At 71.4% G+C, this 41,145-nt stretch carries 44 protein-coding genes; 22 read left to right on the top strand and 22 right to left on the bottom strand.

Annotation, left to right across the window (positions count from 1 at the left end):
- The first annotated feature begins 94 nt into the window (after nucleotides 1-94).
- Together VK923_11900 and VK923_11895 are read left to right on the top strand one after the other, a co-directional pair.
- On the top strand, nucleotides 95-1,270 hold the full coding sequence (locus VK923_11900) for a TauD/TfdA family dioxygenase (GenBank protein HSJ45376.1): 1,176 nt from the start codon (nucleotides 95-97) through the stop codon (nucleotides 1,268-1,270).
- The gene (locus VK923_11895) at nucleotides 1,267-1,833 is read left to right on the top strand and encodes an HD domain-containing protein (GenBank protein ID HSJ45375.1); all 567 of its coding nucleotides are present in this window, start codon (nucleotides 1,267-1,269) and stop codon (nucleotides 1,831-1,833) included. Before VK923_11900 ends, VK923_11895 begins: the two co-directional genes overlap by 4 nt.
- 19 nt (nucleotides 1,834-1,852) lie before the next feature.
- Here VK923_11895 and VK923_11890 read toward each other — a convergent pair whose 3' ends face one another.
- The 4 genes from VK923_11890 to VK923_11875 all read right to left on the bottom strand — a co-directional run bounded on the left by VK923_11890 (nucleotide 1,853) and on the right by VK923_11875 (nucleotide 6,030).
- On the bottom strand, nucleotides 1,853-2,092 hold the full coding sequence (locus VK923_11890) for a hypothetical protein (protein ID HSJ45374.1): 240 nt from the start codon (nucleotides 2,090-2,092) through the stop codon (nucleotides 1,853-1,855).
- Nucleotides 2,089-3,606 (bottom strand): FAD-binding oxidoreductase, encoded by a 1,518-nt coding sequence (locus VK923_11885; protein HSJ45373.1) that lies wholly within the window; start codon nucleotides 3,604-3,606, stop codon nucleotides 2,089-2,091. Before VK923_11885 ends, VK923_11890 begins: the two co-directional genes overlap by 4 nt.
- Nucleotides 3,603-4,871 carry a (Fe-S)-binding protein gene (locus VK923_11880; GenBank protein ID HSJ45372.1) on the bottom strand — a complete coding sequence of 423 codons (1,269 nt, stop codon included), beginning with the start codon at nucleotides 4,869-4,871 and terminating at the stop codon, nucleotides 3,603-3,605. The genes VK923_11885 and VK923_11880 overlap by 4 nt, the downstream gene beginning before the upstream one ends.
- A gap of 106 nt (nucleotides 4,872-4,977) precedes the next feature.
- On the bottom strand, nucleotides 4,978-6,030 hold the full coding sequence (locus tag VK923_11875) for an LLM class flavin-dependent oxidoreductase (protein ID HSJ45371.1): 1,053 nt from the start codon (nucleotides 6,028-6,030) through the stop codon (nucleotides 4,978-4,980).
- 529 nt (nucleotides 6,031-6,559) lie between these two features.
- On the opposite strand from VK923_11875, the gene VK923_11870 reads away from it, so the two are divergent.
- Nucleotides 6,560-8,158: a hypothetical protein gene (locus VK923_11870; GenBank protein ID HSJ45370.1), complete on the top strand. Its 1,599-nt coding sequence runs from the start codon at nucleotides 6,560-6,562 to the stop codon at nucleotides 8,156-8,158.
- A gap of 35 nt (nucleotides 8,159-8,193) precedes the next feature.
- On the opposite strand, the gene VK923_11865 is transcribed toward VK923_11870, so the two are convergent.
- Nucleotides 8,194-8,808 (bottom strand): hypothetical protein, encoded by a 615-nt coding sequence (locus tag VK923_11865; protein HSJ45369.1) that lies wholly within the window; start codon nucleotides 8,806-8,808, stop codon nucleotides 8,194-8,196.
- 117 nt (nucleotides 8,809-8,925) lie between these two features.
- On the opposite strand from VK923_11865, the gene VK923_11860 reads away from it, so the two are divergent.
- From VK923_11860 to idi, 4 genes are all read left to right on the top strand, one after another.
- Entirely contained in the window at nucleotides 8,926-9,294 is a 369-nt protein-coding gene (locus VK923_11860) for a hypothetical protein (GenBank protein HSJ45368.1), read from the top strand.
- Nucleotides 9,294-9,440, top strand: coding sequence for a hypothetical protein (locus VK923_11855; GenBank protein ID HSJ45367.1), 147 nt, complete (start codon nucleotides 9,294-9,296; stop codon nucleotides 9,438-9,440). Before VK923_11860 ends, VK923_11855 begins: the two co-directional genes overlap by 1 nt.
- A 135-nt stretch (nucleotides 9,441-9,575) precedes the next feature.
- A complete protein-coding gene (locus VK923_11850) occupies nucleotides 9,576-10,202 on the top strand; it encodes a GTP-binding protein (protein ID HSJ45366.1) in 627 nt (208 codons plus the stop codon).
- Nucleotides 10,180-10,863: an isopentenyl-diphosphate Delta-isomerase gene (gene idi, locus VK923_11845; protein ID HSJ45365.1), complete on the top strand. Its 684-nt coding sequence runs from the start codon at nucleotides 10,180-10,182 to the stop codon at nucleotides 10,861-10,863. Before VK923_11850 ends, idi begins: the two co-directional genes overlap by 23 nt.
- 165 nt (nucleotides 10,864-11,028) lie before the next feature.
- On the opposite strand, the gene VK923_11840 is transcribed toward idi, so the two are convergent.
- Complete coding sequence (locus VK923_11840) at nucleotides 11,029-11,931, bottom strand: 1,4-dihydroxy-2-naphthoyl-CoA synthase (GenBank protein HSJ45364.1); 903 nt, start codon at nucleotides 11,929-11,931, stop codon at nucleotides 11,029-11,031.
- A 137-nt stretch (nucleotides 11,932-12,068) separates the two neighbouring features.
- Nucleotides 12,069-12,668: a DsbA family protein gene (locus VK923_11835; GenBank protein HSJ45363.1), complete on the bottom strand. Its 600-nt coding sequence runs from the start codon at nucleotides 12,666-12,668 to the stop codon at nucleotides 12,069-12,071.
- Between the two features lie 123 nt (nucleotides 12,669-12,791).
- Between VK923_11835 and VK923_11830 the strand changes: the two genes are divergently transcribed.
- Entirely contained in the window at nucleotides 12,792-13,199 is a 408-nt protein-coding gene (locus tag VK923_11830; GenBank protein HSJ45362.1) for a hypothetical protein, read from the top strand.
- A gap of 15 nt (nucleotides 13,200-13,214) precedes the next feature.
- Nucleotides 13,215-14,321 carry a PHB depolymerase family esterase gene (locus VK923_11825; protein HSJ45361.1) on the top strand — a complete coding sequence of 369 codons (1,107 nt, stop codon included), beginning with the start codon at nucleotides 13,215-13,217 and terminating at the stop codon, nucleotides 14,319-14,321.
- 363 nt (nucleotides 14,322-14,684) lie between these two features.
- On the opposite strand, the gene VK923_11820 is transcribed toward VK923_11825, so the two are convergent.
- Both VK923_11820 and VK923_11815 read right to left on the bottom strand, forming a co-directional pair.
- The gene (locus VK923_11820; GenBank protein ID HSJ45360.1) at nucleotides 14,685-15,620 is read right to left on the bottom strand and encodes an MBL fold metallo-hydrolase; all 936 of its coding nucleotides are present in this window, start codon (nucleotides 15,618-15,620) and stop codon (nucleotides 14,685-14,687) included.
- Nucleotides 15,621-15,718: 98 nt separating this feature from the next.
- Nucleotides 15,719-16,837: a 5-methyltetrahydropteroyltriglutamate--homocysteine S-methyltransferase gene (locus tag VK923_11815; protein ID HSJ45359.1), complete on the bottom strand. Its 1,119-nt coding sequence runs from the start codon at nucleotides 16,835-16,837 to the stop codon at nucleotides 15,719-15,721.
- A gap of 135 nt (nucleotides 16,838-16,972) precedes the next feature.
- Here VK923_11815 and rpiA point away from each other — a divergent pair, with 135 nt between their 5' ends.
- Both rpiA and VK923_11805 read left to right on the top strand, forming a co-directional pair.
- Nucleotides 16,973-17,752 (top strand): ribose 5-phosphate isomerase A, encoded by a 780-nt coding sequence (gene rpiA, locus VK923_11810; GenBank protein HSJ45358.1) that lies wholly within the window; start codon nucleotides 16,973-16,975, stop codon nucleotides 17,750-17,752.
- Nucleotides 17,727-18,410, top strand: coding sequence for an enoyl-CoA hydratase-related protein (locus VK923_11805; GenBank protein ID HSJ45357.1), 684 nt, complete (start codon nucleotides 17,727-17,729; stop codon nucleotides 18,408-18,410). Before rpiA ends, VK923_11805 begins: the two co-directional genes overlap by 26 nt.
- 39 nt (nucleotides 18,411-18,449) lie before the next feature.
- On the opposite strand, the gene VK923_11800 is transcribed toward VK923_11805, so the two are convergent.
- Nucleotides 18,450-19,061, bottom strand: a complete 612-nt coding sequence (locus VK923_11800; GenBank protein HSJ45356.1) for an XRE family transcriptional regulator — start codon at nucleotides 19,059-19,061, stop codon at nucleotides 18,450-18,452.
- 136 nt (nucleotides 19,062-19,197) lie between these two features.
- Here VK923_11800 and VK923_11795 point away from each other — a divergent pair, with 136 nt between their 5' ends.
- Entirely contained in the window at nucleotides 19,198-20,028 is an 831-nt protein-coding gene (locus VK923_11795; protein ID HSJ45355.1) for an EamA family transporter, read from the top strand.
- 43 nt (nucleotides 20,029-20,071) lie between these two features.
- Complete coding sequence (locus VK923_11790; protein HSJ45354.1) at nucleotides 20,072-20,653, top strand: class I SAM-dependent methyltransferase; 582 nt, start codon at nucleotides 20,072-20,074, stop codon at nucleotides 20,651-20,653.
- Nucleotides 20,654-20,669: 16 nt separating this feature from the next.
- Here VK923_11790 and dinB read toward each other — a convergent pair whose 3' ends face one another.
- The 7 genes from dinB to VK923_11755 all read right to left on the bottom strand — a co-directional run bounded on the left by dinB (nucleotide 20,670) and on the right by VK923_11755 (nucleotide 27,921).
- On the bottom strand, nucleotides 20,670-21,860 hold the full coding sequence (gene dinB, locus VK923_11785) for a DNA polymerase IV (protein ID HSJ45353.1): 1,191 nt from the start codon (nucleotides 21,858-21,860) through the stop codon (nucleotides 20,670-20,672).
- A gap of 908 nt (nucleotides 21,861-22,768) precedes the next feature.
- Nucleotides 22,769-22,915 carry a hypothetical protein gene (locus VK923_11780; GenBank protein ID HSJ45352.1) on the bottom strand — a complete coding sequence of 49 codons (147 nt, stop codon included), beginning with the start codon at nucleotides 22,913-22,915 and terminating at the stop codon, nucleotides 22,769-22,771.
- Nucleotides 22,916-23,066: 151 nt separating this feature from the next.
- A complete protein-coding gene (locus VK923_11775; GenBank protein ID HSJ45351.1) occupies nucleotides 23,067-24,083 on the bottom strand; it encodes a branched-chain amino acid ABC transporter permease in 1,017 nt (338 codons plus the stop codon).
- Entirely contained in the window at nucleotides 24,083-24,937 is an 855-nt protein-coding gene (locus VK923_11770; protein HSJ45350.1) for a branched-chain amino acid ABC transporter permease, read from the bottom strand. Before VK923_11770 ends, VK923_11775 begins: the two co-directional genes overlap by 1 nt.
- Nucleotides 24,938-25,636 (bottom strand): ABC transporter ATP-binding protein, encoded by a 699-nt coding sequence (locus VK923_11765; protein HSJ45349.1) that lies wholly within the window; start codon nucleotides 25,634-25,636, stop codon nucleotides 24,938-24,940. It abuts the gene before it with no gap.
- Nucleotides 25,623-26,417: an ABC transporter ATP-binding protein gene (locus tag VK923_11760; GenBank protein ID HSJ45348.1), complete on the bottom strand. Its 795-nt coding sequence runs from the start codon at nucleotides 26,415-26,417 to the stop codon at nucleotides 25,623-25,625. Before VK923_11760 ends, VK923_11765 begins: the two co-directional genes overlap by 14 nt.
- Before the next feature lie 226 nt (nucleotides 26,418-26,643).
- Nucleotides 26,644-27,921: an ABC transporter substrate-binding protein gene (locus VK923_11755; GenBank protein HSJ45347.1), complete on the bottom strand. Its 1,278-nt coding sequence runs from the start codon at nucleotides 27,919-27,921 to the stop codon at nucleotides 26,644-26,646.
- Between the two features lie 319 nt (nucleotides 27,922-28,240).
- Here VK923_11755 and VK923_11750 point away from each other — a divergent pair, with 319 nt between their 5' ends.
- From VK923_11750 to VK923_11740, 3 genes are all read left to right on the top strand, one after another.
- Nucleotides 28,241-28,618, top strand: coding sequence for a hypothetical protein (locus VK923_11750; GenBank protein ID HSJ45346.1), 378 nt, complete (start codon nucleotides 28,241-28,243; stop codon nucleotides 28,616-28,618).
- 120 nt (nucleotides 28,619-28,738) lie between these two features.
- Nucleotides 28,739-28,993: an AI-2E family transporter gene (locus VK923_11745; protein HSJ45345.1), complete on the top strand. Its 255-nt coding sequence runs from the start codon at nucleotides 28,739-28,741 to the stop codon at nucleotides 28,991-28,993.
- A gap of 93 nt (nucleotides 28,994-29,086) precedes the next feature.
- A complete protein-coding gene (locus VK923_11740; GenBank protein ID HSJ45344.1) occupies nucleotides 29,087-30,565 on the top strand; it encodes an asparagine synthase-related protein in 1,479 nt (492 codons plus the stop codon).
- Between the two features lie 163 nt (nucleotides 30,566-30,728).
- On the opposite strand, the gene VK923_11735 is transcribed toward VK923_11740, so the two are convergent.
- On the bottom strand, nucleotides 30,729-31,688 hold the full coding sequence (locus VK923_11735; protein ID HSJ45343.1) for an LLM class flavin-dependent oxidoreductase: 960 nt from the start codon (nucleotides 31,686-31,688) through the stop codon (nucleotides 30,729-30,731).
- Between the two features lie 101 nt (nucleotides 31,689-31,789).
- Between VK923_11735 and VK923_11730 the strand changes: the two genes are divergently transcribed.
- The 4 genes from VK923_11730 (at nucleotide 31,790) to VK923_11715 (ending at nucleotide 36,751) form a co-directional block, all read left to right on the top strand.
- Nucleotides 31,790-33,085: a hypothetical protein gene (locus VK923_11730; GenBank protein ID HSJ45342.1), complete on the top strand. Its 1,296-nt coding sequence runs from the start codon at nucleotides 31,790-31,792 to the stop codon at nucleotides 33,083-33,085.
- Nucleotides 33,086-33,142: 57 nt separating this feature from the next.
- Nucleotides 33,143-34,753: an ATP-binding protein gene (locus VK923_11725; protein HSJ45341.1), complete on the top strand. Its 1,611-nt coding sequence runs from the start codon at nucleotides 33,143-33,145 to the stop codon at nucleotides 34,751-34,753.
- 42 nt (nucleotides 34,754-34,795) lie between these two features.
- Nucleotides 34,796-35,356 carry a DUF1269 domain-containing protein gene (locus VK923_11720; GenBank protein HSJ45340.1) on the top strand — a complete coding sequence of 187 codons (561 nt, stop codon included), beginning with the start codon at nucleotides 34,796-34,798 and terminating at the stop codon, nucleotides 35,354-35,356.
- Between the two features lie 387 nt (nucleotides 35,357-35,743).
- A complete protein-coding gene (locus VK923_11715) occupies nucleotides 35,744-36,751 on the top strand; it encodes an NADP-dependent oxidoreductase (GenBank protein ID HSJ45339.1) in 1,008 nt (335 codons plus the stop codon).
- Nucleotides 36,752-37,522: 771 nt separating this feature from the next.
- Here the strand turns inward: VK923_11715 and VK923_11710 are convergent.
- On the bottom strand, nucleotides 37,523-37,768 hold the full coding sequence (locus VK923_11710; GenBank protein ID HSJ45338.1) for a hypothetical protein: 246 nt from the start codon (nucleotides 37,766-37,768) through the stop codon (nucleotides 37,523-37,525).
- 310 nt (nucleotides 37,769-38,078) lie between these two features.
- Here VK923_11710 and VK923_11705 point away from each other — a divergent pair, with 310 nt between their 5' ends.
- A complete protein-coding gene (locus VK923_11705) occupies nucleotides 38,079-38,492 on the top strand; it encodes a response regulator (protein ID HSJ45337.1) in 414 nt (137 codons plus the stop codon).
- Nucleotides 38,389-39,045 (top strand): hypothetical protein, encoded by a 657-nt coding sequence (locus VK923_11700; GenBank protein HSJ45336.1) that lies wholly within the window; start codon nucleotides 38,389-38,391, stop codon nucleotides 39,043-39,045. Before VK923_11705 ends, VK923_11700 begins: the two co-directional genes overlap by 104 nt.
- Before the next feature lie 351 nt (nucleotides 39,046-39,396).
- Here the strand turns inward: VK923_11700 and VK923_11695 are convergent, their stop codons facing one another.
- From VK923_11695 to VK923_11685, 3 genes are all read right to left on the bottom strand, one after another.
- Entirely contained in the window at nucleotides 39,397-40,026 is a 630-nt protein-coding gene (locus VK923_11695; GenBank protein HSJ45335.1) for a hypothetical protein, read from the bottom strand.
- Between the two features lie 126 nt (nucleotides 40,027-40,152).
- The gene (locus VK923_11690; protein HSJ45334.1) at nucleotides 40,153-40,803 is read right to left on the bottom strand and encodes a response regulator transcription factor; all 651 of its coding nucleotides are present in this window, start codon (nucleotides 40,801-40,803) and stop codon (nucleotides 40,153-40,155) included.
- Nucleotides 40,800-41,145: ATP-binding protein (locus VK923_11685; GenBank protein ID HSJ45333.1), on the bottom strand; the 346-nt coding region annotated here is incomplete at its 5' end. The genes VK923_11690 and VK923_11685, both read right to left, overlap by 4 nt.

The raw sequence follows: 41,145 nt of genomic DNA, 5'->3' as shown, positions 1-41,145 counted from the left end.
GGTTCCCGCCGATATCGTCGACGACGGGACGCCCGAGTCCGGGTGCGAGGTGATCGTCGCACAATCCCGTCCCGACATCTGAAGGAGGCTCGCAATGGACCAGACGTCCACCACGGCCGTGGCGCAGGCTGCTGCGGCCGGGGTCCGGGTCGGGCCCCGCACCCTGACGGTCGAGTTGCCGGACGGCGTTCGCACCTTTCACTACGTGTGGCTGCGTGACAACTGCTGGTGCGGGAGCTGTCGGGTGCAGCAGACCGCCGAACGGAAGCTGTTCACGGCAGACATCGCCGCCGACGTCTCACCCGCCCGGGCGCGGCTCGATGACCGCGCCACCCTGCACGTCGAGTGGAACGACGGGCACCGGTCGGCCTACACCGCCGCCTGGCTGGTCCGGTACGACTACGGCGACGCGGCCCGCGCGGCGCGGCGCCACGATCCCGTGCTGTGGGCTGCGGACTTCACGCCGCCCGCGTTCGCCCACGCAGACGTGGTGGGCGGCGTCTCCGGCCAGCTGGCGTACCTCGATGCGCTCCGCGACGTCGGCGTCGCGATCGTGCGGGACGTGCCGACCGTGCCGGGGGAGGCCGCCCGATTCGCCTCGACGCTCGGCCACGTGCGCGAGGTCGCCTTCGAGCGCGTCCACAACGTCCGCCACGACCCCGACGGCTACAACGTCGCCCACACGCCGCTCGAGCTCAAGCCGCACACCGACATGCCCAGCTACGCGTGGCCGCCGAGCGTCCAGCTCATCCACTTCCTGGTCAACCGGGCGGACGGCGGCGAGAGCGTCGTCGTTGACGGCTGGCGGGTGCTCGGCGACCTGCGCCGCGACCACCCCGACGCGTTCGCGGTCCTGGCGTCGGTGCCGGTGCCGTACCAGCTGTTCAGCGCGTCGGAGGACACGTACGCGGTCGCGCCGATGGTCCAGCTCGACCCTGAGGGCCGGGTCACGACGTTCAGGTTCTCCAACCAGCTGGCGTGCCCGCTCGACGTGGCGGCCGACGTCGTCGAGCCGTTCTACGCCGCGTACCGCCGGCTCGGCGCGATGATCGACGGCCCCGACTACCGCGTGGTGTTCAAGGCGGTCGACGGCGATCTGCTCACGTTGCACGGGCACCGGGTGTTGCACGGCCGGCTGCCCTTCGACCCCACGAGCGGGGCCCGGCACCTTCAGGACGTCTACATGGAGTGGGACGACCTGATGGCCCGCCGGAGGGTGCTGCGCGGCGAGCACCGCCCGTTGCCGGCGACGATGGCGGACGCCTCGTGAGCGCGCGGCGGCGGACGGTCGCCTTCACGCGGATGCAGGACGGGACGGCCGAGGAGTATGCGCTGCTGGCCCAGATCGAGCAGCGCGACCTGGACGCCTTCGCCGACCGCGTGCTCGACTGGCTGCGCGCCATGGACCTGCCCGCCGGCTACAGGGTGACCCGTCTCGAGCACTCGCTGCAGGCCGCGACCCGGGCCCACCGGGCGGGGGAGGACACCGAGACCGTGGTGTGCGTCCTGCTGCACGATATCGGCGACGTACTCGGCCCGGCCAACCACTCGGAGGTCGCCGCCGCCGTGCTGCGGCCCTACGTGTCGGAGCGCAACCACTGGATCGTCCGGCACCACGGGCTGTTCCAGGGCGTGTACTACTTCCACCACACCGGGGGCGACCCGCACGCCAGGGAGCGGTACCGCGACCACCCCTACTATCAGGCGACGGTCGACTTCTGTGCCGACTACGACCAGTGCTCGTTCGACCCCGACTACGACTGGCTGCCGCTGACGTTCTTCGAGCCGATGGTCCGCGAGGTGCTCGCCCGACCGACACACGCCACCCTGTGATGCACGCCGGCTGCGCCGGCTACTCCTCGAGGTCCTCCGCCGACAGCACCGCGTCGGCGAAGTGGTCGTGCATCCAGTCCAGGTGATCCCAGCGGTGGGCGACGATGCGATGCGTGTCCCACGCCGGCATGTCGTCCTGGGTGATCGTCTGCATCAGCGTCGGGTCGACCTCGTAGACGTCGTCGAAGCGCATCACCACGTCGTGCTTGATCCGTCGCGGCTCGGGTGGCTCCTGGCGCGACAGCAGGAAGCCGATCATGGTGTCTCCTCGTAGGCCTGGTCCAGGAGGTACTTGCCAGGGTTCATGACGTTGTTGGGGTCCAGCGTCCGCTTGATCTGCTTCATGACGTCGAAGGCGCCGCCCAGCTCGGTGGGGACGTACTCCACGTCACCCTCGCGGCTGGCGCCGTGGCACGCGCTGATCGACCCGCCGTACTTCAGTGTGACCTCGGTGATCTCCCGCTTGCAGTTGACCCAGCCCTCCCACGCCTCGTCGTCGAGCCGCTGCTCCCAGATGCCGACGTCGATCTCGACCAGGTAGTCGCCCCACGGCTTGTAGGCGCCGTTGGTGTAGGCGAACATGCCCCAGTCGTCGAAGATGCCGTACCGCTCGCGGTGCCGCGCGACGATGGCGTGCCACTCCTCGCGCACCTGCGGCAGCACGCTGTAGTTGAGTGCGGCGTCCTCGCAGTGCCACGACATCGGCACCACCTGGCCGTCGGGCGCGCGGCCGTGCAGCGGGATCGCGTAGCGGTCGTGGCGTGCCGCCCAGTCGCCCTGGGACACCTCATCACCGAGGTAGTCGCCGCCCGTCTCGCGGCCGATGCGCATCAGCGCCCTCGCCGCAGGCGTCACCTCGTCACGGTTGCCGTACGCGGCCAGCGCCACGACCGCCCTGAGCGACTCTGGCTGCTCGATGTAGGCCTCGTCGTCGCGGCGCAGGTACGCAAGCTTCCACTCGTCGAACAGCACGACCCCGGCCAGCGTGGCGAACCCGGACTTCGCCAGCGCACCGGTCGACGCGTACGCCGTCCGGTAGTCGGGATAGCCGAAGAAGGCGGCGAACTCGACCTCCGGGCGGGGGACCAGTTCGAGGGTGGCCTCGGTCACCACGCCGAGCGTGCCCTCGTGGCCCATGAACAGCTGCTTGAGGCTGAACCCCGTCGATGCCTTCCGCAGCTTGCGCCCGCCGCCCTCGCCGACCTGCACGACGTCGCCGGTCGGCAGGACGACGGTCATCGACATGACGAGGTCGCGGGTGTGGCCGTAGCGGGCGCCGATCAGTGACCAGCCGCCCGTGCCGATGCGTCCACCGACCATCGAGCACGGGTAGCTCGCGGGGTCGTCGGGATAGATCACGCCGTGTGGACGCAGCACCTCGTTGAGCTTGAGCATGCTGATGCCCGGCCCCACCGTGACGGTGCGGTCGACCAGGTCGATGTCGCGGATCTGGTTCATCCGCTTGACGTCGAGCAGGATGCCGTGCCGCAGCGGGGTCGCGCCATCGGTCAGGCCGGTCCCTGCCGCGCGTGGCACGACCGGGATCCGTTCCCTGTTGGCCAGCCGCACGACTTCGGCGGTCTGCTCGGTCGATCGCGGCAGCACGACCACATCGGGGACGTGCTCGGCCCAGCGGTGGACCCGGAAGGGCGCCGGCACACGCGTGCGGTTCACCCGTGCGGGACGGTCCACCCGCACCCCGTCGTCGCCGCAGATCGCGAGGAGCTCGTCGATCACGTGGTCGGCGATGCCGACCGGCAGCACCCCTGTCATGCCGGACCTCCGTCCTGAGCGGACCGGTCACCCGCGGGCCCGGGAGCCGTTCCGGGGCGACGTGGGGGGTCGTCGCTGACGCCCGCCGCCTCGGCGACCATCTCCATGAGGTCGCGGACCTCGATGCCGCGGTCTGCGCCGGCCTTGCTGAGCGGACGCTCGGACCACACGCAGGCGGACACCAGCGTGTCGACCTCCAGGGCGGCCGCGCGATCCAACCGCTGGTTGCTGATGGCCGCGGTGAGGTCCGGGCGCTCGACGGCCAGCCCACCCCCCGCTCCCGAGCAGTAGGACCACTGGGTCACGTGGTCGACGTCACGGAACTCCACGCCCGGGATGGCGCGCAGGATCTCCCGCGGCGACTCGAAGATCCCCCGGCGCTTGTTCAGCCGGCACGCGTCGTGGTAGGTCACCACCGCCTCGATCGGGTTGGTCAGCTGCAGTCGGCCGTCGCGGACGAGCTCGGCGACCAGTTCGGTGATGAAGACGATCTCGATGTCGTAGTCGTCACCGAAGTACTCGGCGTAGTCCTCGGTGAAGCTGACGTAGTCGTGCGGGTCCAGCGCGATCACGCGGCGCACGCCGCTCTCGCGCCAGTCGGTGAGGTTGTGCCGGGCGAACTCCCGCGCGGTGTCCACGTAGCCCATCTCGCGGGACGGTCCGCCGCAGCACCACTGTTCGCGCATCAGCCCGAAGGCGACGCCGCCGGCCTGGAGGATCCTGGCGACCGCCCGCGGCAGCGACGTGCGGTAGAAGGCCGCCTCGCAGTCGACGAACAGGATCGTCTCGCCGCCGATCGGCAGGTCCAGCCCGTCGGCCCAGTCGGCCACCCGTTCCTGCTCGACCGGCACGTCCAGCACCGGCTCGCTGCGGACCCGGACGGTCTCGTCGACCCACCGCTTCCAGCCCGGCTGCTCGATGCCGTTGTCGACGGCCAGCGCCCGCATGGCCTTGACCAGGTCGACCGTGCGGGTGCGGTGCCGGTAGAAGTCCCCGGCCATCAGCGTGTTGGGGCAGCGCGTCTCACATGCCCCGCACTGCGTGCAGTGGACGTAGTCGCGTGCGACGTCGTCGAGTGAGACCAGTCCCTGCTCCATCGCGACGACGTTGGCGTGGAACGCGGTTGGCGAGTGGTTCTCGTCCTGCGTGACACCCATCACCGGGCACACGTTGCGGCAGAACTTGTGCCCCGAGCTGAAGCAGCTGTAGGCATGGTCGCGCCACTGCTCGACGAAGGTCTCGGTGACGGGGTCGACGTCGGTCACATCCTGCTCCTCTCACGCGGTCGTCGCCGGCGGCACGGGCGGTCGGACGGCGCGTCGCCGGAGTTGGGCGCTCCACCCGTGCCTGCCGGGTCCGACGGACGTCCCACTAGCCCAGGGCTGGCATCATCCGGTCGGCGATCAGCTGCAGCTGTCCCTTGGTGTCGGGCACGTCCGTGATCTGCCTGCCCGTGAACAGCTCCACGAGCGCGGGGTCCGTCAGCGCGGCGATCACGTGGTTGACGCCCGTCGGCAGGATGTCGGCCTGCAGCTGCTCGACGCACTCCTCGGGGGTGCCGGCGACCGACAGGGTCGCGGCCAGCTCGGGGCTGGTCATCTCGATCGCCTTGTCGACCTTGCCCTCGCCCAGCGCATCGACGATCGGCTGCAACTCGGACGCCTCCAGACCGTGGCGCTGCAGCTGGCTCTCCGGCATGGAGGAGATGTAGAAGGCCACCATGATGCGCGCGGCGTCCTTCGCGGCCTGCGAGTCCTCGCCGACCGACATGCACAACCACGCCCCGAGATCAAGGTCGTCGGCGTCCCGACCGGCCTGCTGTGCGCCGGCGCGGAAGTGCTCGGCGACGTAGTCGTAGTTCTCGCGCGAGTAGCCCAGCGCGTGGTGCAGCCCGTCGGCGATCTCGCCGGCCAGCTCGAACGACTTCGGTCCGCCCATCCCACCCAGCTTCAGCGGCACCCGCTCCTGGACCGGACGCGCGAACGTGTACAGCCCCGAGTAGCTGAAGAACTCACCGTCGAATGTGATCGTGCCGTCGTCGAGGAAGGTCCGGAGGACGTGCATGCCCTCGCGCAGGCGCGACAACGGCTTCATCTGCCTCCAGTCGATGCCGTACTGGTGCAGCAGCCCGAGGTTGCCGAAGCTGACGACGGCCTCGGCGCGGCCGTTGGTCAGCTCGTCGAGGGTCGCCAGCTGCTGGGCGATGAGCGTCGGTTCCCGCAGGATCACGTGCGTGACGTTCGGGCCCATCCGGATCGTGCTCGTCTTGTCTGCCGCGGCCGCGAACAGCAGCCACATGTCCTTGTGCCAGGTCTCGTCGACGCTGTAGCAGGCGTAGAACCCGAGCTCGTCAGCCGCCCGGATGTTCTCGATGCAGTCGGCCAACGGATAGTCGGGGACCTGGACGTAGCTGAACCTCACCATGGTCGCCTCCTTGCGCACACAGCAGGAAAGGCCCGCCGAGGCGGGCCTGTCTGGTTGTGATCGCGAGCAGGTGACATGTCGCGATCGTCATTGGCGGGGAACCGGGCGGGTACCGCGGTGCATCGGTCACCGCGTCATGCGTCTGATGCGGCGCGGATGTCGTCCCCGCCGTCCGCAACGCCGTGATGCCGGCCATGGGCACCCACCTACCGTCAGGCTCAGCTCTCTACCCACGACCCGCGCATGCCGTTGGACCCCGTCGGGACCGGGGTGCCGAACCCACCTCGCCGATCGGTCGGGCTGCTGAGTCCGGTGGGGATGGTAGGAGCGTCGTGTCGCGCAGGTCAACCCCGAAGATCCGCTGGCGTGCCGCGGGGCAGCGGGTCGCCTCGTGGCGGCTGCACCCGCGACCGTCCTGCGTGGCCCGGTGTGGGCCTCGTCAGCGGCGGGATCGTCCCATAGGGTTGTGGTGGTACGACGTCGGCGGTGACGCGCTGACGCGGTGGCGAGGCCACAGCGGAGGGCCCGCATGGTGCAGGAGTCGCAGGCCGCGCCGCGAACGGACCCTGTGGGCCCGTTCGGCAACCCCGACGGGTCGCGCGCCGATCTCGACGACCTGCTCGACGGCTTCGTCGACTTCCGCGGGAACCCGGCCTTCGGCGCGTTGGCGACGCGCGCGAGCGACGCGACGGCGCGCGTCATCGTCGGACGCATGGGAGCGGGCAAGACCGTCTACCTGCGTCGGCTCCACAACCACCAGCACCGGCAGGACTCGGTGTTCGCCTGCCACATCCAGCAGAGCGTCCCGTCGACCGAGGTCATCGTCAAGGCGTGCCAGTGGTTCCCCGCCGCGTACCTGACCGAGAAGTGGATGCAGCTGTGGCGGTGCGCCATCGTGCGCTCGCTGGCGTCGTACCTGCTCGCCGACCCCGCGCTGCTGCCGTACCTGTCCGAGGACGACGAGCGCCTGCTGAAGCGGCGCTACCTCGACCTGCTCGACGACGTGCGGCGACCGCGGGCGGTCTACAGCGAGCTGCGGGCGATCGTCGGCCGGTGCAACTCGAGGTACGAGCTCACGCGCCTCATGGACGACCAGCGCTGGGACGACCTCGAGGACCTGCTGGCCGAGTTGCTGGCCGAGACCCCACCGATCTTCTTCTACATCGACGCGGTCGACGAGGAGTTCTCGAGCGCGCCGATGTACTGGCTGCGCTGCCAGAAAGGCCTGTTCTTCGAGACGATGCGCATGCTGCGCGACCCACGGCTCGGGGGCCGCCTGCACATCGTGACGTGCATACGCGACATCGTGCTCTCCTCGGTCTACCGCGACGAGCACGCCCCGCGGTACCACGGGGAGCCCCACATCCGCGTCCTGAGCTGGGGACATGGCTCCATCGACGTGCTGCTGCGCCACAAGCTGCGGCGCTTGTCGCCGTCCTACCAGATGGCACCCGGGGCGTCGGAGGACGAACTGCACAACTGGCTGGGTACCACGACGGTGCACAACGAGCGCCGTGGCATCGACGAGCAGGCGATCGACTACCTGCTGCGCCACACCCGGCTGATCCCGCGTGATGTGGTGTCGCTGGGCAACGCGCTGTGCCAGGAGATCCTTCGTCAACGCGCGATGGGGCATGACCGGCTGCCCGATGCCGCCCTGCGCAGGATCGTGTCGCAATCGGCCAAGCGCTTCGGCAACTCGCAGCTCGCCCAGTGCGCCAACCAGATCGCGGCCGACATGATGCCTGGCAACGCCGCGCTGTACGGCTACGCCGAGGGCTACATCAGCAGCCAGGAGTACGCGCAGACGGTGCAGCGGGAGCTGCGCGACATCATCGGGCTGGTCGGCGTCGACCGCTTTGGCTTCAAGGACCTGATGACACTGCGCAACGCCGGCGACGAGGTGTTCGACGGGCACACGGACGTGCCGTCGGTGCTGTGGCAGAACGGGCTGCTGGGCTACCTCGAGCAGCCGGGGGTCCACCGGTTCTACTCGCTGGCGGACATCGACGAGTTCGAGGTCCCCGACGACGTCGACGAGTACGCGTTCCACCCCGTCATGATCGACGCGGTCAGGTCCGTGACGTCCACCGGGCGCCACCCGGTGCACCCGTTCGTCCGCGAGTGACCCGGGTCCGACGTCTCACGGCGCGTGCGCGGCGATCAGGTCCGCGACTGGTCGTGCGACGACGGCTCGGCGCCGAGGCGCTCGAAGCAGTCGAGCGCCGCGCGCAGGTGCTCGCGTGCCTCGGTGCGCCGGCGGTTGCGCCGGAGGACCTCACCGAAGCACATCGCGGTCCGGCACGCTCGAACGGGCCAGGTGAGCTTGTCGTGCACCCGCTCCAGGTGGTGCAGCGCAGCGTCGATGTCGGCGCTCAGCTCCAGCAGGCCGCAGCCCGCGCCGGTGTACAGCGGCATGCACCCGATGCCGTAGGCGTCCGCCAGCTCGTCGGCGCGTGCCAGGTTGCGCTCGGCGTCCCCGCGCGCACCCATGGCCGCGTCCAGGCGCCCCAGGAAGAACACGCAATAGGTGTTGGCCTGACGGGTCTCCTCGGCCAGGCGGATCGACTCGGTCACGCTGGCCAGGCCCTCCTGCCACCGCCCGTTCCGCATGTCGAGGGCCGAGCGCAGCTCAAGGGCGTAGGGCAGCACACCGAGCGCGCTGCTCTGGCGGCACTGCCGGATCAGACGGTCGAGCAGGTCTGTTGCGCCAGCGAAGTCTTCCAGCCACATCGTCGTCATGGCGGCGAAGATGACCCCGGGGGGTCGGGACGTCACGACTGGGGACGTGCCCTGCCGCGCGCACGGGTCCCGGCCGCACGGTGAGCACCACAGTGACGCACCCAGAGGGCGTGATGGCGATGGAGCACGAGGTGCGGCCCTGGTCAGACGTGCATGGTCGGGCGCCCGGGACGCGTGGAGGAGCTGGTCGGGCGGTTCAGGGGACTGGTGGTGGCGATCGCGCGGTCGTTCCGGTTGGCGCCGGACGACGCGGACGTGCTGCAGCAGACGTGGCTGCAGCTGTTCGAGTCGATCGACCGGGTGCGGGAGCCGGAGCGGGTTGGCGGCGTGGATCGCCACGATGGCCCGGCGCGAGTGCCTGCGGATGTTGGGCACCACCCGCCGCGAGCACGCAACCGAGGCGTCGACCGGGGGGACGGTACAGGGACGTTTCCCGCGCTGGAGGAGGAGCTGATCAGTACGCAGGAGCGGACGGCCGTGCGGGTTGCGGTGCGCCGCTGCCGGATCGGCATCGTCGGCTGATGACGGTGCTGATGGCGACGACGCGGCCGCCGTACGCGGCGGTGACCGAGACGCGGGAGATGCCGATCAGGGTCGATCGGCCGACGCGGATGCGGGTGATCGAGCGCCTCCGTCGTGACACGCACGTCATGGCGCTGGCCAGCTGACCGGTGTGAGGAGCGGGCACCGCATGATCCGGGTGGTGGCTCCGCCGGTCCGGGCGTGCACCGCTAGCATGATCCGTCGGCCCGGCCGGTCGCCGGCGCGTTCCAGGTCTCCAAGCCGTCGAGGTGAGCTCCTCCGTGTCCAGTGCCCAGGTGACGGACGCCGATGTGCGTGCTGCCGCCGCGCGTCGGCGCACGTTCGCCATCATCAGCCACCCCGACGCGGGCAAGACCACCCTCACCGAGAAGTTCCTGCTGTTCGCCGGCGCCGTCCAGGAGGCCGGCGCCGTCAGGTCTCGCAGGCAGGCGCGGACGACGACCAGTGACTGGATGGAGCTCGAGCAGCAGCGGGGCATCTCGATCTCGTCGACCGCACTGCACTTCACCAACGGCGGGTGGTGCTTCAACCTGCTCGACACGCCCGGCCACGCCGACTTCAGTGAGGACACCTATCGCACGCTGTGTGCCGCAGACGCCGCTGTCATGGTGCTCGATGCCGCACGAGGGCCGGAGCCACAGACGCTGAAGCTGTTCGGGGTCTGCCGCGATCGCGGCCTGCCGATCGTGACGTTCGTCAACAAGTGCGATCATCCTGGGCTGCCCCCGCTGGAGGTGCTCGACCAGACCTCCGACCAGATCGCACTCGCGCCGGCTCCCTGGACGCTGGCCCGACGGGTCGACGCCGCCGACGCCCCGGCGCTGCGCACGGCTCGCCGCCTGCAGCTGGTCGAGGACCACCGCGGTGCTCGCGCTGTTCGAGTCTGAGCACGTGCTGCGGAGGGTGCGCGACCACCCCGACATCGAGCTTGGGCGAGCTCGGGGCACGTGCCGGCGCGAGCCGCGCGGCCGTGGCCTGACCGTGTCCGACGACGTGGACGACGCCGTCGTGCTGCTCCGCGCCGATGCGGCGGTCATCGGGTCCATGGACAAGCTGGCCGCGCACCAGCGCGCGACACGGCACCTGGCGTTCTCGGTCGTGCTGTTCGCCTCCGACGGACGTGTGCTCCTGCAACGCCGCGCGGCGAGCAAGTACCACTTCGCTGGCCGCTGGTCGAACACATGTTGCAGTCACCCGCGCCCGGGTGAGCCGCTGCGTGCGGCCGGGCGCCGGCGCACCCGCGAGGAGCTCGGGTTCGATCCGGGTCCGCTCGAGGTACGGGGTGCCTTCTGGTACGAGGCGCGTGATCCGGCGTCCGGCCTCGTCGAGCACGAGTACGACGTCGTGCTCGTCGGCGGGGTGGACACCGCGGCGCTCGACCGCGACCGGTTCGACCGCGCCGACATCGAGGCCACCGCGCTGAACGCCCTCGACGCGGTGCGCGCCGCCTGCGCCGAATCGCCCCGCGATTTCACCCCCTGGCTGCCGGACGTGCTCGACATCGCAACCGGTCGGCCCAGGCCGATCGCTGTCGATGTCCCGTACTGACGCTCGCCGGCCTCGCAGAAGGTCGCCCATCGCCAACGTGGGGACGGCTCCCAACGCGGATCCGGTGTGCCGTCCCCGGGTTGGCGATGATCGTGGATGTGGGGATGGCCCCAACGCGGAGCCGTTGTGCCGTCCCCACATCGGTGGCGCGGCGGAGTGCAGCCCTCAGTAGTGGTGGGGGAAGGCCGACCAGTCGGGAGTGCGCTTCTCCAGGAACGCGTCGCGGCCCTCGCGCGCCTCGTCGGTCATGTAGGCCAACCTGGTTGCCTCGCCGGCGAACAGCTGCTGGCCGATGAGGCCGTCGTCGGTCATGTTCATGGCGAGCTTGAGCATGCGCGTGGCGGTCGGGCTCTTGCCGTTGATCTTCGCCGCCCACGCGAGCGCCGTCGACTCGAGCTCGACGTGATCGACGACGGCGTTGACCATGCCCATGCGGTACGCGTCCTCGGCGGAGTACTCGTCACCGAGGAAGAAGATCTCGCGCGCGAACTTCTGCCCGACCTGCTTCGCGAGGTACGCCGAGCCGAACCCCCCGTCGAACGACGCGACGTCGAGGTCGGTCTGCTTGAACCGGGCGTGCTGCCGGCTGGCGATCGTCAGGTCCGCCACGACGTGCAGCGAATGCCCACCACCGGCCGCCCACCCCGGAACGACGCAGATGACCACCTTCGGCATGAACCGGATCAGGCGCTGGACCTCGAGGATGTGCAACCGGCCCATGCGCGCCGGGTCGATCGAGTCGGCCGTGTCGCGCGCGGCGTAGCGGTATCCGTCGCGCCCACGCATCCGCTGGTCGCCGCCGGAGCAGAACGCCCACCCGCCGTCCTTCGGTGACGGCCCGTTGCCGGTGAGCAGCACGCATCCCACGTCGGACGTCTGCCGGGCGTGGTCGAGGACCCGGTGCAACTCGTCGACCGTGCCGGGCCTGAACGCGTTGCGTACCTCCGGACGGTCGATCGCCACGCGCACCGTGCCCTGGTCGACGGCACGGTGGTAGGTCACGTCGTGGAGGTCGTCGAACCCGTCGACGACCCGCCAGCGATCGCGGTCGAACAGATCGGACACCATCGGCCACACTCCTCGTCGTCGACCGGGCCCGCAGCTTAGTCACGCAGCTCGCAGGCTCGCTGCGTCCCTTGGCCTCTCGCTGACGCTCGACTCCCAACGTCCGGGGAGAGCCAGCCGGCGCGAGTCCCCTGTGCTGGTCAGCGCGGGATGGTGGTGTGCTTGAACTCGTTGAGGTCGGCGAAGCCGTCCATCAGGTCGAGCACCCGCTCGATCGTCGCCACCGAGGCGTCGACGTCGCCGTCGGCGCGGTGCATGAGCCGGATGAACACCGCCCGGTCACCGGAGATGAACGTGGGGACGCCCCAGACGGTATGCTCGGTCGCCGCCCGCTCGTGGGCCATGCGGACGGCCTTGATCGCCCGACCGTCGTCGACCTGCGCGAACACGGCCCCCGCGTCGACCCCGTGCCGATCGAGCACCTCCCGCAGCGCGTCCTCGTCGCGCAGGTCACCGCCGTGGTCGTGGCGGACCGCGAACAGGTCGCGGTGGAGGGCGGGGAAGCGCCCAGGGTCCAGGTCGCGCACGGTCGTGCCGACCTGCATCGCCAGCAGCCCGGAGTCGTCGTCGGGACGGTCCCAGATGGGCGGCTCACCCTCCGAGACGTGCACCTGTCCCAGCGAGAACGGCACAAACGTGACGTCCCAGTCCGCGCCGGCGAGCAGGCCCTCGACGACGTGCTCGTTGGCGTTGCGGGCGAACGGGCAGCGGTAGTCCCAGGTGACGGTGAAGGTGCGCATGGTCGGTGCAACAGCGCGGTGCACGCGCACATTCCGGCCCCGCGACGTGGTAGCTTCGCACGCTCGTAACCATCCTGTTACCATCCAGTCAGATGTTTCCCGGATGTCGGGAGTGCCGGTAGCGTGAGCGAAACCGAGAAGATCACGATCAACCTCGGGCTCGTCGACCTCGGGCAGATCGACCTGCTCGTCGCGGAGAGCTTCTACGCGAACCGGACCGACTTCATCCGCACGGCGATCCGCAACCAGCTGGCGAACCACGGGGACGCGGTCCGCCAGACCGTCGCCCGGCGCATGATGATCCTCGGGCTGCAGCACATCACCCGTGCAGACCTCGAACGGGCGCGCGAGGCGGGGACACGGCTGCAGATCCGCGTGCTCGGACTGGCGACCATCGCCAATGACGTCAGCCCCGAGCTGGCCGTCGAGACCATCGAGTCGGTCGAGGTGCTCGGAGCGTTCCGCGCGAGCCCGGCCGTCCGCGACGCGCTCGCTGACCGCATCCACACCGGCGGTGCCGGTGGCCTGTGACACGGAGGGAGACCCTTGACCGACGACGCTCGACCGCACGGCATGCTCGGACGCATGCGTGAGGCCACGAGGCTCACGCGGGCCGGACGGCTCCACGACGCGACCGCGCTCATCCAGCGGACCCTGCGGGGTGTCGGTGGCGCGGACGTTCCCGGCGGTCCCGGGCGGACCACCGGCGCCGCTGCGCCGACACGGGTCACCAGCACAGTGGTGCGGACCGAGCGGACCGGCGGAGCCGTTCCTCTCGCGCCGCCGGTCGGGTCCGCAACGACCTCGCCCGGACGGTTCCTGACGGAATCGATGACGACCCGGGCCGGGACCCGCACCTACAAGGTCTTCGTGCCGGGCGCGGCGTCGGCGACCGCGATGCCGCTGCTCGTCATGCTCCACGGGTGCACGCAGGACGCGGACGACTTCGCGGCAGGGACGCGGATGAACGCGCTGGCCGAGCGGCACGGGTTCGTCGTCGCCTACCCGGAGCAGTCGCGCCAGGCCAACCCGTCCCGGTGCTGGAACTGGTTCGAGCCGGCCGACCAGAGCCGGGACCGTGGCGAGCCGTCGCTCATCGCCGACATCGCTCGCACCGTGACAGCGACGGCACCCATCGATCCCTCGCGGGTCCACGTCGCCGGCATGTCGGCGGGCGGCGCGATGGCGGCGATCCTCGGAGCGGTGCATCCTGATCTGTTCGCTGCGATCGGCGTGCACTCCGGTCTGGCGCACGGCGCCGCGACGGACCTGCCCTCCGCGCTGCAGGCGATGAAGCAGGGTGGCGCCGGGACCGCCCGGACCGGTCCGGGCACGCCGGCGATCGTCTTCCACGGCGATCTGGACCGGACCGTCCACCGCGGCAACGCCGAGCAGGTCCTGCGGCAGGCCACGGCCCACGTCACCCATCCGCTGCTGACCGTCCATGAACGCGCCGGCGCCGGTGGCCGCGAGGCCACGCGGTACATCTACCGGGCGCCGGACGGGATGACGCTCGCCGAGGGCTGGTCGGTCCAGGGCCTGGGCCACGCCTGGTCAGGCGGCGACCCTGAGGGCTCGCACACCGACCCCGCCGGCCCGGACGCCTCGGCGGAGATGGTGCGGTTCTTCGACGAGCATCCGCACCCCGGTTGAGCTGCGTCCGCCGGGGGGTTACGACACCGCGCCGCCCGTGCCGTGGTGCTCGATGAACAGGTGCAACGAGGTCAGCGCGGTCCACAGGTGGGGGCCGCGCGGGAATGTCCGCGCCCAGCTGTCCCTGCCACCGCCGCCGCGCATCCTGGCGGCCAGGTCGTCGAGCGCCGTCGATGCGGAAGCCGCGCCTGCGGATGCCGGTCAGATTGGCGTGGCAGGCGCCGATGGCGCCGCGCACCAGCGCGGGCATGTCCACGTCGGGGCGCTGCCCGCCGGTGACCGCAAGCACCCGGTTGCGCTGCTTCCGGATGCGTGCGCGGGCGGCAGCGAGCGTGTCCTGGTGGCCATGGTCGTGGGGGTCGGTCAGCGCGGGACCTCGTACCGCAGTCCGGTGCTGGCGCCGGTGCGCTCCAGCCGTCCCCGCGCGACGAGGAGGTCCAGGTGCGCCAGCGTCTCGCTGACCGCGAGCATCTGGTTGAACTCGTCGAGCTCGGCGAACGCGGTCCCACGCTGCGTCCAGCGCAGTGCCCTGGCGGTCTCGTACGCGGTCGACGCGCCGGACGCGACCGCGGCGGCCGTGGCGTCCAACCGCTCGCGGTGGTGGTCGAGCAGCTCGTCGACCCGTGCGTGCACGCTGGCGGTCACCGGCCCGTGCGCCGGCAGCAGCCACATGTCCGCACGGCCGCGCAGGGCCGCGAGCGACGTCATGTAGTCGGCCAGCGGCAGGGTGGCGTCGACCGGCTCGAGCGCGATCGACGGCGTGATGTGCGGCAGCACGTGGTCGCCCGCGAACAGCACCCCGTTGGACTCGTCCGCGAACACGACGTGGCCCTGGGTGTGGCCGGGTGTCCGGGTCGCCCGCAGCTCCCGATCGCCGATCCGCAGCGTGGCCCCGTCGGCGATCCAGTTGTCGGGCAGCTGCCAGTCCGTCAGGTCGACCGTTCGCTCCCGCCGCCGGGCCTTCAGTGCCTCGACGAGCGGTGTCGCGCCGGCGGCGTCCATGCGGCGCAACTGGGTGTCGAGCGGGCGACGGTCAGGGCGGTGCAGCAGTTCGAGCGAGTGGCGCTCCCCGGCGCCCAGGCTGACGGTCGTGCCGAACTCCCGTCGCATGGCGACCGCCTGGGTGTAGTGGTCCCGATGGATGTGCGTGACCAGGAAGCGCGTGATGTCACCGAGCTCGCGGTCGAGCTCGACAAGCGACCGCTCGAGCTGTCGCCGAGACGCCTCGAGCGCCCATCCGCCATCGATCAACGTAAGGTCGTCGCCGTCCACGACCGCGTAGACGTTGACCGCGCGCAGGCCGTCGAACGGCAGCGGCAGCGGGATGCGGTGGACGCCCGGGGCGACGGCGAACGCGCCCGGAGCCGTCCAGTCGTCGGGCTGTTCGGGTGGTCGCGCTATCCCCAGACCTCCGCCGCGGTGTCGACGATCAGGCGGAGCTTCGCGACCTGGTCGTCATGCGTCAGGGCGTTGCCCTCAGAGGTCGAGGCGAAGCCGCACTGGGGGGACAGGCACAGCTGGTCGATGTCGACGTACTGCGAGGCGTCCTCGATGCGCCGTTTGAGGTCGTCGGGGTCCTCGAGCGCGCCGGTCTTGGTCGTGACCAGCCCGAGCACGACGGTCTTGGTGGGCGGCACGAAGCGCAGCGGCTCGAACCCGCCGGAGCGCTCGTCGTCCCATTCCATGAAGAAGCCGTCGACGTCGAGCACGTTGAACAGTGCCTCGGCGACATGGTCGTAGCCGCCCTCGGCGACCCACGACGACTGGAAGTTGCCGCGGCACATGTGGGTGGTGATCGCCATGTCGTCGGGCCGCCCCGCGATCGCCTCGTTGATGTGGCCGATGTACTCGATGTGCTGGCGGTCGGGGTCGCCGCCCATCTGGCGGACGTGCTCGCGCTGGGCCGGATCGTTGAGGTAGGCGAGGCTGACGTCGTCGAACTGCAGGTAGCGGCAGCCCCGGTCGTACAGCGCGGCCACCTCGTCGGCGTACGCGGTGGTCAGGTCGCTCCAGAACTCGTCGAGGTCCGGATACACCGACTCGTCGATCGACGCTCGACCACCCCGGTAGTGGATCATGCTCGGTGAGGGGATCGTCAGCTTCGGGATCGCGGTGGTGACGTTGTCCTGCACGAAGCCGAACGCGTCAGCGAAGATCGGCGCCCTGAGTGTGATCGGCTCGTCGACGCGCAGCGCTGCCGGCGTGAACTCCAGGCCACCCTCGCGGTTGCGGAACTTGACCGTGATGTTGCCCTCGACGGTCCTGACCCCACCGAGCTGGTAGATGAAGTCCATGTGCCACGAGGCGCGCCGGAACTCCCCGTCGGTCGCCGACCGCAGGCCGACGTCCTCCTGCATGCGTATGGCCTCGGCGATCGCGGCGTCCTCGACGCTGCGCAGCTCCTCGTCGCTGATCGTGCCCGCCTTGTGATCCTCGCGGGCCTGGAGCAGCGCCTTGGGACGCAGCAGCGATCCGACATGATCGGCTCGGAATGGTGGCGTGGTGCGCGCGGTCACGGTCGTCTCCTCACACGTGCAGGTGTGTGTCCGGTTCGTTCCTACCCCACGCCCGGGCTAAACGGCATGACGGTACCGTAAGCCGGGCGTGACGCTGGTCGCGGAGCACCGGCGTTCGGGAAGAGGCGACAGCAGATGCAGCAGTGGTGGGAGCCGACGGACCGTCAATCCGTCGTCGAGCTGCTCGAAGATCCGGCGCGCGCGGCGGCCGCATCCGCAGCGGCGGCGCGCGTGCGACCCGACATGGCCCTCGGGCTCGGTTCCGGGCGCGCGCTGTGGGCGACGATGGAGCTGCTCGCACGACGCGAGGAGCTGGAGGGCACCGCTGTGGTTTCGGCGTCGTCGATCACGGACCGGCTGGCCAAGGACTACGGCTTCTCGTTGTTCGCCCTCGACGGCGAGGCTCGGCCCGACATCTACATCGACGGCGCCGACGAGGTCGGACCCGACGGAGGGTTGCTCAAGGGACACGGCAACGCGCTGCTGCGTGAGAAGCTGATCACCGTGGCCGCCCGATATGTGGTCGTCGTGGTGGAGACGCGCAAGCTCGTCGAGCGGCTCGGACACCAGTGCACGCTGCCGGTCGAGGTCGTGCGCTTCGGTTGGATGGACACGTTGCGGCGACTGCGGGAGCGCGTCGCAGAGGTGACGGTCCGGACCAACGACGGCGTCCCGCTCGTGACGGATGAGGGCAACCACCTGTTCGAGGTCCGCATCGAGCCGGGCACCGACGTCGTGGCGTTGGCCGCGGACCTGGAGCGTACCGTCGGCGTCATCGAGCACGGACTGTTCCTGGACAAGGCCGACGAGGTCCTCGTCGGCGCGCCGGATGGCAGCGTCGACGTCCTCCGACAGAGCCGGGTCCCGCATCGGGCAGGGGGGTGTGACGATGACGATCACGCGTACTGTCGATGACGGCATCGCCGTGCTGACGCTGGACGACGGGAAGGTCAACGCGCTGACCGCGGAGGAGTTCGCGGCGCTCGACGCGGCGCTCGACGACTGTGCGGACGACGCGGCGGTGGTGCTGTGCGGTCGCGAGGGCGTGCTGTCCGCCGGACTGGACCGCACACTGCTGACCGGAGAGCCCGCGGACCTGCACCGGCTTGCCGCCGCGCTGACCCGCACCACGATGCGGCTGTGGACCGAGCCGCGTCCCGTCGTGGCCGCTGCGACCGGACACGCGATCGCCGCGGGCACGATCCTCGCGCTGGCGTGCGACCACGTCGTGGCCGCCGACGGCGACTTCCGGTGGGGGCTCAATGAGACGGCGATCGGACTCGTGCTGCCGCCGTGGGTGGTCGACCTGGCCCGCAGCAACGTGCGCGCCGACCGGCTCGAGGGCCTGCTGCTGCCCGGACGGCTGGTGGATGCGCGCGAAGCGCTGGAGGTCGGCTTCGCCGACGAGCTCGCACCCCCCGACGAGGTGCGGACGCGTGCGCTGGCCCGGGCCGCGGTGCTCGCGAAGCTGCCGCGGCCCGTCTACGCCGCGAACAAGCAGCGGCTGCGCGGTGCGGCGGCGCGGACCGCGCTGGATGCGCTCGAGGAGGCGCCGCCGGTCCTACGCGTGTAGGCACGGCGATGCACGCTCGTGTCGGCGCGACGGCTGCGCCTACGACCGGACTGGCCCGATGTCCCCGGGCGGCACGAGGTGGGCGTCGCCCCGCTGCACGACGCTCATGAAGAAGCGGTTCGGTCGGTCGCCGGGGTTGTCGTAGCTGTGGGTCAGCACGGCGTCGAAGAGAATGGTGTCGCCCGCCATGAGCTCATGGCGCTCGGTGCCGATCCGCACCGCCAGCACGCCCTCCAGCACGTGCAGGAGCTCGACGGTGCCCTCGGGATGGGCGCCTCCGTCGAAGGTGTCGCCGGGTGCGAGGCGCCAGTCCCAGAGCTCGACGATGTCGGGCGGGTCGGTGCCCATCAGGAACAGCGCGCGGCTGCCCTCCTTGCTGGTCCACAGGGTGGGCGTGTCGGTTCCCCGCTTGATGCGGACCTGGGGGTCCTGGCCCGGGTCGATCAGCGTGACGACCCCGACGCCCAGCGCGTCGGCGATGCGGCACAGCGTGGCAATGCTCGGGTTGGCGCGTGACTGCTCGACGCCGATCACGGTGCCCTTGCTGACACCCGCGCGCTCCGCGAGCTGGTCCAGGGTCAGGTCACGGCGCCGGCGCAGCCGGCGCACGTTGCGGCCGATCGCCGCAGCGAGCACCTCCGGTTCCTGCACGGCGGCCCTCCCGTCCTGGTGCGGTGCACTCTACCGAATGCTCAATGCATTGCACTGGGGCAAGGGAGCGGCTAGGGTCATCGGACTGCACCGCGCGGTGCACTGCACTGATCGCTCGCAGGGGTGGGTGACGACGATGGCTCTGCTGCTGGCACTGGGCTCCGGGTTGAGCTTCGGCGCCGCCGACTTCGCCGGAGGGTTGGCCGCGAAGCGGTCACATGCGGTGTCGGTCACGTTGGTGTCGCAGGCCGTCGGCGTCGTCGTGCTCGTCCTGCTGATGGGTGCGCTACCCGGCCGGCCGTCCGCGGCGGCCTTCACGACCGGTGCGTTGGCGGGCGTCGCCGGCGCGCTGAGCCTCGTCGCCTACCTGCGCGCGCTCGCCCTCGGACCGATGGGCGTGGTGTCGCCGCTCGCCTCGGTTGCCGGCGTCATGGTCCCGGTCGCGGCGGGTGTCGCGCTGGGTGAGCGGCCGACGCTGCTTGCCGCCGTCGGCATCGTGCTCGGCGTCGTCGCCGTCACCATCGTGGCGGCGGGGCGCCGGGTCGAACGGCGCGCCGCGCTGTCGACGGGTCCGCTGCTCGCGTTACTCGGTGGCGCCGGCTTCGGCGTGTTCTTCGTCCTGCTCGACCGGACGCCCGACGGGTCCGGGCTGTGGCCGTTCGTCGGGGCGCGGGCCTCGTCGCTGGTCATGCTCGGCCTGATCGTGGCCGTGGGGCGGGCAGGGCTGCCATCCCGCGAGGCGATGCCGCTCGTCGCTTTGTCGGGCGGCCTCGACATGCTCGCCAACGTCATGTTCCTGCTGGCCGCGCGGACGGGACTGCTGACGATCGCCGCATTGCTCACATCGATGTACCCCATCGTCGTCGTGGTACTGGCCAGGCACCTGCTGGCCGAGCGCCTGGGCCGACCCCAGCAGCTCGCCGTCGGGTTGTCGTTGGCGGCGGTCGGGGTGATCACCGTCGCGTGACGGCGGTGCGCGACCCGACCTCGAGCCGGACGAAGGGCGTCCAATGGCAGACGACGAGATCGAACGGTGGTCCCGCTGGCGGGCCACCGTCTACGGGTTGTGCTCCCGCGATCCCCGCTCGAACAGGGTGGTCGTCGAGGCCGCTGCGCCCGGTGAGGGTGACGCCGTCGTCGACGTCGGCTGTGGCGTCGGCGCCGCGGTGCGGCGTGCCGCAGCGGCAGGGGCCGACGCCACCGGCGTCGATCCGTCGCCCGCCATGGTCGACATCGCACGACGTCGCAGTCGGGGCCGGCCCGGCGTCAGCTTCGTGGTGGGCGATGCGGCGGACCTGCCGCTGCCCGACGACAGCGCCTCGATCGCGTGGACGATCGCCTCGTTCCACCACTGGCCGGATCGCAGGGCGGGCCTGGTCGAGATCCGTCGGGTGCTGCGGCCCGGCGGCTGCCTGCTCATCGGCGAGCGGCGCCTGCGCAGGGCCGGCGGCCACGGCCTGACCCCGGCCGACGCCGACAGCGTGGTCGACCTCCTGCGGTCGCTCGGGTACGAGGACGTCTCCATCGCGTCCCACCGCGCGCTGCTGTCCACGATGCAGGTCGTATCGGCGACGGCCACCGGCGCCGCCTGACCGGCGCGGCCCGACGTCAATCGGGGAGCAGCGGCACGGACGGGCCGATGTCGCGACCGAGCATCGCCGCGCGCGAGACGGCGGCCGTGCCGAAGCGGTCACGGACGCCGTCGATCGCAGCGTCGAGGTCGATCGCCGTCTGCCGTTCGAATGGGAGCACGAGCTGCTCGGCACCGCTGTTCGACAGGTTGCCGACCGCCACGCCGACCAGTGTGCAGCCCCGCTCGATGATGAGCGGGTGGGTGGCGTGCAGGAGCGCCACCGCCGTGCCCAGGATCTTCGGCGTCGACGCGGTGGCTGTGCGCAGCGTGTGCGAGCGCGTGATCCGGGCGAAGTCGTCGAAGCGCAGCCGCAGAGTGATCGTGCGGCCCACGCGGCCCGCCGCGCGCATGCGGCGGGTCACCCGGTCCACCAGGCCGATCAGCACGACCTCGATCTCGTCGAGCGGCGTGTGGCCGCGGCCCAGGGCGCACTGCGCTCCCATCGAGCGGCGTCGACGCCCGACCTGCACGGGACGGGGGTCCCTGTTGTGCGCGAGCGCGTGCAGGTGGCGGCCGGATCCGGCACCCAGCATCGTCTTGAGCGCAGCCAGTGGGAGTCGCGCCACCTCGCCGACGGAGGTGATGCCGCGGTCGCGCAGCTTCCGCGACGTGACCGGACCCACGCCCCACAGGCGCTCGACCGGCAGCCCGTGGAGGAAGTCCAGCTCGCGGTCCGGAGGGATGACGAGCAGGCCGTCGGGCTTGGCGACACCGCTCGCGACCTTGGCCAGGAACTTGGTCCGCGCGACACCGACGGTGATGGGCAGGCCGACCCGCACGAGCACCTCGTGGCGCAGGCGGCGGGCGATGTCCGTCGGGCTGCCGGCGATCCGGCGCAGGCCGTGAACGTCGAGGAACGCTTCGTCGATTGACAGCCCCTCGACCAGGGGCGTCGTGTCGTTGAAGACGTCGAAGACGGCGCGGCTGGCCTTCGTGTAGGCCGACATTCGCGGCGACACCACGACGGCCTGCGGGCACAGCCGGCGCGCCTGCGCGCCGCCCATCGCGGTGCGCACCCCGAAGGCCTTCGCCTCGTAGCTGGCAGCCAGCACCACGCCCATGCCCACAATGACCGGCCGGCCCCGCAGCCGGGCGTCATCGCGTTGCTCCACCGACGCGTAGAACGCGTCGAGGTCGGCGTGCAGGATCGCGGCGGTCGACGACACGAACACATGTTCGCTCGCGGATGCGAGCTGTCAAGGGTGTCGCGCCGAGGGACACCCCTGGGGGCGCGAATCACACGCTCGAGCGTGTGACTCGGCGACCGGAGGTGTCCGTCGGCCGACCGGAGGTGTCCGCCGGCGTGCGCGGGCGCGGATTGCGAGGAGCAGCGCATGGACATGCTGCGGCTGGCGAATATCGGGCCACGTGAGGCGTACCCCTCGTGGCAGGCTGCGCGCAGACCGTCCTCCCGGCGCTTCTCCCGTACCAGCCTGTCGCGGCCCTGCGCACCGTCGTACTTGACCGCGCCGTGGAACTCGACGATCACCCCGAGCTCCAGCAGGAGGAAAGTCGACGCGGGCCAGGCCGCCGCCGTGCAGGCCGATCTTCGCCTGCTGCCGCGACTCGGGTAACCCGGGCGGCTGCAGCAAGAGGCGGGTCAACGTCTCGCCGGGTGACTCGCTGGCGTCACGGGCGAGGCGTGCGACCAGATCGGCGTGCGCGGGACCGCGACCGAGCCGGACCAGTTCGCGGGCATCCCGCAACGCCTGAGTGGTGAACTCGCCACCGTGCAGCCCGCCCTCCGCCGCGACCATGCCGGCCTCGATCCCGTGCCAGTCGGCGACCTGGAGCACGGCCAGCGGCCCCGTGCACGTCGGCGATCCGTCGGCCTCGGAGAACGCCGCGCCGGGCAGCGCCGGGTGCACCTGCACGATCGGTTGCGGTGCGACCCGACCGGTCCGCCCCTTCGTGCGGGTCACGTGCACTTCGTCGAATCCATCGCGTGCACCGGCAGCCCGTGCGCGACGACCGCCGACATGTGGCTCAGCGCCACCGTGCCGTAACGGCGCAGCACGGCGCGGCAGCGACAGGGTGTGGTGCTGCTCGGCCGTGGCGTCGCGCCAGAGCGCACTCAGCACGTACGCGCCCCGGTCGACCGTGCGAGCGTGCCCGCACGCGCCAGACCGACGGGGACGTGGCGGTCGACACCGAGCGTCGCCGCGTCGGCAACCGTGAACGGCTGCCGCGCGACGGCCAGTGGCGAGAGGAGGTCGTGCATGGAGGGCATCGTGCCTCGAACGGAGGTCGACGTGGTCGCGCGTCCACAGCTCCGCCCGCGTTCAAAGCACACGGTCGGTGCCCGGGGACACGTCCGGTGTGTGAGGGACACCTTCGAGGGGTGTTCGTCGGTGACCGGGGGTGCCGTGGGCTCAGGTGCGCCGGAGCACCCTGCGGAACAGGTCGCCGACGGTCGGGATGACGCCGCGGCGGAAGCCCAGGAACAGCGCGAGCAGGATCACGCCGTACACGGTGATCCGCAGCTGCGAGAACGGCCGCAGGACCTCGTCGACGACCGTGAACACCGCAGACCCCACGACCGGGGCCAGCAGCGTGCCGATGCCGCCGAAGGCGAGCATCACCAGCACCGGCACGTCGACGTTGCCGAGCTCGAAGGTCGTGGGGCTGATGAAGCCCTCGTAGTTGGCGTACAACGCGCCGATCAGGCCGATCATCGCGGAGCCGATCATGCCGGCCAGCACCTTGTAGCGGGCGACGTCGATGCCCGACAGCTCGGCGGCGAGCTCGTCGTCGCGCAGCGCGCGGAACGCCCAGCCGACGTGCGATCGCTGCAGCCAGCGGTGCAGCGCCAGGTAGGCGACCAGCACGCCCAGGAACACGTAGTAGGCGCCGAGGCCGCGGGCGCCCACGATGCCCGCGTCGTAGAGCACCACGATGCCGGTCTCGCCACCGGTCACGTCGCGCTGGCCCAGCAGCAGGTTGAGGAACATCAGCGAGAACGTCAGCGTGATGATGCCGACGAAGATCACGTCGAGCTCGCGGCGCACCGACACCCAGCTGAACGCGGCACCGAGCAGGGCGGCCACGCCGACGCTCGCGGGGATCGCCACGAGCATCGGAAGCTCGGCCTCGTTGCCGAGGATCGCCGTGCCGTACGCCCCGACGCCCGCCAGGGCTCCCAGGCACAGGAACAGCTGGTTGGTGTTGCCGAAGATGATGTTGAAGCCGACGCCGTACCCGGCGTAGGCCAGCCCGAGGACAGCGATCCCCAGCAGGTAGGGCGAATCGCCGATCACCAGCGGGATCACGGCCAGCACGACGGCTGCGCCGGTCACCGGCAGGTAGGCGCGCCACAGGGGGACGTGGTGCACTGCCGCGACCTCGGTGCTGGCGTCGGAGGTGCCGACGGGCAGCTCGGTCGACGCCATCAGGCACCACGTCCCAGGAGGCCGGACGGCCGGATCAGGATCGTCACCATCGCGGCCAACAGCAGGATGATGAACGTGACGTACGCGCCGATGTAGACCTGGCTGAGCGTGTAGATGATCCCCAGCAGCAGCCCGGCCAGCAGGGCGCCGGCGACGCTGCCGAGGCCGCCGACGACGGTGACGATCAGCGCCAGGATCGTGAGCTCGGTCCCGTCGGTCGCGCCGATCGACGACCTCATGCTCTCGGCGACGGCGGCCAGCCCGGCCAGCGCGCCGCTCAGGACGAACACGCCGGTGCGCACCCGTCCGGGATCGATGCCGCACAGCCGCGCGCCCTCCTCGTCCTCGATGATCGAGCGCACGGCCTTGCCCTGGCGCGTGTAGCGCAGGAAGCCGATCAGCAGCAGGAGCGCGACGAGCGCCAGCGCCGAGGCTGCGAGGCTGCCACGGCGCACCGGGACGCCGAGCACGGGAACCGCCGGTCCGGGCACGCGGACGTTGAGCTGGGCGAACGGGTAATTGTAGATCAGCAGGCCGTCGAGGACGAAGGCCAGCCCGATCGTCAGGAGCAGGCTCAGCAGGACTCGCGCCTCGCCGGCAAGTCGGTACGCGGCGCGCATGATCGTGGCGTCGGTGATGAGCGCGAGGACGGCGGCCAGGGCGACGCCGATCACCAGCGCGGCCGCCAGTCCCAGCCCGCGGTCGAGCAGGACGGCGGCGGAGATGCCGGTGACCACCGCGAACTGGCCGTGCGCCAGGTTCAGTACGCCCCCGAGGCCGTAGATCATGGTCAGCCCGACCGCGAGCAGCGCGAGCTGCAGGCCGTAGGCGATCCCGTCCAGCAGGACCGCCATCTACGCGATCCCCAGATAGGCGCGACGGACCTTGGGGTTGCCCTGCAGCTGGGACGCGGGGCCCTCGAGCTGGATCACGCCGTCCTCGATCACGTAGCCGCGGTCGGCGAGGTCCAGCGCCAGCGGCACCTGCTGCTCCGCGACCAGCACCGTCAGACCCTCGGCGCGCAGGACCTTCAGGGACGCGTAGGTCTCCTCGGCCAGCACCGGTGCCAGCCCGGTCGTGGGCTCGTCCAGCATCAGCAGGCGCGGCCGGGACATCAGCGCGCGGCCGACGGCGAGCATCTGCTGCTCGCCGCCGCTCATGGTGCTGGCGTGCTGCGCTGTGCGGTCCGCCAGGCGCGGGAACAGCTCGAAGACCAGGTCCATGCGCTGCCGGTCGGGCCGGTCGGGGTAGGCGCCGAGCTCGAGGTTCTCGCGCACCGACATGCCGCCGAACAGGTGGCGCTCCGCCGGCACGTAGGCCACGCCTCGCCGCGCGACGCGGTGGGCCGGGACACCGGTGAGGCGGTCGCCGTCGTAGGTCACGGTGCCCGACCTGGTCGGCAGCAGGCCACAGATCGCGCGCAACAGGGTCGTCTTGCCCGCGCCGTTGGACCCGATCACCGCGATGACCTCGCCCTCGTCGACGTGCAAGCTCACGCCCGACACCGCGATGCTCTCGCCGTAGCCGGCCGCGAGGTCGTCAACCGTCAGCATCGTGCATGTCCCCGCCCGACGGCTCTGTGCGCTCGCCCGGAGACGCGGCGCCGACGCCGCGTCCCAGGTACGCCTCGATGACATCCGGGTCCGACAGGACCTCGTCGACGGTGCCCTGCGCCAGGCACTTCCCGAAGTTCAGCACGAACACACGGTCGGCGAGCGCTGCGATCGCCTTCATGACGTGCTCGACCCAGACGACCGTGACGTCGAGCTCGTTGCGGACCCGGCGGACGACGTCGATGTAGGTCGCGAGCTCCGCGGGGTTCAGGCCTGCCATGACCTCGTCGAGGAGCAGGATGCGCGGCCATCCCGCAAGCGCGCGTGCCAACTCGAGCGTCCGCTTCTCGTGCAGGTTGAGGCTGCCGACAGGCAGGTCGCTCTTGTCGCGCAGGGCGAGCATGTCGAGCACCTCGTCGGCAATGCGCAGCGCCTCCCGCTCGGCGCGGCGCTTTCCGGTGCCGCCGAACATGGCACCGAGGGCGGCGTTCTCACGGGTGCTCATCGTCTGGAAGACCCGCGGCGTCTGCAGGACCTTGGCGATCCCCGTATGGCGGACGCGGTGCGGCTTGCGACCCGTGATGTCGACGCCGTCGAACACCACGGAGCCGGTCGACGGCGCCAGCATGCCGCTGATGATCTTCAGCAGTGTGCTCTTGCCCGCGCCGTTCGGCCCGATCACCGCGAACACCTCGCCCGGCTCGACCTCGAGGTCCACGCCATCGACCGCGGGCAGGCCGCCGAAGCGCTTGCCCAGCCTGCGGACCTCGAGGATCGCCATCTCTACACGTCGTGGCGGCAGGACTGCTCGGCTCGGGTGGACCAGGCGGTGCCTCGCGTCATTGCCGTCGTCACGGGCAAATGGCGGAGCCTGGTTCCATGAAGCACGCGGTGGACCGGCTCCGCCGGACGCAGATCAATCCAGGTACCTGCTCCTCCGCCGCGTTGCGACGCCTCCACCTGGACCTCGCTCCTGATCGTGCCCCTGCCGGGCACGAGCTCTTGCGCTACTCGGGCTGGTACGGCTCGAGCGGCTCCGCGGTCAGCAGGACCTCCGGGTACCAGTTCGCGTCCGGGTTGACGCCCTCCGGTGGCTCCTGCTCACGGATGACCGACACGACCGGTGTCGAGTTGGCCAGCTCACCCCACTCGGTCCAGCTCAGCTCCGACGGGTAGCCGGGCAGGTCGAACGTCGTCTGGTGGAGGTACTCGGCGACCGCGGTCGGGTCGTCGCCGACCTCGCCGACGGCCTCGGCGATCATCGTGACTATGCCGTATGCGGCGACCGCGTCGTCCTCCATGAAGGCGTCGAACTGCTCGTTGTAGCGGGCCGCGAGCTCCTGGTATTCGGGGTCGGAGTAGTCCGCGCAGTCGAAGTCGACGAAGCGGTCGAAGGCGGCGTCACCGACGCCCTCCATGACCGTGGCGAGCACGGTCCACGGTCCGGTGACCAGGGTGTCGATGCCCAGCTCGGCGGACTGGCTGGTGATCGCACCTGATCCCGGCGGGTGCCCCGTGGCCACGATCACGTCGGGCTCGAAGCCACGCAGCGAGCGCAGGTAGCTCGTGAAATCGGTCTCGGGCACCGGTGCGACCTCGACCTGGGTCTCGATGCCCGCCTCGCCGAGCGTGGAGTCGATCGCCTCCTCGATGCTGCGGCCCCACTCGTAGTCGGCGATGATCGCACCGGCGCGGGTCAGGTTCTCCTGCTCGAGGTAGTCGGCGACCGGGCCCATGGTCATCGGGGCGGCTGGCAGGCACGTGCGGAACGTGTAGCGGCTGTCGGCGGTCAGGATCGCACTGGAGCCGGCCTTGACGAGGAACAGCGGGACCTGGTTCTGCTCGGCGATGCGTGCCGTGGCGAGCCCGACGTCGCTGGAGATCACGCCGCCGGCCGCGATGACGCCGTCCTGCTCGATCATCCCGCGCAGCGCGGTGACGCCCTCCTGCGGGTCGCTCTGCGTGTCGCGCTCGACCAGCTCGAGCGGCCGGCCGTCGACACCACCCGCGTCGTTGATGTCCGCAGCGGCCATCTGCATCCCGTTCGTGACGTTGACGCCCCACGGTGCGAAGGGGCCGCTCAGCGCCGTCAGCGTCCCGATGCGGATCGGCTCGCCCTCGGCGGCACCTCCGCCTTCGGCCTCCTCGCTGCCGGCCGCCGCAGCCTCGGTTCCGCCATCACCGCCCCCGGCGGTGTCTGACTCGCCGTCCGCGCCGCTGCAGCCGGCGAGCACCATGAGCAGGACGACCATCAGTAGGAACCAGCGTTGACGACTGGCGTGCATGCGGAGTCTCCCTCGTTCCATCGGGACCAGCGTGGGCGTACCGTAAGCGTGACTGACCGGTCGGTCAAGTAACGGCTCTCATGACGGTCCGCGGGTCCGACACACGCGACCCGGCACGAACCATGGCAGTAGTAGACAAGCCAGCCCGGTCGGCGTCCAGCGGACAACGGAGAAACCCGACGCCGGACGTCGCCCCGACGGACCTTCGTACAGGTGCCACGGTGCATGTGGACGGCGTCGCTGGGAACCGTCTGCCACTGCCATCTGCCCGTACCCGGCCGTCGACCGGAGGGCAGAGCCGGACGGGACGCGGCGCACCATGACCGACCACGTGGCGGACACACCGCTGGACGACCGTGACGCGAGGCAGCGCGAGGAGCAGCTGCTGCGTGAGCACCGCATGGATTCCGACGATCCGCGCCTCGACCAGGAGATCCGCCGGCTGGAAGAGCCGGTGCGACGTGCGCGCAGCCCTAACAGCGCGTCCGGTGAGCCCATCCTGCAGCGGTCGGCGTTCCGGACCGCGTTCCAGGCGCCCTCGGCGTTCTGCTCGTCGTCGTCGCGTTCCGGACCGCGTTCCAGGCACTTCGGTGCTCTGCTCGTCGTCGTCGCGTTCCGGACCGCGCTCCAGGCGCCCTTGGCGTTCTGTTCGTCGTGGTGGCGTGGACGGTGTTACTGGTCCACGACGTGGTCCTGATCCTGCTGGTCGCGCGGCTTCTGGTCACCGGGCTGTCGGCGGCGGTCGAGCACCGCGCAGACGCCGCTTCGGCTCGGTCCTGGCGCCGACCGTCGTGATCGTCGGGGTCATCGGTGTCCAGTGCGATGGCGTTCACGTGTCCGCCGGCACGGCGTCGCGACCATCGCGTTCTTGTACCAGCAGTTCGAGAACTTCGTGCTCGTGCCACGCGTCATGCGGCGAGCCGTCGATGTCTCCCCGGCGGTCACGATCGTCGCCAGCCTGGTCGGCGGCGCGCTGCCCGGCGTCGTCGGTGCGCTGCTGGCCCTCCCGACGGCGGCGGCCATCCAGCTCGTCTGCAGCGAGGTGGTCGTGCCGCGCCAGGAGGTTGCCTGAGCACCTGCGGCTGCCCGGCCGTGTGCGGGGTGCTACCCCTGGGGGGTGACCAACGACCCCTCGTGAGGGACGAAGCGCGACGTGTGCGGGATCGTGGTAACCCACGAGGTCGCCGACGACGGCCGGCAGGACCAGATGCTCGACCGCATCAGCCACCGCGGCCCCGACGGAGCCGGCAGCCGGCGGGTGGGCGAGACCTGGCTCGGCCACCGCAGGCTGGCGATCGTCGACGTCGACGGTGGCACCCAGCCGCTGATCGACGACCGCGGTTACGTGCTGGTCGGCAATGGCGAGATCTACAACCACGACGCGCTGCGCGCCGAGCTCGGCCCTCAGCGGTTCACGACCGCATCGGACAACGAGACGGCGCTGCAGGCCGTCATCGCCTGGGGACCCTCGGCGCTCGAGAGGCTGCGCGGCATGTTCGCCTTCGCAGTCGCCGGTGAGGACGGCACCCTGATGGCCGCCCGTGACCCGCTGGGCATCAAGCCGTTGTACTGGGTCCGCAGCGGCGACCAGACGATGTTCGCGTCGGAACTGCGCGCCTTCCCCGAGGAGGCGCGGCCACGTATCGAGACCTTCCCACCCGGTCACTGGTGGAGCCGCGACCAGGGCCTGCACCCGTTCGCGGACCTGTCGGCGACCGGCCGGCCGTTCGCCACCGAGGACGACGCACGCGAAGCGATCAGCAGCGCCGTGGTCGCCGCCGTGCACGCGCGGATGATGGCCGACGTGGAGGTCGGCGTGCTGCTGTCGGGCGGGCTGGACTCCAGCATCGTCGCGGCGATCGCGGCGCGGGACACGGCGGAACGCGGCCTGCAGCTGCCGTCATTCGCGGTCGGCGTCGAGGGCAGCCCCGACCTGCTGGCCGCGCGGAGGGTCGCCGAGGCGCTCGACCTCGAGCACCACGAGCGCATCTACACCGCCGAGGAGGCCTACGAGGCGCTTGACGACGCGGTGCGGGTCATCGAGCACTTCGATCCTGCTCTGGTGCGCAGCGCCGTGCCCAATTACCTGGTCGCCGAGTTGGCCGCGCGCCACGTCAAGGTCGTGCTCACCGGCGAGGGCGCCGACGAGCTGTTCGCCGGGTACGACTACCTGCGCGAGGTGCAGCCCGACGACCTGGAGGCCGAGCTGCTGCGCAGCGTGAAGGGCCTGCACCAGCTCAACCTGCAGCGTGCGGACCGGACGTCGATGGCCCATGGCCTGGAGGCACGGGTCCCGTTCCTCGACCTCGACGTCATCGCGGTCGCGGCGCGCGTGCCGGTCACATGGAAGCTGCCGGGGGAGCACGGGCAGGAGAAGCGCCTGCTGCGCGAGGCCTTCGCCGGATGGCTGCCCGACGAGATCCTGTGGCGGCGCAAGGCGCAGTTCGGCGACGGCAGCGGCGCGGCCGACGCGCTGGGCGCGGCGATCTCCGCGCGCCTGGACGACGCCCCCGACGGTGGCGGGCGCCACGACGGGCTGCCGCCGCCGCGCTCGGCCGAGGAGACCTTTTACCAGCGCATCTTCGTCCGCCACCTCGGGGGCGTGCGCGCCGACAAGGTGCTCGGCCTGTCCGCGCACGCCTGAGCGTCGTGCTCGCGGCCGTCAGCGGGCAGTATGCGTGCTGTGGGCCCACGCCGAGCGGCCCGTGCCCGTGCGGCCGCGGGCGTGCGCGCCGTCGGCCACGGTGGGTCGGGTGTGGCTGTGGGGCCCACGGGTGTGCGCGCTCGCAGCCATGCTTCGTGCGGTGCTACAGGCGGGGGGCGATCTCGGCCATCACCTCGTCGAGCATGTCGAGGTCGCCGGGAGCCTGGTGCTGCAGCAGCACGCCGGTGACTCCTGCGTCGGCGAGCCGGCCGATGTGATCGGCGGCCTCCTCGGGTCCGCCCAGGACCCATGTGCCGCGGAGCTCGTCGAGCCACGTGTCGACGTCTCCGGAGCCGACCGCGGCGTGGACCCGTCGGGCCCGGGCCCGGAAGGCCGTCTCGTCGGCACCGATGACGCAGCCGGTCATCAGCGTCAACGGCAGCGTTGCGGGGTCGCGGTCCTCCCGGCCGCACGCCTCGTCCATGGCCTGGCGCATCCCCCGGCAGTCCTCGGGAGACCGGTAGATGGTGTTGAGCTCGTCGGCGTAGCGCGCGGCCAGCGTCGGGGTCTTGCGCCGGCCACTGCCGCCGACGACGATCCGCGGCCGCGGCGTGGGCACGGGCGCGTACCGGGCCTCGTCGATCGTCACGAACTCGCCGTCGAAGCTGAACGGATCGCGCTCGGGGTCCCACAGCCCGTGCAGCACCTGCAGGTGCTCGTCGAGCCGGCGGAACCGCGTCGCGATGTCCTCGAACGGAAAGCCGTGCTGACGGTGCTCGGTCTCGTGCCAGCCGGTGCCCATGCCCAGGTGGATCCGCGGTTCACCGTCGAGCGCGCCGGCCATCTCGGCGACGGTCGCAACGACCTTCGCCAGGTTGCCGATCGGACGGAACGTCGCGGGCGTCACCATCGTCCCGAGTGTGATGTCACTGGTCTCGCGCGCGAGCCCGGCCAGCGTCGCCCACGCGTCGGTCGTCGGGGCTCCCGCCGGTGCCCCGATGGGGGAGTAGTGGTCGCTGCGGTAGAAGCCCGCCAGGCCGACCGCCTCCGCCCGCTGGGCGACGGCGAGGATCTCGTCGTAGGTCATCCCCTCCTGGGGCTCGATCATCACTGACAGGCGCATCGGGTGTGGGGCTCCTCGGTCGCGAACGGTCAAGGGCAACCATAGGCGCGGACGTGGCGGTCGACGCGCGGGCACCCCCGCCGCCGAGGTATCTTCTGCGCGTGGCTCGACAGCGTCCGGTCGACATCGGCGGGCTCGTGACCGCCGGCGCGATCGGCGCGCTCGCCGGATCGTCGCTCGCCGCCGGTCGTGGCCCGGCGCGCCGCGCGGCAGCCGCCGCCGTCGGCGCCGTGGGCCTCGCGACCGGCGCCGCCGTCGCCCGCGCAACGCAGCTCCCGGGCGAGATCCCGGCGCTGTGGAGCCGCGTGCTGACCAGCGGTGCCCTCGCGGCCCCGCTCGGCAGCGTCCTCGGGCGTGTGGGTGGGCTCGGACCCGTGGGCGTCGGCGCCATGACCGGAGCCGTTGCCGGGACGTTGGGCCTGCGTCCGCAGAAGGTCGTCGCGGGGCCGATGGTCGGTGCCGTCTGCGGTCGGGCCCTACGTGCCGTCGGTGTCCGCGACGGGGCCGCGGTCGCGGCGACGACGATGGTCGCCTACCGGGGCCTGTCGGCCGCCGTGTTCAGCGACGCCCAGGTGTCGCTGCTCGCCGAGGAGGTCGACGCCGACGACCTACCGTTCGTTGTGCCCTTGGGGACGCCTGACCGCTACATCGGCGTCGACCACGTCGCCGCGCTCGCAGGAGCGCTGGGCGGCCGCTACGTACGGGACGCCGCCGACATCGGCATCGTCGCATCGCTGGACGATCTGCGAGGGCCCGACTTCGATCCCGACATGGTCGATCCACGGGTGCGGGAGTTCTACGAGCACACCACGCGCTTCGCGCTAGACATCGTGCCGGAGTGGCGACTGTGGGTTCGTCCCGGCTACCTGCTGTACCGGTCGCTGGTCGCGCGGCGGCTCGGCCAGGCGAACCTGCCGATGAACCAGCGGGATACGCTCCGGGGCGTGCACAGCCGGATCGACACCATCGACGTCGACCGTGACGGCGTCGTCGACGTCCGCGGTTGGATCCGCTCGTTCGCCGATACCGACGAGCCGATCTACGTCGGCATCTACACGACCTATCGGGACGCGGTCCGGGGCTATGTCAGCGTCGGGTTCCCCGTGCCACACGGCAGCTTCACGGCCACGCTGCTCCCACGCTCCCGCGACGACGGCGGGTTGACCCTGTCCAGTCACAGCGATCTGGCCCACCCGGGGCACTACCTGACGTACACAGACCCGGATACCCGCCAGCTGACGGCACTCGCCGTCGACGGCTTCGGCGAGGAGCTGGACGTCTTCGTCGTCGACGGGCGGGTCGCGGCGACGCACGCATTCTGGCTGTTCGGGATCCCTTTCCTCGTGCTGCGCTACCGGATCAGCCAAAAGGCCCTGGCGCCCGACATGACCGTCTGAGAGGCTTGGTTCGCCGCAGCGGCGGGCGTTGCCTGCCGACGAACGAACGGAGGCGCGGTGACCGACGTCGACACGACCACGGAGAGCATCGAAGTGCTTCGTGAGCGGATCGCCCAGTTGCGTGACAGGCTGCGCAGCGACGTCGGCTTCGAGCAGGGCGCCTGGGGCGTTGACGGCCACACGTTCGCGTACGAGGTCGCGTTGTCGCGCCCGCTTCCGGTCGGCGGCTACGTCATCCTGGCGGCACGGGACGGCCGGAGGTACCTCGGACAGGTCGTGGACCAGCAGATCGCCACCCGGCCCGGGCCGCAGGTAGCGGTCGACCTCGCGTCCGTGCTCGGCGCGGCGACGCCGCTCGGCGATGCTGCGGTCACGGTCAACATCCGGCTCGCCGCGGGCAGCGGCCTGCTGCTCGCCAGCGTGACCGACGGCGCGTTCGGCCGGGTCGACCGGCATGCAACCTTCGATCTCGCCGCGATCGAGGAGGCTCCCGGCCAGCTCGTGGACGACTTCATCTCCTGGAGCCTGGGCGGTGCGACGGGCCTCGACACCGGCTCGGCGTCCTTCGGGACCGGCGAGGTGCTGCCCCTGCTGGCCGCCAAGGGCTTCAGCCGCCACACGTTCCTGTGCGGGCAGTCGGGGTCGGGCAAGACCTACGGTCTCGGCGTGCTGCTCGAGCGCCTGCTGCTGCACACCACGATCCAGATGCTGATCCTGGACCCGAACTCCGACTACGTCGGGCTCGGCGATCTGCTGCCGCCGGAGCAGTCCGGTGCCGAGGGGGAGGCGTACGACCGCGTGGCGCGGCACTGGGAGCAGCTGCGCTCCCGCGTCGCCGTCCTGGGCCCGGGAGACGGCGCGACGCCGTTCAAGGTCCTGTTCGGCCAGCTGACGCTCGACCAGCAGGCAATCGTGCTCGGACTGGACCCGCTCCGCGATCAGGACGACTTCGCCGCGTACCGGGCACTGCGTGACGAGGCGGGTGAGGCCGGCCGGCGGCTGGCGCCGCTGCTGGCCCGCGCCGAGCGCTCCAACGACCCCCGCATGCGCCGCCTCGCCACGCGCATCCGCAACGTCGGGGCGCCGGACTGGCCCGTCTGGGCAGATGAGCACGACGCCACGGTGCTCGAGGTGCTGCCACCCGACTTCCGCGTCGCCGTCATCGACCTCGGCAGGAGCGACTCGGCGCAGGACCGCGCGGTCCGGTCGGCCGCGACGCTGGAGTGGCTGTGGCGCAACCGTCATGAGCGTGTACCCCGTCTGATCGTGATCGACGAGGCCCACAACGTGTGTCCGCAGGCGCCGGCCGACCCGATCCAGGCGATTGGCACCGAGCACGTGATCCGCATCGCAGCGGAAGGCCGCAAGTACGGGCTGTACCTGCTGCTGTCGACCCAGCAGCCGCAGAAGATCCACGCCAATGTGCTCGCCCAGTGCGACAACCTGATCCTGCTGCGGATGAACTCCACAGTGGACATCGACCATCTGGCGAACGCCTTCGGCTTCGTGCCGCCGACCCTGCTGCACCAGGCGGCGGCGTTCCGCCTCGGGGAAGGGCTGGTGGCCGGAAGGATCAGCTCCCACGCGCTGCGCTACCAGGGGGCGCGGCGCTGGACGCGCGAGGGAGGTGCCGACGTCCCGGCGACGTGGGCGTCGCCGGCGGACTGATCGCGTATGGGATCGCTGGCACAGGGGGTATGACCGCAGGACATGGAAGCGCAGTGGCGGGGCCTTCCCGTCACCGCGGTCGCTGCTGAACGGGAGGGGCTCATCGTGGCCACGTTGACCGTACTGAAGTTCCCGACCGCCGAGGGTGCCCGCCAGGTGCTCAACGCGATCGAAGGCATGCAGAGCCAGGCACTTATCAAGGTGCACGACGCAGCCATGGTCAACTGGCCTGCCGACAAGAAGAAGCCCAAGACCGAGCAGCTGAGCAGCATGGTCGGTGTCGGCGCCTGGAGCGGCGCGTTCTGGGGGTTGCTGTTCGGCATCCTGTTCTTCGTGCCGCTCCTCGGTGCGGCCGTCGGCGCGGCGGTGGGCGCGTGGAGCGGGAGCCTGGCCGACGTCGGCATCGACGACGACTTCATCAACCAGGTCCGCGACCAGATCACGCCCGGCACGTCGGCGCTGTTCCTGCTGACCAGTGACGCCGTGCTGGACCGGGTACGCGACGGCCTGAAGCAGTTCGACTTCGAGATCCTGACGACGAACCTGTCGGCCGAGGACGAGCAGCGTCTGCGGGAGGCCTTCGAGCACGACCACGAGGCGTGATCCCGCGAGCCGGCCGAGACCCGCATCAGGTACCGGCCGGCCGCCACCGGCGGCTGGACGCCGGCTGCGCCACGAGCTGCGGATCGTCGAGCAGCATGCTCCGGCACGCTGTCGTCGCGGTCGAGCGCGCCGCTGCCGTGGACCAGCACGACACAGGGGATGCGGTCCGGCGCCGTCGGACGGCCGCAGGTCGCCGGTGAGGTCCACGCCGCCGCCGTCGGCGGTCCACGACCGGTCGGCCGGCGGATGTGCGCCGGTCGCATCCCAGCGCCGACCGCCGACCGGTGCAACGGTTGGTGCTGATGCGGCCGCGGCGACCGTGGTGGGCGTGACACGGGTCGGACGGGCGCCACGTGGGCACCCTTGGCCCGGAACGGGAGGGCGTCCATGGCTGACGAGCGGAGCAACAGGCAGTGGCGGCTCGCGCGGCGACCCGACGGGGCGTTCACGCCCGACGACGTGGTGCTCGCTGAGGAGCCCGTGCCTGAGCCGGCAGACGGCCAGGCGCTCGTGCGCGTCAGCCACCTGTCGATGGACCCGACCATCCGCGGGTGGATGGAGCGCGACACGTACTTGCCGAGGATCCCCGAGGGCGGAGTGGTCCGCGGCCTCGGCGTCGGCACGGTCGTTGCCTCGCGCTCGGACCGCTACGCCGAGGGTGACCTGGTCAGCGGGATGACCGGCTGGCAGGAGTGGGCGCTGGCCGACGACGACCGGCGCAGCATGCAGGTGCTGCCGGCGGGCACCGATCCGGTGGATGCCGTCGGCCTGTTCGGGCCGACGGGCCTGGCCGCCTACTTCGGCATGCTGGAGGTCGGTCGTCCGGTCGAGGGCGAGACCGTGCTGGTCAGCGGCGCGGCCGGCGCGACCGGTTCGGTCGCGGGCCAGATCGCACGACACCGCGGGTGCCGCGTGATCGGTACGGCGGGTAGCGCCGCCAAGTGCCGGGCGGTCGTCGACGACCACGGCTTCGACGCGTGCATCAACTACCGCGCGGAGCGGATCTCGTCACGGCTCAGGCAGCTGTGCCCGGACGGCGTCGACGTCTTCTTCGACAACGTCGGCGGTGACGTGCTCGAGGCGGCCCTGGCCAACCTCGCGCGGCATGCCCGCATCGTGGTCTGCGGTGCGATCTCGCAGTACGACGGCGCACCGCCGCGTGGTCCCCGCAACTACACCCAGCTCATCGTGCGCCGCGCCCGCATGGAGGGTTTCCTGGTCTTCGACTACGCCGAGCGCTACCCGGAGGCCATCGCCGACCTCAACCGCTGGGCCCAGGAGGGCGTCATCACCCATCATGTCGACATGGTCGACGGCTTCGAGCACGTGCCCATGGCGTTCGGACGCCTCTTCTCGGGAGACAAGCGCGGCAAGAACGCTGTCTGCCTGACATGACCGCGGGCCGGCGCGATCCGGTCGAGGGGCACGCGGGAGGCAAGGGACACGTTCGAGCGTGTCTCTCGGTGACCGAGCATGTCGCTCGACCGGTCGTGCGGACGGCCTGCCGGCGTCAGGCCGGGTCGGGCGGCTCGTCGTCGCCCGGCTGGTCGGCGCCGATCTGCGAGCGCTCCTCGACGACGTGGTGGATCTGCGGTTCGAAGATCGCCTGCAAGTTCTGCAGCGCCATGCCGGCGGTGCTGCGCGCCGGCGTGCGGCGGCGCCAGTAGATCCAGCCGCGGCCTCGGCAAGCAGCGCGAGCCGGTCCAGCAGCGCGAGGGCGATCACGCCGACCACGACCCAGGCGGCCCAGCTCACATGGCACCTCCTGCCTTGGCCGCAGTGTGCCAGCCGTGCCGGAAACCGCAACGTGCCGGCGCCGCGCCGTCCGTCCGTCCGACAGACGTGCGGGCGTTCTCAGCTGGTTTTCAGTCCCCTCTCAGCGCCGTCCAACGTCGTGGCCCGACACTTCTGGCTGTGCGCCGGTCCGGCCGAGGCCCACGACGCCGATCGACCATGGCGGCGCCGCACACGACGAAAGGACATCACGATGGATCTGTTCCGACGATCGCGCACGCGGATTGTTGCTGCTCGCCGTGGTCGCGCTGACCCCGGCAGCGATCGCAGTGCCGGCGCTCGCGCAGAACGCCTCGGAGGGCGACGCACCGAGCGCGTCGTCGACCGAGGGGGACACACGCGGCGGGTGGGTTCGCCGACGCTCGTGGGGCGTTAGCGGAGGCGCTCGCCGAGGAGCTCGACCTGCCGGTCGATCGGGTCGACGAGGCGTTGACCGCCGTTCGGGAGCGGTTGTCCCAGGAGCGACGGGATGAACATCGCGCCATGCTCGAGGAGCGGCTGGACGAGGCGGTCGCCGACGGCCGGCTCACGCAGGCGCAGGCCGATGCGATCCTCGACGCCGCCGAGGCTGGTGTGCTCGGTGGGGAGCGCGGGCACGGTTTCCGTGGCTTCGGTCACCACGGTCCGGGCGGCTGGTTCGAGTTCGACGGTGGACCGTTCGGCGCCGCGCCTGGGGACAGTCCGGCTGCCGATCGGGCATAGTCGAGGTCGGTTCGGCCGCCGCACGCCGAACGCGCCGTGCGGCGGCCGGCCGCTGTCGGATGGATGGCGACGACGCGACGAGCGACGTGAAGGTGCTGGTGGTCGACGACGAGCGCGCGGTGCGCGCGTCACTCGACCGTGCCCTGCGGCTGTCTGGCCACGAGGTCGCGGTGGCGACCGACGGCCTCGACGCCCTGCATGCCGTGGTCGACGAACGCCCTACGCGATGGTGCTTGACGTCGCACTGCCGGGGCCCGACGGCCTGGCGGTCGCGCGCCGCCTGCGGCGCGACGGCTGCGACCTGCCGATCCTGATGCTGACGGCCCGGGACGCGGTCGAGGACCGGGTCGCGGGCCTCGACGCGGGCGCCGACGACTACCTCGTCAAGCCGTTCGCGCTTCAGGAGCTGCTCGCACGGCTCCGTGCCCTGCTGCGCCGCACCACCGACGACGACGTCACCGACACGGTGACCTTCCAGGACCTGCGGATGGATCCGGTCGCGCGCGAGGTCCGCCGCGGCGACCGGTCCGGGCGACGTGACGCTGCGGGCGCGCATCGCGGTCACCGCAGCGGCAGCGGTTGCGCTGGCGTTCCTGATCGCCGCAGGCGGACTGTACGCGGCGCGCACGCTGCGCGGTGAGGTCGACCGGTCGCTGGCGGGCATCGCCGAGGATCTGACATCCGGCCGTCCTGGGCGCATCGTCCGCTCGCTTGCCGGCGCCCGCGCCGGAGCACTCGGTGGTCCGGGCGGGTTCGTGCAGCGGACGCCGCTGACGAGCCTGCGCACCAACATCGAGGTGCTGACGATGGACGCGGCGCCGGCGCAGGACGCGGGTCCCACGCCCCTGTCACCCGCGGACCGCCGGCAGCTCCTGGCCGATCTGACGATCCAGCTCGACGAGTTCAGCCGGCTGGTGGGAGCGCTCGTGGAGCTGGCGCGTGGGGCCCAGCCCGCCGTCGCGACGGTGCAGGTGCAGCTCGACGACCTGGTGGCCACGGCCGTCGACCGGGCACGGGCGTTCGCGGGTCCCGATCAGCGCATCGACCTCGTGACGACGCCCGTGACGGTCCACGCGAGGCCGACCGGCTCGAGCGGGCCGTGGCGAACCTGTTGGACAACGCCGTCAAGTACGGGCGCGGAGCGCCGATCGAGGTGCGCGTGGGGCGTGACGGGCACGGTCAGGCGATCGTGACGGTGCGCGACCACGGTCCCGGCATCCCCGACGAGCACCTGCCCCACGTCTTCGAGCGCTTCTACCGGGGCCCGACGCCCGCGACGCGCCGGGTTCGGGCCTCGGCCTGTCGAACGTCTCCCAGGTCGTTGAGGCGCACACCGGCCGCGTCGAGGCGGTAGCCGCCGACGGCGGTGGGACCGCGGCGACGATGCACCTGCCGGCGGACGCGACCCATGGGTAGACCACGGACGGCGTCGGTGTCGCCCCTGGCACTGCAGGTGCATGGGCGGGGCCACGGCACCCATGTCGGTGTGCGGATCTCGTGTCGTCAGCGAGCTGTCGTCCGCGATCACGGACGGCGTCAGCGCATCAGATGTCCGGTTCGCCGTTGTTGAGGGCGGTGAAGGCCTTCCAGTCGCCGCGCGCCAGCAGCGCCGCCTGCTGCGGCCAGGTGCTGGGGTCGTGGATGCGGTAGCGCGCGCCCGCCTCCTGGAGGATGTCGCGAAGCCGGTCGACATCGGCGGTGGACAGGTCGTGCCACGTGTGCACACCGCTGTCGTTGAGCAGCTGCTCGATCTTGGGGCCGATGCCCTCCACGACCTTGAGGTCGTCGACCGCCAGACTCCGACCGATCACAGCCTCCCCCGCGGCCAGGTCAGGCTGCTCGGGCGCCTTCGACACATCCGCGACGCCGAGCTGCGGCGTCGTAGTGGCGGGCGCCGGCGCCGGGTCGACGGTCCGCGCGTCCGGGACCGGAGCCGCCGACGGCGGCGGACCGTCGGAGGCCGACCTGCGCTGCCGGCTCCGACGGTGGAGCAGCCCGGCGGCGAGCCCGGCGACCGTCAGCGCGAGCACCCACGGCCACCGGGAGCAGCGGTCGTCCTCCTGCTGGTCGGACCACAGCACCGCGCCGCTGGAGCGCAGCCGGCGGCGGACCTCCATGCCGAGCCGCAGGAGCAGCATCCGGCGGACCGGGCGCGAGCGCACCGGCCAGGTCACGGCTCTCCACATCGGCGTCCCCCGATCGAGTCCGTCGGCGGCGGTCGTCGTCCGGCGTCCGCAGTGCACCTTAACCGATGTGCCGGACGTCCGGTCCCGCCCGGGCGTCCAGCCGCGCCGCGACCGTCACGCGTCGGGGCGGTCGAGCTCGAGCAGGCCCCGCTCGAGGGCGGTCACGACCGCGGCGGTGCGGTCGCTGACACCGAGCTTGTCGTAGGCGCGCAGCAGATGGGTCTTGACCGTCGCCTCGCTCACGTGGATCGCGCGGCCGATCTGCCGGTCGGTCCGGCCCCTCGCCACGAGCTTGAGCACCTCGATCTCGCGCGCGCTGAGGGTCTCTGGCGATTCGCGCATGCGACCCATGAGCCGTGACGCGACCGACGGCGTGAGCGTGGACTCGCCCCGGCTCGTCGCCCGGAGCGCGCGGAACAGGTCGACGCGCGGGGTGTCCTTGAGCAGGTAGCCGGTCGCGCCGGCCTCGATGGCCGGGACGATGTCCTCGTCGCGATCGTAGGTCGTGAGCACGAGGACGCGCGCACGGTGCCCGCGGCGCCGGAGCTCGCTGATCGCCTCGACGCCGTCCATGTCCGGCATCGGCAGGTCCATGAGCAGGACGTCGGGATCGTGCCGCTGGACCTGGAGCAGCGCGTCCCGCCCGTCGGCGGCCTGCGCGACGACGGTGATGTCGGGCTGGCCTGAAAGCATGCCGACGAGGCCGTCGCGGACGACGGGATGGTCGTCGACGACCACGACACGGATCGGCTGATCGGGGGTCATGTCGGTTCCTCCGGCGCGACCGGGGGCGTGGCTGCTGCGCGCGGCACCCGGGCCGCCACGGTCGTGCCCTCAGCGGGTGTGCTCTCGACCACCAGCACACCCCCGACCAGCGTGAGGCGTTCCCGCATGGACGTCAGACCGTAGCCGCCGTGCGTGACGTCGCCGTCGCCGTCCGCTGTGGAGACGTCGAATCCGACACCGTCGTCCTGGACGTCGAGCAGCACCAGGTCGTCCAGGTAGGACAGGGTCAGGTCGACCTGGGATGCCCCTGCGTGGCGGCCGACGTTGGTCAGCGCCTCCTGCGCGACGCGCAGCAGGGCGTCGTCGACAGCCGGGGACATC

It is taken from the genome of Euzebyales bacterium (genome assembly GCA_035461305.1).
Classification (GTDB): domain Bacteria; phylum Actinomycetota; class Nitriliruptoria; order Euzebyales; family JAHELV01; genus JAHELV01.
The sequence above is the reverse complement of the archived record's forward strand: the minus strand, read 5'-3'. Positions and strand labels throughout refer to the sequence as shown.

Coding starts and splice junctions, on each gene's coding strand:
- VK923_11805 (HSJ45357.1), top strand. CDS start 17,727: ATGACGATCACGCGTACTGTCGATGACGGCATCGCCGTGCTGACGCTG.
- VK923_11835 (HSJ45363.1), bottom strand. CDS start 12,668: ATGCGCACCTTCACCGTCACCTGGGACTACCGCTGCCCGTTCGCCCGC.
- VK923_11715 (HSJ45339.1), top strand. CDS start 35,744: ATGGCTGACGAGCGGAGCAACAGGCAGTGGCGGCTCGCGCGGCGACCC.
- VK923_11765 (HSJ45349.1), bottom strand. CDS start 25,636: ATGCTGACGGTTGACGACCTCGCGGCCGGCTACGGCGAGAGCATCGCG.
- VK923_11760 (HSJ45348.1), bottom strand. CDS start 26,417: ATGGCGATCCTCGAGGTCCGCAGGCTGGGCAAGCGCTTCGGCGGCCTG.
- VK923_11790 (HSJ45354.1), top strand. CDS start 20,072: ATGGCAGACGACGAGATCGAACGGTGGTCCCGCTGGCGGGCCACCGTC.
- VK923_11900 (HSJ45376.1), top strand. CDS start 95: ATGGACCAGACGTCCACCACGGCCGTGGCGCAGGCTGCTGCGGCCGGG.
- VK923_11755 (HSJ45347.1), bottom strand. CDS start 27,921: ATGCACGCCAGTCGTCAACGCTGGTTCCTACTGATGGTCGTCCTGCTC.
- VK923_11840 (HSJ45364.1), bottom strand. CDS start 11,931: ATGGTGTCCGATCTGTTCGACCGCGATCGCTGGCGGGTCGTCGACGGG.
- rpiA (HSJ45358.1), top strand. CDS start 16,973: ATGCAGCAGTGGTGGGAGCCGACGGACCGTCAATCCGTCGTCGAGCTG.
- VK923_11795 (HSJ45355.1), top strand. CDS start 19,198: ATGGCTCTGCTGCTGGCACTGGGCTCCGGGTTGAGCTTCGGCGCCGCC.
- VK923_11720 (HSJ45340.1), top strand. CDS start 34,796: ATGGAAGCGCAGTGGCGGGGCCTTCCCGTCACCGCGGTCGCTGCTGAA.
- VK923_11750 (HSJ45346.1), top strand. CDS start 28,241: ATGACCGACCACGTGGCGGACACACCGCTGGACGACCGTGACGCGAGG.
- VK923_11775 (HSJ45351.1), bottom strand. CDS start 24,083: ATGGCGTCGACCGAGCTGCCCGTCGGCACCTCCGACGCCAGCACCGAG.
- VK923_11735 (HSJ45343.1), bottom strand. CDS start 31,688: ATGCGCCTGTCAGTGATGATCGAGCCCCAGGAGGGGATGACCTACGAC.
- VK923_11870 (HSJ45370.1), top strand. CDS start 6,560: ATGGTGCAGGAGTCGCAGGCCGCGCCGCGAACGGACCCTGTGGGCCCG.
- VK923_11690 (HSJ45334.1), bottom strand. CDS start 40,803: ATGACCCCCGATCAGCCGATCCGTGTCGTGGTCGTCGACGACCATCCC.
- VK923_11875 (HSJ45371.1), bottom strand. CDS start 6,030: ATGGTGAGGTTCAGCTACGTCCAGGTCCCCGACTATCCGTTGGCCGAC.
- VK923_11885 (HSJ45373.1), bottom strand. CDS start 3,606: ATGACAGGGGTGCTGCCGGTCGGCATCGCCGACCACGTGATCGACGAG.
- VK923_11770 (HSJ45350.1), bottom strand. CDS start 24,937: ATGGCGGTCCTGCTGGACGGGATCGCCTACGGCCTGCAGCTCGCGCTG.
- VK923_11855 (HSJ45367.1), top strand. CDS start 9,294: ATGACGGTGCTGATGGCGACGACGCGGCCGCCGTACGCGGCGGTGACC.
- VK923_11890 (HSJ45374.1), bottom strand. CDS start 2,092: ATGATCGGCTTCCTGCTGTCGCGCCAGGAGCCACCCGAGCCGCGACGG.
- VK923_11780 (HSJ45352.1), bottom strand. CDS start 22,915: ATGCACGACCTCCTCTCGCCACTGGCCGTCGCGCGGCAGCCGTTCACG.
- VK923_11705 (HSJ45337.1), top strand. CDS start 38,079: ATGGTGCTTGACGTCGCACTGCCGGGGCCCGACGGCCTGGCGGTCGCG.
- VK923_11860 (HSJ45368.1), top strand. CDS start 8,926: ATGGTCGGGCGCCCGGGACGCGTGGAGGAGCTGGTCGGGCGGTTCAGG.